This window comes from Bradyrhizobium sp. cf659 (assembly GCF_900113725.1).
Lineage (GTDB): Bacteria > Pseudomonadota > Alphaproteobacteria > Rhizobiales > Xanthobacteraceae > Bradyrhizobium.
In genome coordinates this window covers 342,044-397,021 of record NZ_FOQJ01000003.1, presented here as the reverse complement: position 1 = coordinate 397,021, position 54,978 = coordinate 342,044, and the positions used below count along the sequence as shown (strand labels likewise).

Annotated in this window: 58 protein-coding genes (2 of these 58 only partly in view); 24 read left to right on the top strand and 34 right to left on the bottom strand. The window is 65.8% G+C overall.

Annotated elements, in window-relative coordinates; all coding sequences use genetic code 11:
• Positions 1–147, bottom strand: partial view of a ferric reductase-like transmembrane domain-containing protein gene (locus tag BM118_RS15985; protein WP_092186503.1) — the 5' end (the start) only. Its footprint begins 492 nt before the window's first position; only the first 147 of its 639 coding nucleotides appear in the window; the start codon lies at positions 145–147; the stop codon falls past the left edge of the window.
• Positions 148–158: 11 nt separating this feature from the next.
• On the bottom strand, positions 159–662 hold the full coding sequence (locus tag BM118_RS15980; RefSeq protein ID WP_092187024.1) for a peptidase associated/transthyretin-like domain-containing protein: 504 nt from the start codon (positions 660–662) through the stop codon (positions 159–161).
• Positions 663–954: 292 nt separating this feature from the next.
• Between BM118_RS15980 and BM118_RS15975 the strand changes: the two genes are divergently transcribed.
• A complete protein-coding gene (locus BM118_RS15975) occupies positions 955–1,962 on the top strand; it encodes an LLM class flavin-dependent oxidoreductase (protein WP_092187023.1) in 1,008 nt (335 codons plus the stop codon).
• Positions 1,963–2,104: 142 nt separating this feature from the next.
• Positions 2,105–2,833, top strand: coding sequence for a helix-turn-helix transcriptional regulator (locus BM118_RS15970; RefSeq protein ID WP_092186502.1), 729 nt, complete (start codon positions 2,105–2,107; stop codon positions 2,831–2,833).
• Positions 2,834–2,864: 31 nt separating this feature from the next.
• Here BM118_RS15970 and BM118_RS15965 read toward each other — a convergent pair whose 3' ends face one another.
• The 6 genes from BM118_RS15965 to BM118_RS15940 are packed head-to-tail and all read right to left on the bottom strand — an operon-like array spanning position 2,865 to position 7,468.
• Entirely contained in the window at positions 2,865–3,740 is an 876-nt protein-coding gene (locus BM118_RS15965) for an amidohydrolase family protein (RefSeq protein ID WP_092186501.1), read from the bottom strand.
• Between the two features lie 12 nt (positions 3,741–3,752).
• Positions 3,753–4,136, bottom strand: coding sequence for a RidA family protein (locus BM118_RS15960; RefSeq protein WP_092186500.1), 384 nt, complete (start codon positions 4,134–4,136; stop codon positions 3,753–3,755).
• Between the two features lie 25 nt (positions 4,137–4,161).
• On the bottom strand, positions 4,162–4,965 hold the full coding sequence (gene hpaH, locus BM118_RS15955) for a 2-oxo-hept-4-ene-1,7-dioate hydratase (RefSeq protein ID WP_092186499.1): 804 nt from the start codon (positions 4,963–4,965) through the stop codon (positions 4,162–4,164).
• A gap of 2 nt (positions 4,966–4,967) precedes the next feature.
• On the bottom strand, positions 4,968–5,828 hold the full coding sequence (locus BM118_RS15950; RefSeq protein ID WP_092186498.1) for a fumarylacetoacetate hydrolase family protein: 861 nt from the start codon (positions 5,826–5,828) through the stop codon (positions 4,968–4,970).
• A 53-nt stretch (positions 5,829–5,881) separates the two neighbouring features.
• Entirely contained in the window at positions 5,882–6,499 is a 618-nt protein-coding gene (locus BM118_RS15945; protein WP_092186497.1) for a flavin reductase family protein, read from the bottom strand.
• Positions 6,500–6,502: 3 nt separating this feature from the next.
• Complete coding sequence (locus tag BM118_RS15940; RefSeq protein WP_092186496.1) at positions 6,503–7,468, bottom strand: Bug family tripartite tricarboxylate transporter substrate binding protein; 966 nt, start codon at positions 7,466–7,468, stop codon at positions 6,503–6,505.
• Between the two features lie 130 nt (positions 7,469–7,598).
• On the opposite strand from BM118_RS15940, the gene BM118_RS15935 reads away from it, so the two are divergent.
• From BM118_RS15935 to BM118_RS15925, 3 genes are all read left to right on the top strand, one after another.
• A complete protein-coding gene (locus BM118_RS15935) occupies positions 7,599–8,399 on the top strand; it encodes an IclR family transcriptional regulator (RefSeq protein WP_177234355.1) in 801 nt (266 codons plus the stop codon).
• 239 nt (positions 8,400–8,638) lie between these two features.
• Positions 8,639–9,934, top strand: coding sequence for an O-acetylhomoserine aminocarboxypropyltransferase (locus BM118_RS15930; protein WP_092186494.1), 1,296 nt, complete (start codon positions 8,639–8,641; stop codon positions 9,932–9,934).
• Between the two features lie 3 nt (positions 9,935–9,937).
• Positions 9,938–10,720 (top strand): alpha/beta fold hydrolase, encoded by a 783-nt coding sequence (locus tag BM118_RS15925; RefSeq protein ID WP_092186493.1) that lies wholly within the window; start codon positions 9,938–9,940, stop codon positions 10,718–10,720.
• 477 nt (positions 10,721–11,197) lie between these two features.
• Here the strand turns inward: BM118_RS15925 and BM118_RS15920 are convergent, their stop codons facing one another.
• Positions 11,198–12,151, bottom strand: a complete 954-nt coding sequence (locus BM118_RS15920) for an aliphatic sulfonate ABC transporter substrate-binding protein (RefSeq protein ID WP_092186492.1) — start codon at positions 12,149–12,151, stop codon at positions 11,198–11,200.
• A gap of 21 nt (positions 12,152–12,172) precedes the next feature.
• Complete coding sequence (locus BM118_RS15915) at positions 12,173–12,418, bottom strand: hypothetical protein (protein ID WP_092186491.1); 246 nt, start codon at positions 12,416–12,418, stop codon at positions 12,173–12,175.
• 391 nt (positions 12,419–12,809) lie between these two features.
• Here BM118_RS15915 and BM118_RS15905 point away from each other — a divergent pair, with 391 nt between their 5' ends.
• Complete coding sequence (locus BM118_RS15905) at positions 12,810–13,541, top strand: SDR family NAD(P)-dependent oxidoreductase (RefSeq protein ID WP_092186490.1); 732 nt, start codon at positions 12,810–12,812, stop codon at positions 13,539–13,541.
• A 380-nt stretch (positions 13,542–13,921) separates the two neighbouring features.
• Here BM118_RS15905 and BM118_RS15895 read toward each other — a convergent pair whose 3' ends face one another.
• Genes BM118_RS15895 through phnG form a run of 9 tightly spaced genes read right to left on the bottom strand, consistent with a single transcriptional unit; the run spans position 13,922 to position 20,897 of the window.
• Positions 13,922–14,533, bottom strand: a complete 612-nt coding sequence (locus tag BM118_RS15895) for a pyridoxamine 5'-phosphate oxidase family protein (RefSeq protein WP_092186489.1) — start codon at positions 14,531–14,533, stop codon at positions 13,922–13,924.
• A 26-nt stretch (positions 14,534–14,559) separates the two neighbouring features.
• Positions 14,560–15,156, bottom strand: a complete 597-nt coding sequence (gene phnN, locus BM118_RS15890) for a phosphonate metabolism protein/1,5-bisphosphokinase (PRPP-forming) PhnN (protein WP_092186488.1) — start codon at positions 15,154–15,156, stop codon at positions 14,560–14,562.
• A complete protein-coding gene (locus tag BM118_RS15885) occupies positions 15,153–16,310 on the bottom strand; it encodes an alpha-D-ribose 1-methylphosphonate 5-triphosphate diphosphatase (protein ID WP_092186487.1) in 1,158 nt (385 codons plus the stop codon). The genes phnN and BM118_RS15885 overlap by 4 nt, the downstream gene beginning before the upstream one ends.
• Before the next feature lie 11 nt (positions 16,311–16,321).
• Positions 16,322–17,020, bottom strand: a complete 699-nt coding sequence (phnL, locus tag BM118_RS15880; protein ID WP_177234354.1) for a phosphonate C-P lyase system protein PhnL — start codon at positions 17,018–17,020, stop codon at positions 16,322–16,324.
• 8 nt (positions 17,021–17,028) lie between these two features.
• Positions 17,029–17,826, bottom strand: a complete 798-nt coding sequence (gene phnK / locus BM118_RS15875; protein WP_092186485.1) for a phosphonate C-P lyase system protein PhnK — start codon at positions 17,824–17,826, stop codon at positions 17,029–17,031.
• Complete coding sequence (locus tag BM118_RS15870) at positions 17,819–18,715, bottom strand: alpha-D-ribose 1-methylphosphonate 5-phosphate C-P-lyase PhnJ (RefSeq protein ID WP_092186484.1); 897 nt, start codon at positions 18,713–18,715, stop codon at positions 17,819–17,821. The genes phnK and BM118_RS15870 overlap by 8 nt, the downstream gene beginning before the upstream one ends.
• Complete coding sequence (locus BM118_RS15865) at positions 18,712–19,815, bottom strand: carbon-phosphorus lyase complex subunit (RefSeq protein ID WP_092186483.1); 1,104 nt, start codon at positions 19,813–19,815, stop codon at positions 18,712–18,714. Before BM118_RS15865 ends, BM118_RS15870 begins: the two co-directional genes overlap by 4 nt.
• 4 nt (positions 19,816–19,819) lie before the next feature.
• Positions 19,820–20,428, bottom strand: coding sequence for a phosphonate C-P lyase system protein PhnH (gene phnH / locus BM118_RS15860; protein WP_177234353.1), 609 nt, complete (start codon positions 20,426–20,428; stop codon positions 19,820–19,822).
• A gap of 4 nt (positions 20,429–20,432) precedes the next feature.
• Positions 20,433–20,897 (bottom strand): phosphonate C-P lyase system protein PhnG, encoded by a 465-nt coding sequence (gene phnG / locus BM118_RS15855; protein WP_177234352.1) that lies wholly within the window; start codon positions 20,895–20,897, stop codon positions 20,433–20,435.
• Positions 20,898–21,016: 119 nt separating this feature from the next.
• Between phnG and phnF the strand changes: the two genes are divergently transcribed.
• A complete protein-coding gene (gene phnF / locus BM118_RS15850) occupies positions 21,017–21,748 on the top strand; it encodes a phosphonate metabolism transcriptional regulator PhnF (RefSeq protein WP_092186480.1) in 732 nt (243 codons plus the stop codon).
• A gap of 53 nt (positions 21,749–21,801) precedes the next feature.
• On the opposite strand, the gene BM118_RS15845 is transcribed toward phnF, so the two are convergent.
• Both BM118_RS15845 and mddA read right to left on the bottom strand, forming a co-directional pair.
• The gene (locus BM118_RS15845; RefSeq protein WP_092186479.1) at positions 21,802–22,224 is read right to left on the bottom strand and encodes a GFA family protein; all 423 of its coding nucleotides are present in this window, start codon (positions 22,222–22,224) and stop codon (positions 21,802–21,804) included.
• Between the two features lie 225 nt (positions 22,225–22,449).
• The gene (mddA, locus tag BM118_RS15840) at positions 22,450–23,238 is read right to left on the bottom strand and encodes a methanethiol S-methyltransferase (RefSeq protein WP_092186478.1); all 789 of its coding nucleotides are present in this window, start codon (positions 23,236–23,238) and stop codon (positions 22,450–22,452) included.
• A 134-nt stretch (positions 23,239–23,372) separates the two neighbouring features.
• On the opposite strand from mddA, the gene BM118_RS15835 reads away from it, so the two are divergent.
• Complete coding sequence (locus tag BM118_RS15835; protein ID WP_092186477.1) at positions 23,373–24,923, top strand: winged helix-turn-helix domain-containing tetratricopeptide repeat protein; 1,551 nt, start codon at positions 23,373–23,375, stop codon at positions 24,921–24,923.
• Positions 24,924–24,942: 19 nt separating this feature from the next.
• Here the strand turns inward: BM118_RS15835 and irr are convergent, their stop codons facing one another.
• The gene (gene irr / locus BM118_RS15830) at positions 24,943–25,425 is read right to left on the bottom strand and encodes a Fur family transcriptional regulator Irr (RefSeq protein WP_092186476.1); all 483 of its coding nucleotides are present in this window, start codon (positions 25,423–25,425) and stop codon (positions 24,943–24,945) included.
• Between the two features lie 182 nt (positions 25,426–25,607).
• On the opposite strand from irr, the gene BM118_RS15825 reads away from it, so the two are divergent.
• Positions 25,608–25,919, top strand: a complete 312-nt coding sequence (locus BM118_RS15825; protein WP_025575224.1) for a hypothetical protein — start codon at positions 25,608–25,610, stop codon at positions 25,917–25,919.
• A gap of 3 nt (positions 25,920–25,922) precedes the next feature.
• Here the strand turns inward: BM118_RS15825 and BM118_RS15820 are convergent, their stop codons facing one another.
• The 3 genes from BM118_RS15820 to BM118_RS15810 all read right to left on the bottom strand — a co-directional run bounded on the left by BM118_RS15820 (position 25,923) and on the right by BM118_RS15810 (position 28,080).
• The gene (locus BM118_RS15820) at positions 25,923–26,492 is read right to left on the bottom strand and encodes a DUF2147 domain-containing protein (RefSeq protein ID WP_092186475.1); all 570 of its coding nucleotides are present in this window, start codon (positions 26,490–26,492) and stop codon (positions 25,923–25,925) included.
• A gap of 32 nt (positions 26,493–26,524) precedes the next feature.
• A complete protein-coding gene (locus tag BM118_RS15815; RefSeq protein ID WP_092186474.1) occupies positions 26,525–27,187 on the bottom strand; it encodes a DUF3313 domain-containing protein in 663 nt (220 codons plus the stop codon).
• A 254-nt stretch (positions 27,188–27,441) separates the two neighbouring features.
• The gene (locus tag BM118_RS15810; RefSeq protein WP_092186473.1) at positions 27,442–28,080 is read right to left on the bottom strand and encodes a TetR/AcrR family transcriptional regulator; all 639 of its coding nucleotides are present in this window, start codon (positions 28,078–28,080) and stop codon (positions 27,442–27,444) included.
• Between the two features lie 215 nt (positions 28,081–28,295).
• On the opposite strand from BM118_RS15810, the gene BM118_RS15805 reads away from it, so the two are divergent.
• The 4 genes from BM118_RS15805 (at position 28,296) to BM118_RS15790 (ending at position 33,519) form a co-directional block, all read left to right on the top strand.
• Positions 28,296–29,846 carry an ABC transporter substrate-binding protein gene (locus BM118_RS15805; protein WP_092186472.1) on the top strand — a complete coding sequence of 517 codons (1,551 nt, stop codon included), beginning with the start codon at positions 28,296–28,298 and terminating at the stop codon, positions 29,844–29,846.
• Positions 29,847–30,077: 231 nt separating this feature from the next.
• On the top strand, positions 30,078–31,049 hold the full coding sequence (locus BM118_RS15800; RefSeq protein ID WP_092186471.1) for an ABC transporter permease: 972 nt from the start codon (positions 30,078–30,080) through the stop codon (positions 31,047–31,049).
• Positions 31,046–31,885, top strand: coding sequence for an ABC transporter permease (locus BM118_RS15795; RefSeq protein WP_025575214.1), 840 nt, complete (start codon positions 31,046–31,048; stop codon positions 31,883–31,885). The genes BM118_RS15800 and BM118_RS15795 overlap by 4 nt, the downstream gene beginning before the upstream one ends.
• Before the next feature lie 2 nt (positions 31,886–31,887).
• Positions 31,888–33,519: an ABC transporter ATP-binding protein gene (locus BM118_RS15790; RefSeq protein WP_177234439.1), complete on the top strand. Its 1,632-nt coding sequence runs from the start codon at positions 31,888–31,890 to the stop codon at positions 33,517–33,519.
• Here BM118_RS15790 and BM118_RS15785 read toward each other — a convergent pair.
• Genes BM118_RS15785 through BM118_RS15775 form a run of 3 tightly spaced genes read right to left on the bottom strand, consistent with a single transcriptional unit; the run spans position 33,512 to position 35,223 of the window.
• On the bottom strand, positions 33,512–34,291 hold the full coding sequence (locus tag BM118_RS15785; protein ID WP_092186469.1) for a sulfite exporter TauE/SafE family protein: 780 nt from the start codon (positions 34,289–34,291) through the stop codon (positions 33,512–33,514). The two genes, BM118_RS15790 and BM118_RS15785, sit on opposite strands and share 8 nt — an antisense overlap.
• Positions 34,292–34,317: 26 nt before the next feature.
• Entirely contained in the window at positions 34,318–34,869 is a 552-nt protein-coding gene (locus BM118_RS15780) for a rhodanese family protein (RefSeq protein WP_092186468.1), read from the bottom strand.
• A gap of 24 nt (positions 34,870–34,893) precedes the next feature.
• A complete protein-coding gene (locus BM118_RS15775; RefSeq protein ID WP_092186467.1) occupies positions 34,894–35,223 on the bottom strand; it encodes an ArsR/SmtB family transcription factor in 330 nt (109 codons plus the stop codon).
• Positions 35,224–35,315: 92 nt separating this feature from the next.
• Between BM118_RS15775 and BM118_RS15770 the strand changes: the two genes are divergently transcribed.
• The 4 genes from BM118_RS15770 (at position 35,316) to BM118_RS15755 (ending at position 37,951) form a co-directional block, all read left to right on the top strand.
• Positions 35,316–36,203: an MBL fold metallo-hydrolase gene (locus BM118_RS15770; RefSeq protein ID WP_092186466.1), complete on the top strand. Its 888-nt coding sequence runs from the start codon at positions 35,316–35,318 to the stop codon at positions 36,201–36,203.
• 241 nt (positions 36,204–36,444) lie between these two features.
• Positions 36,445–36,633: a hypothetical protein gene (locus tag BM118_RS42315; RefSeq protein ID WP_092187022.1), complete on the top strand. Its 189-nt coding sequence runs from the start codon at positions 36,445–36,447 to the stop codon at positions 36,631–36,633.
• Positions 36,630–36,839, top strand: coding sequence for a hypothetical protein (locus tag BM118_RS15760; protein ID WP_092186465.1), 210 nt, complete (start codon positions 36,630–36,632; stop codon positions 36,837–36,839). The genes BM118_RS42315 and BM118_RS15760 overlap by 4 nt, the downstream gene beginning before the upstream one ends.
• Before the next feature lie 176 nt (positions 36,840–37,015).
• Positions 37,016–37,951 carry an AEC family transporter gene (locus tag BM118_RS15755; protein ID WP_092186464.1) on the top strand — a complete coding sequence of 312 codons (936 nt, stop codon included), beginning with the start codon at positions 37,016–37,018 and terminating at the stop codon, positions 37,949–37,951.
• A gap of 19 nt (positions 37,952–37,970) precedes the next feature.
• On the opposite strand, the gene BM118_RS15750 is transcribed toward BM118_RS15755, so the two are convergent.
• Entirely contained in the window at positions 37,971–38,255 is a 285-nt protein-coding gene (locus BM118_RS15750; RefSeq protein WP_092186463.1) for a hypothetical protein, read from the bottom strand.
• A gap of 190 nt (positions 38,256–38,445) precedes the next feature.
• Here BM118_RS15750 and BM118_RS15745 point away from each other — a divergent pair, with 190 nt between their 5' ends.
• The 4 genes from BM118_RS15745 to BM118_RS15730 all read left to right on the top strand — a co-directional run bounded on the left by BM118_RS15745 (position 38,446) and on the right by BM118_RS15730 (position 43,326).
• On the top strand, positions 38,446–38,766 hold the full coding sequence (locus BM118_RS15745) for a hypothetical protein (protein ID WP_025575206.1): 321 nt from the start codon (positions 38,446–38,448) through the stop codon (positions 38,764–38,766).
• Between the two features lie 223 nt (positions 38,767–38,989).
• Positions 38,990–39,715 (top strand): outer membrane protein, encoded by a 726-nt coding sequence (locus BM118_RS15740; RefSeq protein WP_092186462.1) that lies wholly within the window; start codon positions 38,990–38,992, stop codon positions 39,713–39,715.
• Between the two features lie 164 nt (positions 39,716–39,879).
• Positions 39,880–42,045, top strand: coding sequence for a methyl-accepting chemotaxis protein (locus tag BM118_RS15735; RefSeq protein ID WP_092186461.1), 2,166 nt, complete (start codon positions 39,880–39,882; stop codon positions 42,043–42,045).
• A 219-nt stretch (positions 42,046–42,264) separates the two neighbouring features.
• The gene (locus BM118_RS15730) at positions 42,265–43,326 is read left to right on the top strand and encodes an MBL fold metallo-hydrolase (protein ID WP_092186460.1); all 1,062 of its coding nucleotides are present in this window, start codon (positions 42,265–42,267) and stop codon (positions 43,324–43,326) included.
• Positions 43,327–43,494: 168 nt separating this feature from the next.
• On the opposite strand, the gene aroQ is transcribed toward BM118_RS15730, so the two are convergent.
• Positions 43,495–43,926: a type II 3-dehydroquinate dehydratase gene (aroQ, locus tag BM118_RS15725; RefSeq protein ID WP_025575201.1), complete on the bottom strand. Its 432-nt coding sequence runs from the start codon at positions 43,924–43,926 to the stop codon at positions 43,495–43,497.
• Between the two features lie 273 nt (positions 43,927–44,199).
• On the opposite strand from aroQ, the gene hemA reads away from it, so the two are divergent.
• Positions 44,200–45,429, top strand: a complete 1,230-nt coding sequence (hemA, locus tag BM118_RS15720; RefSeq protein ID WP_092187021.1) for a 5-aminolevulinate synthase — start codon at positions 44,200–44,202, stop codon at positions 45,427–45,429.
• 286 nt (positions 45,430–45,715) lie between these two features.
• Positions 45,716–49,225 carry a PAS domain-containing hybrid sensor histidine kinase/response regulator gene (locus BM118_RS15715; RefSeq protein ID WP_092186459.1) on the top strand — a complete coding sequence of 1,170 codons (3,510 nt, stop codon included), beginning with the start codon at positions 45,716–45,718 and terminating at the stop codon, positions 49,223–49,225.
• Positions 49,226–49,265: 40 nt separating this feature from the next.
• Here the strand turns inward: BM118_RS15715 and BM118_RS15710 are convergent, their stop codons facing one another.
• From BM118_RS15710 to BM118_RS15700, 3 genes are all read right to left on the bottom strand, one after another.
• A complete protein-coding gene (locus BM118_RS15710; RefSeq protein WP_092186458.1) occupies positions 49,266–49,820 on the bottom strand; it encodes a cytochrome P460 family protein in 555 nt (184 codons plus the stop codon).
• Positions 49,821–49,892: 72 nt separating this feature from the next.
• Positions 49,893–50,921: an alpha/beta fold hydrolase gene (locus BM118_RS15705; protein WP_092186457.1), complete on the bottom strand. Its 1,029-nt coding sequence runs from the start codon at positions 50,919–50,921 to the stop codon at positions 49,893–49,895.
• 35 nt (positions 50,922–50,956) lie between these two features.
• A complete protein-coding gene (locus BM118_RS15700; RefSeq protein ID WP_092187020.1) occupies positions 50,957–51,376 on the bottom strand; it encodes an organic hydroperoxide resistance protein in 420 nt (139 codons plus the stop codon).
• 198 nt (positions 51,377–51,574) lie between these two features.
• Between BM118_RS15700 and BM118_RS15695 the strand changes: the two genes are divergently transcribed.
• The gene (locus BM118_RS15695; protein ID WP_092186456.1) at positions 51,575–54,415 is read left to right on the top strand and encodes an ATP-binding protein; all 2,841 of its coding nucleotides are present in this window, start codon (positions 51,575–51,577) and stop codon (positions 54,413–54,415) included.
• A 6-nt stretch (positions 54,416–54,421) separates the two neighbouring features.
• On the opposite strand, the gene BM118_RS15690 is transcribed toward BM118_RS15695, so the two are convergent.
• Positions 54,422–54,978, bottom strand: partial view of a response regulator gene (locus BM118_RS15690; RefSeq protein ID WP_092186455.1) — the 3' portion only. 115 nt of this gene lie beyond the right edge of the window; the window shows 557 of its 672 coding nt (coding positions 116–672); its start codon lies beyond the right edge, outside the window; its stop codon occupies positions 54,422–54,424.

The following is a 54,978-nucleotide window of genomic DNA, read 5'->3' as shown; positions in this document are numbered from 1 at the left end:
GATGATCCCTGCAAACCCGGCGAGGATGTAGACCGGACCGCGCCATGCGAGCTGCTCGCTTCCCGCAGCTTTGGCGATCGGCACGCCGATGGCCAAAGCAAGGGCGACCCAGATCAGGGTCGCCCGGGCCGATCTCCACCCCTTCATTCGCAACGCGGTCAGGCCGGCTGAAGGACGAAATGCGCTTCCAGGCTGGTTTCCTTTGCGCTCCGCATCACCGGCCGCAGAAAGACGGTTTTGAACTCGCCGCTGTCATAGGCGAGGTGACCATGCGGCTGGCCAAAGATGGGAATGATCTGCGGCATCTCGAGCCGGAACTTGCCGTCCTTGTCGGTGAGCGTGGCGCCATGGCTCTGCGGCTCGTGCTCCTGCCCTTCGACCGTGTGCGCCCAGATCTGGATGCGCTGCCCGGCGAGTGGAGCCCCGTCGCCGGCGCGGCGGACGGTGCCGCTCATCCAGAAGCCGCCCTTGCCGATCCGGTCCACGATCGCCGCGCCCTTGCGGTAGTTGTTTGCCCCGCCCGACATCGACTCGGTCGGGGCGAGGCCGTCCGCGCGGGCCGGCAACAGGAGGCCGGGAAGCCCGCTTGCCAAAACCCCGGTTGCCAGGACGGAGCCGCCAGCAGCGAGGAGGTTGCGGCGGTTGAGTACGACCATGGTCATGTCCATTCCTCCTGGCAACGGCGCAGTGGCCCGCCGAGGGTACAACAACAGGCGCCAGACGCCCAGTTGCGACGACATGTGCAATAGGTCGCAATAACAGTGTTGTGAACGGAGGTGCAGGCCACAGCGTCCAAAGCACCAGCCATGCGCTCCACACCGCAGTTTTGCGCCAGCTCGGCAATTTTGAATGCCGTCGTTGCTCAAACGCTTGAACGGCGGCGTCTTTCCGACACTACATGTGATCCTGCAAACGCGCAGGGTCGCGCAGATCTCCCACTTCCGGAATCCTCACATGATCCCCTTCTCCGTGCTCGACCTCGCGCCCATCCGCCAAGGTGGCGATGCGGCGCAGGCGTTCCGCAATTCGCTCGATCTCGCCCAACACGCCGAGGCCTGGGGCTACAAGCGGTTCTGGCTGGCCGAGCATCACAACATGACGGGCATCGCGAGTGCCGCAACGTCGGTGGTGATCGGGCACGTGGCGGGCGGCACGAAAACCATTCGCGTCGGCTCTGGCGGCGTCATGCTGCCGAACCATTCGCCGCTGGTCATCGCCGAGCAGTTCGGCACGCTGGAGTCGCTCTATCCGGGGCGGATCGATCTCGGGCTCGGGCGGGCGCCGGGCACCGACCAGTTCACCGCACGGGCGCTGCGGCGCGACCTCGCCACCACGTCCGAGAATTTTCCGCATGACGTGCTGGAGCTGCAGGCGCTGCTCGGCGACGTCAAGCCGAACCAGACGATCCGCGCCGTGCCCGGGATGGGGACGAATGTGCCGCTGTGGATCCTGGGATCGAGCACCTTTGGCGCGCAGCTGGCGGCCATGCTCGGCCTGCCCTTCGCCTTCGCCTCGCATTTCGCACCGCAGATGATGATGCCGGCGCTGCGCGAGTATCGCGCGCGCTTCGAGCCGTCGGCGCAGCTCGACAAGCCCTATGCGATGGTCGGCGTCAACGTGTTCGCCGCCGACAGCAACGCGGAGGCGCAGCGCATGTTCTCATCGCTCCAGCAGCAGTTCATCAACCTTCGCCGCGGCACGCCCGGCCCGCTGCCGCCGCCGGTCGACGACATGGACACGCTGTGGTCGCCGGCGGAGAAGGCCGGCGTGGCGCAGGCGCTGTCTTGCTCCGCGGTCGGCTCGCCCGCTGTGGTCGAACAGAAGCTGACGGCGCTGATCGCCGAGACCGGCGCGGACGAGCTGATGACCACGGGCCAGATCTACGACCACGCCGCGCGGCTGCGCTCGTTCGAGATTGCGGCTGAGGTGCGTGACAGGCTGGCGGCGCAGCCGGCCCGGTGATCACACCGGGCCGGACGCCGGCGATGCTGTCCCGCGCGTGGCAAATTTCGCGCAGATTGCAGCGACGGCATTGACGTCCTATACTCGGTGCCTGGAGGGGTAGCGTAGCGCCGATCCCTCAAAGCCTGATCGTAGGCCGCCGATGGACGTGGACCGCAGTCGAGCATTCGACTTCGTCGAGACGGTGCGGCAGCTTCCGGACGTCGCGAGCATCCTCGATGCGATGAGCCGCACGCTCAGCCAGCACGGCTTCGACTATTTCTGCAGTTCCTATGTCACCCCGCTGTCGACCGAAACGCCGCGCGCGGCCGTTCTCGCCGAACGGTTGCCGGCCGGCTTTCTCGATATGTATTCCGAGGCGCAGTATGTGTGGCACGATCCCGCGCTGCGTTATTGCAGGACAACACTTCAGCCGTTCCGCTGGTTCAGGGAAGCGCCGTACGATCCGGAACGGGAGCCGCGCGCCGTCGAGCTCGTGCGACGCGCCCGCGACTTCGGTATGGTGGATGGCGTGGTGATCCCGGTCATCTCACCAGCGGGCCGCACCGGCCAGGTGTGGTTCGGCGGCGCCGAGATCGATCTGCCGGAGCGCGATCTCCCCGCGCTCCACCTCATGGCGCTTTACGCCTTCGACCGGGTGCTGAAGCTGCGCGGCCTGCCCGAGACTCCGCAGCTCGCACTGTCCTCGCGCGAGCGCGAGGTGCTGACGCTCGCGGCCGTCGGGCGATCCAGCGAGGAAATCGCCGACGCCCTGGCCATCACGGGACGCACCGTGAAGGCGCACATCAAGAGCTGCTGCAAGAAGCTCGGCGCAGCCACCCGCACGCAGGCCGTGATGATCGCCATGCGCGACCGGATCATCTCGCCCTGAGCGTGAAAGGCCCGATCGCGACCGGAGTCGATCAATCGGCAAAGCCGAACAGCTTTGCCGGATTGTGCACCAGAATCTTCTCCAGCGTCGCCTGATCGGGCGCGTAGCGGTACATCAGCTCGAGCAAATCCGCGTCGTTGGGAGGCTGCTTGACGGAGACCGGATGCGGCCAGTCGCTGGCCCAGACGCAGCGGTCGACGGCTGCCTCGATATAGGCGCGCGCGATCGGGATCACGTCGTCGTAGGGCGGGCCGGCCTTCGAGGTCTTCTCGCCGAGCGACAGCATGACCCAGAAATTGCCCCTGGCGAGCAGCTCCAGCATCTTGCGCAGGTTGGGATCGTTCCTGCCGGCTTGCGGATCGGGGCGCGCCATGTGGTCGATCAGCACGGGCACGTCGAGATTCTCGTACTTGGCGACGCTGGAGACGATGCCGTCCTTCTCGGGCTGGATCTTGACGTACCAGCCGAGCTCGCGAATGCGGGCGATGGCGCGGGCGAAATCGGCATCCGACAGCACCGCGCCGAGCTCCTGGCGGAAGCTGAAGCGCGCGCCGCGCACGCCGGCGTCGTGGAGTTTGGAGAGATAGCCGTCGCTCGCCTCCGCGAACACCAGCGCGTTGGCGCAGCCGCGATAGTTCGGGCCCATCGCGGCGAGGCCGTCGAGCACGACGGAATGGTCGGCGCCATAGGTCGTGGTCTGCACGATGATGCCGCGCTCGATGCCGAGCGTCTTGTGCATGCGCAGCGCCGCTTCCCAGGTCGCGGTCGGCATCCGGTAGGCCGCACCGGGGCGCTCCGGATATTTGTCGACGGGCCCGAGCACGTGGAACTGGCTGTCGATGGTCTTCGGCGGCGGCGCCTTGACCGGGCGGCGCGGGTTCGGGTCGAACGGCAGATAGGTCGGCATGCGCAAACTCCCTCAGTCGATCACGGCGGTGAAGTCGCACTGCACCAGCGCGCCGCCGTCCATGTTGTCCATCGGCAGCGCGTGACGCGCCGGGCGCGAATGCTCGTCGGGAAACATTTTCAGCCACTCGACATTCACAGGCCCGCGCTGCGAGCGGTCCTTCAGCCATACCGTCATCTTGATGATGTCGTCGGTGGTGCCGCCGGCCGCCTCCACCGTCGCCTTCATGTGCGCGAACATGTTGGCGCATTGCGCGTCGAGACTCTCGGGCATGGCGCCGGCCGCATCGCGACCGAGGATGACGCCCGACATCACGAGATTGCCGATGCGGCAGGCGTTCGGAATCGGATTGGCGTGCTTGAAGCCGCCGATATGGATGCTCTTGCGCCGTGTCATGGTGCGCTCCCTCTTCTGTGTTGGTTCAGACGAACTGGCACGACACCGAGCCGAACGCGCCATAGTCGGCGTGGAAGGTGTCGCCGCGGCGGATGTCCACGGGACGCGTGAACGATCCCGCCAGCACCACCTCGCCGGCCTTAAGATATTCGTCATGCGGCGCGAGGCGATTGGCGAGCCAGGCGATGCCATTGGCGGGATGGTTGAGCACGCCGGCGGCAAGCCCGGTCTCCTCGACCTCGCCGTTGCGGAACAGAAGCGCGCCGATCCAGCGCAGATCCGCATCCAAGGGGCGAAACGGCCGGCCGCCGAGCACCAGCGCGGCGTTGGCGGCATTGTCGGAGATCGTGTCCATCACTTTTCGCGTTTTGCCGGTCTCGGGATCGACGCGATGCATCCGCGTCTCCAGGATCTCCAGCGCCGGCGTCACGTAGTCGGTGGCGTTGAGCACGTCGAAGATGGTGCAGTCGGGCCCGCGCAGCGGCGCCTTCAGCACGAAGGCGAGCTCGACCTCGATTCTTGGCGCGTGAAAGCGATCGAACGGGATCGGGGTGGCGTCGGCATAGAACATGTCGGCGAACAGCACGCCGTAGTCGGGCTCGGAGATGCCGACCGCGTTCTGCATCGCCTTCGAGGTCAGGCCGATCTTGTGGCCCTTGATGACGCGGCCGCGGCCGAGCTGGAGCTTGGTCCAGGCGCGCTGGACGGCGTAGGCATCCTCGATGGTGAAGCCGGGATACTCTTTCGAGAACATCGGGATCAGCGTCTTGGTGCGCTCGGCCTCATCCAGGCGCGCAGCAAGGCGTTCGATCGTGGCGGCATCCAGCATGATTATCGCTCCTCGGCCACGGTGTTGCGCAGCACGCCGATGCGGCTCGACTCGACCTCGACGACGTCGCCGACTTTCAGCCAGCGCGGCGGATCGAAGCGCGCGCCCGCCCCGGTCGGCGTGCCCGTCACGATCATGTCGCCGGGCTTCAGCGTGGCGAAGGTCGAGAGATAGGAGATCAGGAAATCGAACGGGAACATCAGCCGCTCGGTGGTGTCCTGCTGCCGCACCTCGCCGTTGACGCGCGTGATGATGTCATGAGGCCCGCGCGGGTCGAGCTCGTCCGCGGTGACGATCCACGGACCGATGCTGCCGGAGCGGTCGAAATTCTTTCCCTGCGTGACGTTGAACTTGCCGTGGCGCAGCCAGTCGCGGATCGTGCCCTCGTTGCACAGCGTCATGCCGAAGATGTGTTCGAAGGCCCTTTCGCGCGGAATATGACGGCCGCCCTGGCCGATCACGATGACCAGCTCGCCCTCGTAGTCGAGCTGATCCGAGACTTTGGGCTTCTCCAGCGGCTGGCCGGAGCCTGTCATCGAGGACATGCTGCGCACGAACAGGCTCGGATATTTGGGCAGGTCCGAATTGTCTTTGTACTCGGCGTTGCGCTCGGCGTAGTTGACGCCGATGCACCAGAGCTTCTCCGGCGCCAGCACCGGCGGCAGCAGGACGAGATCATCGAGCGCGTAATCCGGCTTCTGATCGGCAATCGCCTCCTGAGCGTCCGCCAGCGCATTGGCCGCGATCAGCGCCTTCACGTCGGAGAAGTCGCGGCCGATCCGCCGGGTCAGATCGACCACGCCGCCCGCGACAGCCGCGCCATAGCGGGGCTCGCCGTCCAAGAGATAGCTCAGGAGTCGCATTGTCGTTTTCTCCGATGGTCTTTGGGCACAAAACCCGGCGCGATGGGCCGCGCTCAGTCTTTCGATTTGGGAGTCTGGAAGACCGCGTTCAGCGTCACGATCTCGCCGAGGCGGGCGTAGCGGGGACCACCGATGCGGGCGATCGGGTCGAGCGCCCTGGTCTCGACCTTGCCATTTTCCACGAGGCCGTCGCGAATGTGGAACATCACGACCTCGCCGACGATGAGCCGGCTGCGGGCCTCGCCGAATTCGAGGCACTGCCGGAACACGCATTCCATCGCGACCGGCGCGGCAGCGAGCCGCGGCACCTTGATGCGCTCGCTGGCGAGCGTTTCGAGCCCGAGCTTTTCGACCTCGCTGACTTCAGGCGGATGCTCGATCGAGCTGTCGTGCACCGCTGACATCAGCGGGGTATCTGCGATGTGGATCACATATTCCTCGGTATCGAGGATGTTGTGCGCGGTGTCCTTGTAATCCGCGCCCTTGCGGCCGACGCTGATCGCGAGCATCGGCGGCTTCTGCGAGACGAAGGTGAAGGCGCTGAAGGGCGCGAGGTTGAGCACGCCGGAGCGCGACAGGCTCGTCACCCAGGCGATCGGGCGCGGCACCACGATGCCGGTCATCAGCCGGTAGATGCGCTCCGCGCCGAGCTCGGTGGGGTCGATCCGCATCGCTCAGTCCGCCTTGATGTTGGCCTTGCGCACGACCGGAATCCACTTGGCGTCCTCGCGCTCGAGATAAGCCCTGAACTCCTCCGGCGTCATCGGGGTCGATTCTCCGCCAAGTTTCTCGAACTTGTCGATCACGCCGGGGTCTTTCAGGATCGCAATCAGCGTCTCGTGCAGCTTGTCGACGACAGGCGCGGGCGTGCCCGCGGGCGCGAACAGGCCGGTGAAGGTCTGGCCGTCGAAATCCTTGTAGCCGAGCTCGGCAAAGGTCGGGACGTCAGGCAGCGACTTCAGGCGGTGCGGGCTGGTGACCGCGAGCGCGCGGAACAGGCCGGCCTTGATGTGCTGGAGGCTGACCGTGAGCTGGTCGAACGCGAACTGCACCTGCCCGCCGAGCAGGTCGTTGATGGCCGGCGCGTTGCCGCGGTAGTGCGCGGTGACCCATTGCAGCTCGAGGCTGGATTGCATCAGCTCGCTGAGCAGATGGTTGGTGGTGCCGGGGCCGGGCGAAGCCATGGTCAGCTTGCCGGGCTCGCGCTTGGCGAGGTCGATGAATTCCTTGAAATTGTTGGCCTGGACGGAGGGATGCACCTCGAGCACCAGCGGCGTCATCGAGATGGTCGAGATCGGCAGAAAGTCCTTCTTCCAGTTATAGGCGTCGCGCTTGTTGATCTCGGTCGCGAACAGCACCGGGCCGTTGGCGCCGACGAACAGCGTGTAGCCGTCGGGCGCCGATTTCGCGAAAGCCTCGCCCGCGATCATGCCGCCGGCGCCGGCCTTGTTTTCGATGATGAAGGGCTGGCCGAGCTTTTCCTGGAGCTTGTCGGCGATGATGCGCGCGGCGCTGTCGACATTGCCGCCGGCCGGATAGGGCACGATCAGCTTGACGCTGCGCGCCGGCCATTGCTGGGCCGCTGCGGGCCCGGCCAGCATTGCGGCTGCGGCAGCTATGGCAATCCAGATTAATCTCATGTTAACCTCCCGGCGGCGCTTCCAATTTCACGTCGAATGCCCTGACGTCTCGAAAGGCATCTCGATCGGAGCGCAATCTCCAGATGCGCGCTTTACCTGTCGAGTGAATTGTGGCGTTCTTGTCCATATTATGGACAAGCGACCTTCCGCGAAAGCCGTCCGCGGCGTGACAGAACCGCGACAGGGTGCGCAGGCGATCCGGCGCGCGCTCGCGGTACTGCGCATTCTTGCCGCGGGCCGCGAGGACGGTGTGCCGCTGGCCGAGGTCGTGCGGGCGACCGGCCTCACCCGTCCGACCGTGCACCGCATCGTCCACGTGCTGATCGAGGAAGGCATCGTCGAGCGGCACAATCGAACCGGCCGCTACGCGATCGGCAACCAGGTGCCGGAACTGGCGCTGGCGCGGGCGCGGCCGTCGCGGCTGCTGGTCGCGGCAAATCCGTCGCTGCGGCGCGCCTCTGCCGAGATCGGCGACACGCTGTTCCTGACGGCGCGGACCGGCAACGACACGCTGTGCGTCGATCGCAGGATCGGCGTCTATCCGATCCAGGTGCTGTCGATCGAGGTCGGCGCGCGCCGGCCGCTCGGCGTCTCTAGCGCCGGCGTCGCCATCCTCGCCGCGATGCCGGCGCAGGACGCGCGAAAAATCGTCGCAGCCAACGAGAAGCGGTTCGAGGCCTACCAGACCGACGTCGCAACCGTGATCGGCGAGGCCACCGCAGCACGAAAGCGCGGTTACTATTTGAGGGAGGTCGGCCTCGTGCAGGGTACGAAATCGATCTCGACCTGGATCAAGACCCCGGACGGACAGCCCGCCGCGGCGATGACGGTCTCCGCCGTTCGGACGAGGCTCGGCCCCCGCCGCGAGCAGGAGGTCGCAGAGATCCTGCTGCGGGAGGCGCAGACGATCGAGCGGGCGATCCGGGGTTAGCTTCGCCTCTCCCCGCGTGCGGGGAGAGGCCGGAATTTGCGGAGCAAATTTCCGGGTGAGGGGGAGTCTCCGCGAATCCAACTGCCACCGTCCCCGGGGAGAGTCCCCCTCACCCCAACCCTCTCCCCGCAAGCGGGGCGAGGGAGCGCACCGTCATCGCGGCGCTGTCAATGGGCTGACGTGGCGCTCCGTTTTGTGGCACAAGAGCCGCCATCGCCGACCGAGCAACGAGGCCACGCATGCCCGCGCCAAAACCGCCTGCCTTCGAGACCCTGAGCCTGCATGCGGGCCAGCATCCGGATCCCGCGACCGGCGCCCGCGCGGTGCCGATCTACCAGACCACGTCCTACGTGTTTCAGGATTCCGATCACGCCGCCGCGCTGTTCAACCTGGAGCGCGCCGGCCACATCTATACGCGCATCTCCAATCCCACCACCGGCGTGCTGGAGGAGCGGCTCGCGGCGCTCGAGGGCGGCGTCGGTGCGATCTGCACCGCGAGCGGCATGGCCGCGCTGCATCTCGCCATCGCGACGCTGCTCAACGCCGGCGACCACATCGTGGCGTCGAGCTCGCTCTATGGCGGCACCATCAATTTGCTGGCGCACACGCTGCCGCGCTTCGGCATCACCACGACCTTCGTGAAGCCGCGCGACCTCGCTGCATTCCGCGCGGCGATCAAGCCGAACACCAAGCTCGTGATCGGCGAGACCATCGGCAATCCCGGGCTCGAGGTGCTCGATATCCCGAAGGTCGCGGCGATCGCGCATGAGGCAAAGATTCCGCTGCTGATCGACAACACCTTCGCCACGCCCTATCTCAGCCGGCCGATCGAGCTGGGGGCCGACATCGTGATGCATTCGGCGACCAAGTGGATTGGCGGCCACGGCATCGCGATCGGCGGCGCCATCGTCGACGGCGGCCGCTTCGACTGGCGCGGCTCCGGCAAGTTCGGCGTGCTGACCGAGCCCTATGGCGGCTATCACGGCATCGTCTTCGACGAGCAGTTCGGCACCGCGGCCTTCATCATGCGCGCGCGCACCGAAGGCCTGCGCGATTTCGGCGCCTGCCTGTCGCCGACCAACGCGTTCCAGCTCTTGCAGGGCGTGGAGACGCTGGGCGTGCGCATGGACCGTCACATGCAGAACACGCACTCCGTGCTGGAGGCGCTGAAGGCCAACAAGGCCGTCGACTGGGTGCTGCATCCCTCGCTCGAGGACCACACGGATTACCAGCTCGCCAAGCAGCTCTTGCCGCGCGGCGCCGGCTCGATCGTCTCCTTCGGCATCAAGGGCGGACGGCCCGCCGGCCGCAAGTTCATCGAATCGCTGCGCATGATCAGCCATCTCGCCAATGTCGGCGACGCCAAGACGCTGGTGATCCACCCGGCCTCGACGACGCACCAGCAGATGGACGCCGAGCAGCTCAAGGCCGCCGGCATCGGCGAGGAGCTGGTGCGGCTCTCGGTCGGCATCGAGACGGCGTCGGACATCATCGACGACCTCAATCAAGCGCTGCGCATCTCGCAAAAGGTTTAGGCCATGAAGCTTTCCGTCAACGGCACCGAGGTGTTTGTCGCGACCGGCGGCCGCGAATTCGACAAGTCCCTGCCCACGGTGGTCTTCATCCACGGCGCCGGCTTCGACCATTCGACCTGGGCACTGCACACGCGCTGGTTCGCCCATCACGGCTACTCCGTGCTGGCGCCTGATATGCCCGGTCACGGCCGCTCGGCCGGTCCCTCGCTATCGAGCATCGCCGAGATGGCCGACTGGACGGCGTCGCTGCTCGATGCCGCAGGAGTTGCGAAGGCGCATCTGATCGGCCACTCCATGGGATCGCTGATCTCGCTGGAGACCGCCGCGCGGCACCCCGACAGGGTCTCCGCGCTGAGCCTGATCGGCACCGCCGCGACCATGACGGTCGGCCCGGATCTGCTGAAGGCGGCCGAGGCCAACTCGCAGGATGCCAACGACATGGTGTCGATCTGGGGCCTCGGCTTCAACGCCGAGCTCGGCGGCAGCCTCGCGCCAGGCCTGTGGATGCATGGCGGCGCGCAGGCGGTGCTGAAGTCTTGCGAGCCGGGCGTGCTGTTCAGGGATCTGTCGGCCTGCAACGCTTACGCCAATGCGCTTCAAGCTGCCGCGAGCGTCAAAGTGCCTGCGACGCTGATCCTCGGCGAGCGCGACATGATGACACCGGCGAAGGCCGGCAAGGCGCTCGCGGCCGCGATCCCGCATGCGAAGACCGTCGTGGTGCCGGGCGCGGGCCACATGATCATGGCCGAGCGCCCGGATGAGTTGCTGGCGGCGCTGAAAGGCTGAGCCCAGAGCTATCGCATTCGCGCTGAAAGTTTAGGCGCAAACGCCTCCAGAGCGTCATGGCCGGGCATAGCCGTCCAAAGGACGGCGTCGCTTCCGCTCGCCTAGGTCCCGGCCATCCACGACTAAAGCGGGATGAATTTTGGTTGAATCGATGTGGCTCAGGGCTCGATTCACCTCTCCCGTAGGGAGAGGTCGGAGCGCATCGAAGATGCGATCCGGGTGAGAGGATCTGGTCTCGCTGAGTGCCGCAGCCCCTCACCCGGATTGCTGCGCAATCCGACCTCTCCCCGTCGGGGAGAGGTGAATCACCGACGCCGCCGAACCTAATTTCATCGTGCTTTAGCTGCACGGAACGAAGAACGTGGATGCCCGGGACCCGGCTCCGCGAACACTTCGCCGGGCTTACAGATGTTGGGCCGGCGAAGCCTAGGCGAAGACGGCAAGCCCGGGCATGACGACATTCTCGTTGATGCTACCTCAGGAGCCGGGCGTCCATTTCCAGACGATGTCGGAGACGTTGACCGGCTTTGGGATCAGGCCGAGTTTGGCGAAGCGATCAGCGACCGCCTGCTGGCTCTTGACCACCTCGGCATCGAGCGGCACCACGCGATAATTGGAGCGGGCGACGAAGCGCTTGACAGCTTCGATGTCGACGCCGGTCGCCTCCGCTTGCGCCTTCGCCACGTCCTCATGGTGCGAATCCGCCCATACGCCCTCGGACGCGAAGGCCGTGTTGAGCTTCGCAACGAGCGAGGGATATTTCTCCACGAAATCGGTGCCGGCGATGTAGAAGGCGTTCGGCTTGTGGACATCCTTGTCGAAGGCGATGACGCGCGCATTCTCCTTCAGTTCGGCGAGCGCAAGATAGGGATCCCAGATCGACCAAGCGTCGACCGAGCCCTTCACGAAGGCCGCCGTCGCATCGGCCGGCGCGAGCGGCGCAGGCGTGATGTCGGACCAGGACAGGCCGGCCTTCTCGAGCGCCGCGACCAGGAGATTGTGCGCGCTCGATCCCTTGCCGAAGGCGACGCGCTTGCCCTTGAGATCGGCCAGCGAGTGAACCGGTGAATCCTTCGGCACGACGATCGCCTGGGTGTTGCCGTCCGATTTCACCGCGGCGACGTAGCGGATCTTTGCGCCGCCGGCCTGCGCGAAGATCGGCGGGGAGTCGCCGACATAGCCGAAATCGACGCTGCCGACATTGATCGCTTCCAGCAGCGGCGGACCGAACTGGAAGTCGATCCACTTGATCTCGATGCCGAGCGGCTTGAAGGCGCTTTCGAGCGTCTGGCGCTGGCGCACCGCCGGGAAGAAGCCGCCTTTCTGGGTGCCGATGCGGATTTCGGCGGGCTTGTCCTCGGCGCGTGCGGGGGCAGCCAGAGCTGTCGCGAGCAGGAGTGTCGTTGCGAGAATGTGTCGTCGGGTAATCATATCGCGGTCCTTTCAGTGGGATCAGTTGGCGAAGAGTTGCGAATGTGCGCGCCGGCTCCGCTCGGCGAACACCGCGCGCGCCGCCCGCTCGGCCTCGCGCGCCGAGCGGAACTGGCGGCCTTCGAGGCTGTCGAACAGGCGCTCGGAGGAAAAGAAGCGGAAGCCGCGCGCGTCTCTTGTGATGATGCCGGCGGCGCGGTCGTGGATTTCGATGATGTAGGCGTTGGATTGGGTTTCGAATTGGGCTTCGAACTGGGCTTGGGACATGACTGCTCATTCGCCGGGATTGCGGCGTTCCTGTCTTGGGATTTGCGATGTGACGTGCTGAGAAGGAGGCGGTCAGCAACAACAACAGGCGCCGGTGGCCGCCGAACAACAGCGCCGCGTCATGCATTCGTGCATGTCGCCTGGATTACGCTGGTGATCGGTTCTCATGTTGCGGCTTCGGCTCGAGGAGCAGTTTCGATGCTTCGAATATCGAGTGATTGGCGCGATCGGTCAATGAAATGGCTATCCATAATTACGAGCGGCGCGCTGGGCCGCTTCTCCCGCCGCAAGCGCTGACAGGCAGATTCATCTCGCGATGAGTTCAACACCGGCGAGTGGCCAGCATGATAGGCTCCGTCGGGCGCAAAACAGAAGATTGGGAGATCCCGGCATGGCAAATGATCTGAAGGGACGCACAGCGCTCGTCACCGGCGGCTCACGCGGGATCGGCGCCGCGGTCTGCCGCCGGCTGGCCGAGGCCGGCGCGGCGGTGGCGATCAACTGCCGCGAGCGGATCGGGCAGGCCGAGCAACTGGCGGGCGAGATCAACAAGCGCAGCGGCCGCGCCATCGCCGTTGCCGCCGACGTGTCGCAGCGCGAGGCCGTCGCTGCGATGGTCGCACGCGTCACGGCCGAGCTTGGCCCCATCGACATTCTCGTCAACAATGCCGGCATCGCCATCACGCGCGGCGTCGACGACCTCACCGAGGACGATTTCGACCGCACCATCCTGGTCAATCTGAAATCCGCCTTCCTGTGCACGCAGGCGGTGCTGCCGGCGATGCGCGCGAAGACATGGGGGCGCATCGTCAACATCTCCTCCGGCGCGGCCCGCGGCGCCGGCTCGATCGGCCCGCACTACAATGCGTCCAAGGCCGGCATGGAGGGGCTGACGCGCGGCTATGCTGCGCGGCTGGTGAAAGACGGCATCACCGTCAACGCAGTGGCGCCGTCGCTGATCGAGACCGACATGATGAGCGGCCAGCCCCAACTCGTCAGTCGCATCCCGCTCGGCCGCTTCGGCACCGCGGATGAGGTGGCGAAGGCGGTGATGCTGCTGGTCGACAATGCCTACATGACCGGCCAGACCATCGCGCTGAGCGGCGGGATGGCGTTTAATTGAAACGAGGTGATCAAGGCTGTTCCCTTCTCCCCTTGTGGGAGAAGGTGGCGCGTAGCGCCGGATGAGGGGTATCCATCGGCGTATTCGAATGAGATTTGGACTCGCTGATAGAGACCCCTCACCCGTCTCGCCGCTTCGCGGCGAGCCACCCTCTCCCACAGGGGGAGAGGGTAAGTGCACTACCACATCGTCGCAGCCGTAGGGTGGGCAAAGCGGAGCGTGCCCACCATTTCTATCGCGGTGTTGGACATGCGGTGGGCACGGCGCAAGTGCGCCTTTGCCCACCCTACGATTCTGGACTCGCGGAGAGAGACCCCTCACCCGTCTCGCCGCTATCGCGGCGAGCCACCCTCTCCCACAAGGGGAGAGGGTAAGAGCAGCTACCACATCGTCGCCGCGGCACGCGCCGCCCAGCTGCGATCGTACTCCTCGCCGCCGACCTTGTTCTGGCTCATCTCGGCGAGGATCTGGCCGGGCGTCGGCAAGGTCTTCGGATCAATCCGCTTGTCCGGGTTCCAGAGATCGGAGCGGACGATGGCGCGGGCGCACTGGAAGTAGATCTCGTCCACATTCATCACCATCACGCTGCGCGGCGCCTTGCCTTCGACCTTGAAGGACGCCAGCAGCTCCGGATCAATCGACAGATGCGCGCGGCCGTTGGCGCGGACCGCATTGCCGGAGCCGGGGACCAGGAACATCAGGGACACGCGCGGGTCGCGCACGATGTTGCGCAGGGAATCGACCCGGTTGTTGCCGCGGCGATCCGGCAGCATCAGCGTCTTGGGGTCGTGAATGCGGACGAAGCCGGGCAGATCGCCGCGCGGCGAGCAGTCGATGCCCTCGGGCCCGATGGTGGCGAGCGCCGCGAACGGCGCCTTCTCGATGAAGATGCGATAGAGCGGCGTGACGTGGTCGGCGACTTTCACGGTCGAGGCGTCGTTGGTGGCGCCGTAGATGGCCTCTAGCTGCTCGACCGTTTCGATCACCGACATTCTTCCACTCTCCTTTGCGCCGGCGGTTACTCGCGCCAGCCTTCGTTCCTGATCACGCGCACGAGCTGGCGGCTGTGATAATCCGCGTTGCCGGCGTTGAGGATGGTGACATCGGCCTGCGATGCTGCGTCGTCGACGCTGCGGGACAGCCGGTCCGCGATATTGCCGTCGCTGTGCCGGGCGCGAGCGGCAAGCCGCTGCGCCAGCACATCCGGCGGCGCCGTGATGGCGACCACGACGACATTGGCATAGGCCTGGCGCAGCGCGGCGATCACGGTACGCGAGACGTTGACGACGACGGCGCGGCCGGCGCGGATGTCGTCGTTGATTTCGAGCGGCAGCGCGTAGGAATGCCCATGCGCGTCCCAATGCACGGCGAAATCGCCGTGATCGATCCCGCGTCGGAATTCGTCCGGGCTCATGGCAATGTTGTCTTCAGCCGCGGAGGACTCCCGCGTCACGACGCGACGCGGAAAGACGACGTTCTGATCGTCGGTGCAGGCCGCCTGCGCCAGCCGCAGCAAGGTGTCCTTGCCGGCGCCGCTGGGACCGACCACGAGCACGAGCCGGCCAGGGCCGATCGCACCCGCCTCGCCCTGCGCCATGGTCGCGGTCTCGCTCATGCGACCCGGCCTCCTTCGCGCCAGACGCTGCGGACAACGGGCACGCTGCCCGCGATGTGCACGCGGATGAGGTCGGCGCGCCTGCCGACCGCGATCTCACCGCGGTCGGAGAGACCGACCGCCTCGGCCGGCGCTTTCGTCACGGTGCGAACAGCCGCCGGAAGGCTGATCGCGGGCACATGTTCCGGCAATTGCAGCGCAGCCATCAGAAGGCTCGATGGAATGTAGTCCGACGAGAGAATGTCGAGCAGGCCCTCGCGGGCGAGATCGACCGCAGCGATATTGCCGGAATGCGAGCCGCCGCGCACGACGTTGGGCGCGCCCATCAGGATGTCGATGCCGGCCTGATGCAGGCCGCGCGCGGCCTCCAGCGTCGTCGGGAATTCCGCCACCGAAATGCGATCGCGCACGGCGTCCGCGACATTCTCCTCGGTGGTGTCGTCGTGGCTGGCGAGCGGGATCTTGTACCGATGCGCCAGCGCCACGATCTCGCGCATGTTGGTCGCGGCATAAGCCTTCTGATACTCGAAGCGTTTTGCGAACAGCTCGTCGAGCTCGGCGTCGGTCTTGCCGCCGCCCTTGCCGCGATAATAGTCGCGCAGCTTGCCCTCGTCGCGGAACTGGCGCTGGCCGGGGGTGTGATCCATCAGCGACATCAAGCGGACGTCGGGGCGGTCGATCAGCTCCTTGGCCTCCTCGACCACGCTCGGCATCGGGATTTCGCAGCGCAGATGCAGGAAGTGGTCGGCGCGCAGCAGGTCGGCGTCGCGCGCGGTGGTGATCGCGGCGGCAAGCGTGCCGGCACGGCCGTCGACTTCCTCGGCGCCGTCCTCGCGCCAGACCCGGAGCGAGTCGAACACGGTGGTGATGCCTGACGTGGCGAGCTGGCCGTCATAGGAGACGACGGCGGCGACCGGATTCCAGAACACCTTCGGCCGCGGCACGTAATGCGCTTCGAGATGATCGGTGTGCAGCTCGATCAGGCCGGGCATGATCAGATCGCCGCCGGCATCCTCGGCGCCCGCGGGCGCCCTGCCCTCGCCGATCTCGGCGATGCGTCCATCCGCAAGAGCAAGCCAGCCCTGCTCGATCACCCGGTCGGCCAGCACGATCCTGGCGTTGGCGATCACGGTGTCCTTCGGCTTGGCGTTCATTTCCATTTCCTTCAGGCCGCGGCGGCAAAGCTGGTGACATCGACGATGCGGTCGGCAATCAGATGCCGGATTTCGTCGTCATGGACAATGGCAACCATGGCGACACCCCGGTGCTTCTTCTCGGCGATCAGCTCGACCACGACGGCGCGGTTGGCGGCATCGAGCGAAGCGGTCGGCTCGTCCAGCAGCAGGATCGGCAGATCCGAGATGAAACCGCGCGCGATGTTGACGCGCTGCTGCTCGCCACCGGAAAAGGTCGCGGGCGGAAGCTGCCAGAGCCGCTCGGGAATGTTGAGACGGTGCAGCAGGTTGGCGGCACGCTGCTGCGCCTCGGCTCGGGCCATGCCGTTCACGATCAGCGGCTCGGCGACGACGTCGATCGTGGCAACCCGCGGCACCGCGCGCAGGAACTGGCTGACATAGCCGATGGTCGCGCGGCGCACGTTGAGGACCTGCCGCGGCTCGGCGGCAGCCAGATCGATCAGCGCGCCGCGATGGCGAATGCCGATGCGGCCGGAATCGCAGCGGTAATTGCCGAAGATCATTTTCAGGATCGACGACTTGCCTGCGCCGGACGGGCCCGACAGCACGACGCATTCGCCGGGGTTCACCTGGAAGGTCACGCCGCTGACAACAGGCAGCTCGATGCCGCCCTGCAGGTGCATCGTAAAGGTCTTCTTGGCATCGGTGACGTCGATCATGGCGGTCATCAGGGGGCTCATGGCGGCAGGATCGAGGAGACGAGGAGTTGGGTATAAGGCTCGCGGGGATCGTCGAGCACCTGGTCGGTGAGACCGGTCTCGATGACGCGGCCGCCCTTCATCACCATCACGCGATGCGACAACAGCCGCGCGACCGCAAGATCGTGGGTGACGATGATGACGGCGAGATGCAGCTCGGCGACGAGGCTGCGCAACAGGTCGAGCAGGCGCGCCTGCACGGACACGTCGAGACCGCCGGTGGGCTCGTCCATGAACACCAGCCGCGGCTCGGTGACGAGGTTGCGGGCGATCTGGAGACGCTGGCGCATGCCGCCGGAATAGGTGCGCGGCGCATCGTCGATGCGCGCGACGTCGATTTCGACGCGCGTGAGCCAGTCGGACGCGGTGTCACGGATGCGGCCGTAGTGATTCCATCCCACCGCCATCAGCCGCTCGCCGACATTGGCGCCTGCCGAGACCGCCATGCGCAGCCCCTGCGCGGGATCCTGGTGCACGAAGCCCCAGTCGGTGCGGAACAGGAAGCGCCGTTCGGCCTCGCCGAGCGTGGCGAGATCGCGGCTGACGCCATCGCGCATCCGGTAGGAGACGCGCCCGCCGCTGGCTGCGAGCTGGCCGGACAGCAGCTGGAGCAACGTCGACTTGCCCGAACCGGATTCGCCGACGATCGCCAGCACCTCGCCGGAATAGAGCGAGAACGACACGTCGCGGCACGCGGCGATGCGGCCGTAGGACTTGCTGAGCGACTCCGCGACCAGCAGCGGCTCGTCGTTTTCCATCACGTCGTGATCAGCCATTTGATGTCTCCTGCGCCTTCTCCTTGTACGGCGCAGCGCTCAGGCTGCCGTGATGGCCGGCGGCCTGACGGCCCTCGCAATAATCGGTGTCGGAGCAGACGAACATGCGTCCGCCCTTGTCGTCGGTGACGATCTCGTCGAGATAGGAGTTTTCGGCCGCGCACAGCGCGCAAGGCGCATTGAAGCGGTAGGGCTCGAAGGGGTGATCCTCGAAATCGAGCGACACCACTTTCGTATAGGGCGGGATCGCATAGATGCGCTTCTCGCGGCCGGCGCCGAACAATTGCAGCGCCGGGCAATTGTCCATCTTGGGATTGTCGAATTTCGGCGTCGGCGACGGGTCCATCACGTAGCGCGCGTTCACCTTCACCGGATAGGCGTAGGCGGTCGCGATGTGGCCGAAGCGCGCGATGTCCTCATAGAGCTTCACATGCATCAGGCCGTATTCGGCGAGCGCATGCATGCGCCGCGTCTCGGTCTCGCGCGGCTCGAGGAAACGCAGCGGCTCCGGGATCGGCACCTGATAGACCAGCACCTGGTTCTCGTGCAGCGCCGCCTCGGGGATGCGGTGACGGGTCTGGATCACGGTCGCATCGTCCGTCGCCGTCGTGGTGGCGACGCCGGCGGTCTTGGCGAAGAATTTACGGATCGAGATCGCGTTGGTGGTGTCGTCGGAGCCCTGGTCGATGACCTTCAGCACGTCCTCAGGACCGAGGATCGCCGCCGTCACCTGCACGCCACCGGTGCCCCAGCCATAGGGCATCGGCATTTCGCGGCTGGCGAACGGCACCTGATAGCCGGGGATCGCGATCGCCTTCAGGATGGCGCGACGGATCATCCGCTTGGTCTGTTCGTCGAGATAGGCGAAATTGTAGGCGGGCGCGTTCATTCCGCGGCCTCTTTCATGACATCAGGCGCATTGGCCTCGGCGAACTCCTGACGCAGCTTGCGCAGCAGGCCGAGCTCGGACTGGAAGTCGACATAGTGCGGCAGCTTCAGATGCTCGACGAAGCCGGTCGCCTGGACGTTGTCCGAATGCGACATCACGAATTCTTCATCTTGCGCCGGTGCGAGGGCCTCCTCACCCAGCTCGCGGGCACGCAGCGCGCGGTCGACCAGCGCCATCGACATGGTCTTGCGCTCGCTCTGGCCGAAGGCGAGGCCATAGCCGCGGGTGAAGCACGGCGCTTCCGTCGCAGACCCCTTGAACTGGTTGACCATCTGGCACTCGGTGAGCTCGATCGAGCCGAGCGGCACGGCGAAGCCGACGTCCTCGGCGGAGAATCCGACCTCGACCTCGCCGAAGCGGATCTCGCCGGCGAAGGGATGGTTGCGACCATAGCCGCGCTGGGTGGAATAGCCCATCGCCAGCAGGAAGCCTTCGTCGCCGCGCGCGAGATTTTGCAGGCGCAGGTCGCGGTCCGCCGGGAAGTTGAGCGGCTCGCGGGTGAGATCGCCGACGCTGGCGCCGTCCTCAGCCTGCGGCGAGGATTCGATCAGCCCGTCGCGGCCCAGGATATCGGTCACGCGCGGCGTCGGGGCGGTCGAGGCTTCGGCCGTCGCCGGCGCCTCCGGCGCAAAGCCATCGGCGAGCGAGGGATCGAGCAGGCGATGCGTATAGTCGAAGGTCGGCCCGAGGATCTGACCGCCGGGAATGTCCTTGAAGGTCGAGGACACCCGCCGCTGCACCCGCATGGCGCCGGTGTCGACCGGCTCGCTGGCGCCGAAGCGCGGCAGCGTGGCGCGGAAGGCGCGGACCAGGAAGATCGCCTCGATCAGATCACCGCGCGCCTGCTTGATCGCGAGCGCCGCCAACTCGCGGTCATAAAGCGAGCCCTCGCTCATGACGCGGTCCACGGCCAGACCAAGCTGCTCCGAGATCTGGTCGAGCGTGACTTCCGGAATGCTTTGATCGCCGCGCCGCGCATTGGCGAGCAGGCGATGAGCGTTCTCGATGGCGCGCTCGCCACCTTTGACTGCGACATACATATGCCTAGCTTCCTTTGCTCACGACACGCGTTGTGCGCGGGATCGCAACCACGGCGTCATCGGCGACCAGCACCACGTCGATGCCGCGCGGAAACAGCGTCTCGTTGACACGCAGCCGCTCGAACAGGTCGGCGGGCCTGATCGACGCCCGGAGCGTCGCGACGCCATCGATGCCGGGGCCGCGCAGCTCGAAGCCCTGCCCTGCGTCAAGGCGATCGACCTGGAGGATCAATGTGGTCGACCGATCCGGGTATTCGCTGGTGCCGAGCGCGAAGCGCTCGAGCGCCGGAAGCAGGGCGCCGTCGCTGATCAGGGCAAAGCTTGCGATCGAGGAATCCTGGATGACCGGCGCGCCGGTATGGAACTTGAGCCATTTCACGACGTCGGAACTCTCCGCCATCCGCGCATCGAGCCAGAGCGGCGTATCGTGATCGAACAGCGTCAGCGCGATCGCGGCGGCGCCGCGCATCATCGGCCCGGGGGTTCCCGCCATCGGTACGATGCGCTGGACCGAGCCCGGCCGCGCCATCGCGTCCATCACCGAACGAAAGGTCGATTGCGCCGACAGCACCTTGTCGGCGAACCCCGGCGGCAGTTCCGCAATCGTGGTCATGATCTCACCCCTCACCGCGCACCATGGTGTAGAAATCAACCTTCGTCGCGGCGGTCTCGGCCGCCGCCTGCTTGCGCCGGATCGTAAGCTGCTCACGCAACGGCGCGATAACGTCCCGCTCGACCGATGCGGAAAAATCCCGCGACTGCACCAGCGCATCGCACAGCGCGATCAGGCGCGCCTTCTCACCGTTGCGTCCGAGCGTGTAGCCGAAGCCGACCTCGCCGCTCGCAAGCCGGACCGCAGCGCGCGACACCGTGGCCTCGCCGAGGTTGAATGGGGCGCCGTCGCCGCCGACCCGGCCGCGCAGCATGACGAGGCCGTTTTCCGGCGCGCGCAGGTCCTGATGGGCCGGGAGGGCGAAAGCGCGGAGGCGAGCGGCGATCTCGCCCGCCTCCGCGTGCGCCAGCACGGCCATCGCGGCCTTGCGCTGGGCTTGCTGATTGTTGTGCTGCGTCACCCGATCCACCGAACTTGCCACCGAACTTGCCGAATTCAAGTTGTCTATGATAGTAGACAACTTCATACGGAAGCGCCATGACTGTTTCGTGACAAGCGTGTGATTTTCGGGCTAGGCTGACCGGCGATATGAGCATGCAGGACACCGCCTCCACGGGCGTCGCGCTATGGCGCCTCGTTGCCGACGGCATCGAGCGCGGCATCGCCGACGGCCGCTTTGCCGCCGGCGACAAGCTGCCGGGCGAGATGGAGATCGCCGAGACCTATCGCGTCAACCGCCACACCGTGCGGCGGGCGCTGGCAGCCCTTGCCGAGCGCGGCCTGGTGCGCGCCGAACGCGGCAGCGGCACCTATGTCGAGGCGCAGCGCATCGCCTATCCGCTGCGCTCGCGCACGCGCTTCTCCGAGATCGTCGGCGCCGGCGGCCGTGAGCCGCGCGGGCAGCTGATCGAGGCGGCCGACGACGTCGCGACGCGGGAGCTGGCGCGCGAGCTGGGCTTGAAGGCCGGCGCGCCGCTGGTGCGGATCGAGGCGATACGCCTCGCCGACCGCACGCCGATCTGCGTCTCCACGACATGGCTGTCGGCGGAGTTGTTTCCGGGTGCGGGCAGCGTGTTTGCGGCAACGCGCTCGATGACGAAACTGCTCGAGCACTTCGGCGTCCGCGACTATCGCCGCGGCGCGACCCGGATCACCGCCGGCATCGTCGATGCGACCGACGCTGCGCGGCTCGATCTGCCGCTGGGACGGCCGATCCTCGTGGTCGATGCCACCGACCACGATCTCGATGGCAAGCCGCTGGTGACGAAGCATTCGCGCTTCGCCGCCGAGCGGGTGGAGTTTCTGGTCGAGAACGGCTGAGATGCAGCTCTCTTCCTCTTTCCCACAACAGGGGGAAAGAAGAGCCGAGCCTCCTACTCCTGCATCATCTCCCCGCTGCCGCCGAACTCGGCGGGGAAATCCTTCAGCTTGGGCAGGCCGTCGCGCATCGGCAGCACCGTCTCGGCGTAGTTGACGTGGACGCCGGGCGTGAATGCCAGGGTGGGGAGGGTGGCGGTGAAGACGTCGGTCAGGCCGAGCGGCGGGTGATTGGTCATGAGATGGCCGCCGCACTTCCTGCAATATTTGCGCTGGCTGAGCGGCGTCTTGGCGAAGGTCTCGACGTGCTGCGCGCCTTCGGTGATGCGCACGGCGTCGGGCTTCCACAGGCTGAAGGCGTTCACCGGTCCGCCGGACCAGGACCGGCAGGAGCCGCAATGGCAATAGCCCATCGCCTCCGGTGCACCCGTGACCTCGACCGTAACCGCGCCGCAGAAGCAGTGTCCGACATGTTTCATTTGGTCGTCTCCGTTGATGAAGGTTGGAAATCGTCTCCCCGCTCCGCTTCACCGAGATCTCGGCGAAGGCGGATGCGGGGCCGCGACGAGCTTCGCTCGCGCTGGTGGCATCGGAGTGAGGGGGAATCACCCCGAGGGTCGTTGAAGGCTGGTGTCCGGCGAGATACGCGTCTCAGTTCCGTCGCGCATCCTCCATTCGGCGGACGCGACGGAAAGAGGCGACCACTAAACTGACCGGCGCCAGGGAATAAGCATCGACACGCGTTGTTTGTACTGCCGGTATTCGTCGCCGAAGAGATCGACGAGGTCGCGCTCCTCCAGCGCGATGCCGACGAAGATGTAGAGCGTGGTCACGGCCGCGAACAGCAGATGGCCCGCGGTCATGACCGGTGCCGCCCAGAACGCGATGATGAAGCCGAGATAGATCGGATGACGGACGAACTTGTAGAGCAGCGGCGTCCTGAAACGCGGCGGCGTCGCTTCCTTGCCGACGAGATGGTTGGTCACCTGATGCAAGCCGAACAATTCGAAATGATTGATGATGAAGGTCGAGGTGAACACCAATATCCAACCCGCGAAGGACAGCGTGACCAACGTCACGGCAAGATCGGGATCCTCGACCTCCCATATGACCGCAGGCAGCGGACGCCACTGCCAGAACAGGAGGAGCAATGACAGGCTCGCGAACAGCACGTAAGTCGATCGCTCGACCGGCTTGGGGACGAACTGCGTCCACCACGCCTTGAATTGCTGGCGCGCCATCACGCTGTGTTGAACCGCGAACAGCGACATCAGCAGCAGATTGATGATGACCGCGCGAACGACGGGCGCTTCGGCTCCGGTGTCGATGGTCTTCGGCACTGCCAGCCCCATCACGAAGCCGATAGCGTAGAGAATGGTGACGAAAAACACGAGATACGCCGCAATTCCGTACAGAAAGGCGATGAACTTGAAAATGCGTGAGCCCGCAACCTCCGGGCCGATTGAATGAATCTGTTGATCAATTTGGGACATGGAAAGCTCCGTTGTGCCAAAACGCCGGCACTTCATTGGTGGCTGCACCATGCCGCATCGGTGCGTCCAAGACTTTCGCGGACGGTTGATTTTCGCCTGAGACGACTTTGATTTTTGCTTGAGACGACAGAAACGTGCGATTTTGCTTTGAAAACAACGTGCTCGACGGCGACCTGCGCGAACTGACCTGCGCCGGGGTGGCCGTGCCGTTGCAGCCCCAGGTGTTCGATCTGTTGCTTTACCTCGTCGCGCAACGGGCGCGAGTGGTCAGCAAGGATGACCTGATCAGCCAGATCTGGAGCGACCGCATCGTCTCGGATTCCGCCCTGAACAGCCGGATCAACGCCGCGCGCAAGGCGCTCGGCGACGACGGCGCGGCACAGCGGCTGATCAAGACGATCCCGCGCAAGGGCTTTCGTTTCATCGGCGACGTCCGGGAAGAAGCGGCAGCGGTGCCTGCGCCCGCCGAGCCCGTCCCTGCCCGGCCGCGCGCCGTGGCGGACCGCCCGGCGATCGCGGTGCTCGCCTTCGAGAACATGAGCGGCGATCCCGCACAGGACTATTTCGGCGACGGGATCAGCGAGGACATCCTCACCGCGCTGTCGAAGCAGCGCTGGTTCATGGTGATCGCCCGCAACTCGTCCTTCACCTACAAGGGACGCGCGGTCCACATCAGGCAGATCGCCGAGGAGCTCGGCGTCCGCTACATCGTCGAAGGCAGCGTGCGCAAGGCGAACAACCGGGTGCGCATCACCGCACAGCTCAACGACGCGACATCGGGCAGCCACCTCTGGGCGGAGCGCTATGACCGCGAGCTCGTCGACGTCTTCGCCGTGCAGGACGAGATCACCAATGCGATCGCCGCAGCGATCGAGCCGCAGATCCACGCGGCGGAGGATTTTCGTAGCCGTCGCAAGCCGCCCGCGAGCCTCGACGCCTGGGATCTGTTGATGCGCGCGCTGTCGCATTACTGGCGCGTGACGCGGCAGGATCACGAGGCCGCAAAGGCGCTGCTCGAGCGCGCGATCGGGATCGATCCGAATTACGGCCAGGCGCTGTCGTTGCTCGCGGCGAACCACATGTTCGGCGCGCATCTCGGCTGGACCGAGCTGGCCAGGGTGGCGCCGATAGCGGAAGCCGCCGCGCTGGCCGCGGTGCGCTGCGATCATGAGGATGCCTGGGCGCATGCCGGGCTCGGCAGCGTCTACTTCTCGACGCGCAGGCTTACGGACGCGCTGTCCGAGTTCGAGCAGGCGCTCGCGCTCAATCCGAACTTCTCGCTGGCGCAGGGCTATTACGCGCTGGCGCTGTCCTATGCCGGGCGGTCGAGGGAGTCGTTCGAGGCGGCGCAGAGGGCGATCCGGCTCTCACCGCGCGACCCGTCGCTGGCGATCTATCACGGCATCGCCGGCTATGCGCGCTTCACCGAGCGGCGCTATGACGAGGCCATCGCGCTCGCGCGCGAGGCGATCCGCCATCGCGGCGACCTCACCGGCGCCTATCGCGTGCTCGCCGTGTCCGCCGGCATGACCGGCGACGGGACGCTTGCGGAGATGGCGCTGGGCGAGCTCCGCCGCACCCAGCCGGGCATCTCGCTGCACTGGATCGCGACGCAACTGCCATGGGCCAGCGACGCCGATCGCGAGCACTATCTGGAAGGATTCCGGCGGGCGGGGTTGCGGTAGGAAATCGTCAGGCCCGGCTTTACGCCACGCGCTTGCGGCGCAGATGGACGATGACGTCGAGCCGCGCGATCTCGTGGCCGGGAAGCGCCTCGGGAATCCTGGTGAAGGCGAGGCCATCGGCGACGTCGACCAGCACATCCTCGCCTTCGAGGTAGAAGTGCGGATGCACGGATGTGTCGGTATCGAAGAACGACTTGATGCCGTCGGCGGCGATCCGGCGCAACAGGCCGGCTTCGGTGAACTGGTTCAGCGTATTGTAGACGGTCGCGAGCGACAGGTATGCATTTGCCGCCAGCGCCTCTTCATAGAGCCCCTCGGCGGTCACGTGGCGATGGCCGCGCAGGAACAGCAACTGGCCGAGCGCCAGGCGCTGGCGCGTCGGCCGGAGGCCCGCATCAACAAGCAATCGCAGACAGCGCTGCACGCCCTCATCCGGCTCCGGTCCGACGACGTCCGTTCCGGCGTCGTCGCCCGCGGGGATATTCGTGGCCTGCATGTCCATCGATCGTCTCACGGCTGAAAGGACCAAGGCACGCAACGCGGCGTCCGGCCAGTTGCCATTCGATCGCAGAAGCGGCGGCCTGGCTTTGATCCGGATCAAATCCGGAAGCGGTCGCCTCTGACCTATCGCAAGGCGGCCCGGTTTATTCCCGGTCAGAATGCGGGGGTATCGACGAGGTTCAGATGTCCAGGCCGGTTCCCGACAAGGCAGAGGTCGCGCTCGAATATCCCGACAAGTTCTATGTCGGCACCTTCGAGCATTCATCGCGGTTCGAGGCACGTCTCGACGGCAGCGGCGTCGCGCTGGTGCTGCAACATCCGGGGGCGGCCGACGAACGCAAATCGGTGCATCTGCACATCAATTTCGGCCTGCTCGCCGGCATCCTGCGTGAGCTCGCAAGCAGCGTCGCCGCTCTCCCCAAGGACGACATCGCGCATCGCGAGCAGCTCGCAGACGCGCTCGACGAATTGCGGCGGGCGCTGCGAACGCCCTGAAGGCTACTTCGCCTTCGCCTGTATCGGCTTCGGGGCCGGCACGGCCGCCCATTCCTTGTCGGCGCGCGGGCCGTTGAGATCGCCGGTCAGGCCGACGAGCTGGCCGGGCAGCACATCGAGGGTCTGCTGCCAGGTCTGGGTCTGGCACAGGAACCTGATCAGGCAGCCCTTGAGCTTGAGGCGGTCAGGAGATTCGCGCCACAGCGAGACCGAATAGGACTTGCCGTCCTCCGCATTGTAGATGTCGCCGGCAAACCGTCCCTCCGCCGTCGCCTGCAAGCCCATGATGAGCTGGTGGCCGAGCAGCGCGCGGGCGCGCTTGTCCGCATCAGGATTTTCCTTGTCGCGATAGGGCTGGCCGCGCTTGTCGGCCGGCTCCTTCATCCAGACGATGAAGCCGCAGATGCGCTCGCGCGACGGACCGCAGCGTTCGAGCCGGATGCGGGCGCGGCCGTCCTCGACCAGCCAGGTGCCGCTGGGATCGGTGGGCGCGGCAGCGCCGGCGCGGCCGCCGATGATCATCATCACGACGGTGATCGCGACGCGCAGCACGAAGCGGAGAAAAATGTTCATCTGCGATGCCTTTCGTTGCGCGGGTTGCCGCGTCAGTTCAGTTGCGCCATCAGCGCGTCGGCGCCCTTGTCGAGGCCGGCGGTGGCGGCTGCGAGCGCGCCGACGCTGGCCTTGATGTCGTAGGCGCCCGGATATTGCTTGGTGACGTAGGCAGAGAGCAGACGCGCGGTGGCGGCATCGAAGATCTCGACGCCATAGACGACCGAGCCGGTCATCGTCCCCTCGCCGTCGCGCGCGGCCTGCACGCCGTTGTAGACGGCACCGGCGAGGTCGAAGCGCGAGAGCGTGCCGAGCACCGGCGTGTTGGTGACGGCGCCGGTGAGCGTCAGCCTGATCCGCAGCGTGTTCGGTCCGCGCTCGCGCACCAGCGCGAAGCGGCCGCGCAGCCGCTCGGCAAAGGAATTCTGCATGTAGGCGGCGAGCGTCGCCTTGTCCCTGTCGGACATGTCGCCGAACTGATGATCCTTGCCGCGGTAAAGCACGACGGGATCGAGGATCACTTTATTATATGCGCGCCAGTCGACCGGCGTGGAGTAGCGGTAGGGCACGCGGCCGGAGGCGTCCGACCTGTCCGGGGCCATGTAGGCCGAGGACGCCATCTCCGAATAGGGCACGGGCGCGACCGAGGCGCAGCCGGCCGCGGCCGCGCAAAGCACCAGCGTTCCCAGACCGCGCAGGGCGATCGAGCGATCCATTCCAGACTCCTCTAGCGGCTTTCAGCAAAGGCGATGGGGACCGCAGCCGCGTTTTGGGACCAGACGCGGCTGCGGCGCTCACCATTGCCGGCCCAAGGCATCGTCCGGGGCCATTTCAGACGCCTTGGGCCGTCTCAGTGTTTCCATTTATAAAACCGACCAGTTGGTTTGTAAAGTACGGAAATGAGGACCTGGCACATTTGGCCGCAGGCGCGGTTTTGGGCAGCGTCCGGTTGGGGTTCGTTAACGATGAATCAGGCGCGCTTGCGCGCCGCGCCAGCCTTCGCCGCGGATGCCCCGCCGGCTTTTGCGGCGCGGGCCTTGGCCGGCTTTTCGAGCGGACGCCATTGATCGTCATCGAGCAGACGCGCGAACAGCCGCTGGTGCTCGTCCTTGCCAAGCGGCGACATGCCGAACAGCGAGCTCAACAATAGTCCCCGCGCCGCTGCCCAGCGCAACAGCGCGAGCTCGGGATCAGCGGCCTCCGCCTTGATGGCCTCCACCCTCTTCATCTCGCGGTCGCGCGGCAGCGACATCAGGCCGGGATTCTCGACCATGGCCGCGACCAGCGCCAGCGCGGCGGAATTCGGCGACGTGGCCGCTTCGCGCACGGTCGCAAGCTGCGTGGCCAGATTGGGATTCGCCGAGGTCTCACTCACCTTCGCCATATAACGGGTTGAGAATTCCTCGAAATGCTCCATCTGCCGCTCCAGCAGCGCCTTGAGCACGGCTTCCTTGGTGCGGAACTGATGCATCACGCCGCCCTTGCTGAGGCCGCTCTCGCGCGCGATGGCATCGAGTGTCAGCCGGCCGGGCCCGTCGCGCGCAATGATCCTGATCGCCGCCTCGAGCGCGGCGTTGCGGGATCGTTCGGAGCGTGTGGCATTGTCCATGGCCGACTTGTCTCCGTGACAGGACAATGAATCAAGTGAAAACAGGACGCGCTGTACATTTTTTGTGCGAACACTGTCGAGACTTTCATCTTGCGGCGCCGAATGAGACTATGTGAGCCTCGATACCGGATGGGGACTGGGATGGGCCGGCCGTAGCTTTGCGCGCCATGACGTGCGAAGCGTTTGCGGCTGGTCTCGCTTGAGAAAGATACGACATGCCAAAACGAGTGTTGCTTGGTGTCCTCCTGGCTTGCGGCCTCACGGCCTCGGCGCTGGCGCAAGAGCCGAAAACGGGGGGCGTGATCAATGCCGTGATCCAGCCCGAGCCGCCCGGCCTGATGCTTGCGATGGTCCAGAACGGCCCGGTCCAGATGGTGTCGGGCAACATCTTCGAGGGCCTGCTGCGCTACAGCCCCAAGCTCGAGCCGCAGCCGGAGCTCGCCGAGAGCTGGACCGTCAGCGAGGACGCCAAGACCTACACCTTCAAGCTCAAGAAGGGCGTGACCTGGCATGACGGCAAGCCCTTCACGTCAGCCGACGTCTTGTTCTCGATCGAGATGCTGAAGCAGACCCATGCGCGCGCCCGCGCCAACCTCGTGCAGGTCGACAAGGTCGAGGCGCCCGACGATTACACGGTGGTGTTCACGCTGAAGCAGCCGTTCGGACCGTTCCTCGGCATCTTCGAGGTCGGCTCGATGCCGATGGTGCCGAAGCATCTCTATGAAGGCACCGACTGGAAGACCAACCCCTACAACAATGCGCCTGTCGGCACCGGCCCCTTCATGTTCAAGGAATGGCAGAAGGGCTCGTTCATCCGCATGGTCAAGAACCCGAACTACCACGAGAAGGGCAAGCCCTATCTCGACGAGGTCTATTGGCAGATCATCCCCGACGCCGCCGCGCGCTCGGTGGCGTACGAGACCGGCAAGGTCGACGTGCTGCCCGGCGGCTCGGTCGAGAATTTCGACGTGCCGCGGCTGTCCAAGCTGAAGGATACCTGCGTCACCGGCGCCGGCTGGGAGTTCTTCTCGCCGCTGGCCTGGCTGTGGCTGAACAACCGCCAGGGACCGCTCGCGGACAAGCGGGTGCGGCAGGCGATCATGTATGCGATCGACCGCGATTTCGCTAAGGACGTGATCTGGAACGGGCTCGGCAAGGTCGCGACCGGCCCGTCCGCCTCGACCATCAAGTACTACACCGCCGACGTGCCGAAATATCCGTACGATCCGGCCAAGGCCAAGGCGCTGTTGAAGGAAGCCGGCTACAAGGGCGAGAAGATCCGCCTGTTGCCGCTCGCCTATGGCGAGACCTGGCAGCGCTGGGGTGAAGCCGTGAAGCAGAACCTCCAGGACGTCGGCATGAACATCGAGACGATCGCCACCGACGTTGCCGGCGGCAACCAGAAGATCGGCGACTGGGACTACGACATCGCCTTCACCTATCTCTACCAGTACGGCGATCCGGCCCTCGGCGTCGGGCGCAACTACGTCTCCAGCGCCATCGCCAAGGGCCAGGTGTTCAACAATGTCGAGGGCTACTCCAACCCGGAGATCGACAAGCTGTTCGCCGACGGCGCCGTCGCGACCCCGGATTCCAAGCGCAAGGAGATCTACGAGAAGGCGCAGAAGATCCTGGTCGAGGACGTGCCGGTGGCCTGGATGCTCGAGCTGCAATTCCCGACCATCATGCGCTGCAAGGTCAAGAACCTGATCACGACCGGCATCGGCGTCAATGACGGCTTCAAGGACGCATGGCTCGACAAGTGATGGTGCTTCCGACTTCACCTCTCCCCGCTTGCGGGGAGAGGTCGACGCGCTCGCGGAGCGCGGCGGGTGAGGGGGTACAGGTCCGTCAGCATTCTCACGCGTGGAGAGAGGCCCCTCACCCCACCCCTCCCAGAGCGAGCGAAGCTCGTCTCGGCCCCGCAAGAGCGGGGCGAGGGAGCGCACTACCCCAGTGGCCAAAGGTCACGTCACCCAATATGAACCACCCATAATATGCTCTCCTTCGTCGCTCAGCGTGTCGTGAAGGGCGTGATCGTCCTGCTCGCGATCGTCGTCCTCAATTTCTTCCTGATCCGGCTTGCGCCCGGCGACCCCGCGGTCGTGATGGCGGGCGAGGCCGGCGCCAGCGACCAGATCTTCGTCAAGCAGCTCCGGGAAAAGTTCGGCCTCGACAAGCCGCTGCCGGAGCAGCTCTTCATCTACGTCAAGGGCGTCGTCACCCTCGACCTCGGCTTCTCCTTCCGCCAGCAGGCGCCGGTGTCGAAGCTGATCCTCGAACGGCTGCCGGCGACCCTGCTGCTGACGCTGACCGCCTTCGCGATCTCGCTGATGCTCGGCGTCCTGTTCGGCAGCTTCGCGGCACGCTTCGCCGGAACCTTTCTCGACACCGGCATCACCGTGTTCGCCCTGATCTTCTACGCCATGCCGATCTTCTGGGTGGCGCTGATGGGCATCCTCCTGTTCTCGGTCACCTTCGATTGGCTGCCGAGCTTCGGCTACGAGACGGTCGGCGCCAATCTCACCGGCCTTGCCCACGCGGTCGACGTCGCAAGACACCTGATCATGCCGGCGATGACGCTCGGCCTGTTCTTCATGGCGACCTATACCCGGATGACGCGCGCCTCGATGCTGGAGGTGAAGCGCCTCGACTTCGTCAAGACCGCGCGCGCCAAGGGCCTCTCCGACGCCGTGATCCAGCGCCGCCACGTGCTGCGCAACGCGCTGCTGCCCGTCGTGACGCTCGCCGGCGTGCATTCCGGCACGCTGATCGGCGGCGCCGTCATCACCGAGACCGTGTTCGCCTGGCCCGGCATCGGGCGCCTGATGTACGACGCGCTGCTGCAGCGGGACTACAACCTCCTGCTCGGCGTGTTCGTGATCTGCTCCGCCATGGTCCTGATCTTCAACCTCATCACCGACCTCGTCTATCGACTGGTCGATCCGCGCATCGAATTCGCCTCATGAAACAGTTCTGGAAATCGATGTTGCGCAGCCCGAGCGGCGTCATCGGGCTCATCATCCTGTTGCTTGCGATCGGCATCGCGGTGTTCGGACCGATGCTGTTCCCGAACTCGCCCTGGCGCATGGTGCAGCGGCCGTTCCTGCCGCCGTTCACGCTCTCGACCGTGCCGCTCGGCACCGACGCGCTCGGCCGCGACGTGTTCGCCGGCATGATCTTTGGCGCACGCGTCTCGCTGCTCGTTGGCCTCGTCTCGACGCTGGTGGCGCTGGTCGTCGGCGTGCCGATCGGCGCCATGGCCGGCTATTTCGGCGGCAAGGTCGACGACGCCCTGATGCGCTTCACCGAATTCTTCCAGACCATTCCGAGCTTCGCGCTGGCGATCGTGCTGGTCGCGATCCTGCAGCCCTCGATCTATTCGATCGTGGCCTCGATCGCGGTGGTGAGCTGGCCGCCGGTCGCCCGCCTCGTGCGCGGCGAGGTGCTGTCGCTGCGCACGCGCGAATACGTCCAGGCCGCCGTGGTCACCGGCCAGAGCAACACCTGGATCATCCTGCGCGAGATCCTGCCCAATGCGCTGTCGCCGGTGATCGTGCTGGCCTCGCTGATGGTGGCGACCGCGATCCTGCTGGAATCCTCGCTGGCCTTCCTCGGCCTCGGCGATCCCAATCTGATCTCCTGGGGCTATATGGTCGGCGCCGGCCGAACCGTGATCCGGCAGGCCTGGTGGATCACGGTGTTTCCCGGCGTCGCCATCCTGATCTCGGTGCTCGGCTTGAACCTGATCGGCGAAGGCCTCAACGACGCGCTCAATCCGCGGCTGTCGCGGGAGGGGCGCTGATGATGACCGCCCCTCCCGCCGTCTCCATCAAGAACCTGCAGATCGCATTGCCCAAGGGCGCCGAGCGTGCCTTCGCCGTCGATGGCGTTTCGCTGGACCTTCGGCCCGGCAAGATCGTCTGCGTCGTCGGCGAATCCGGCTCCGGCAAGTCGATGTGCGCGCATGCGCTGATGGGCCTGTTGCCGGATACGGTCAACGTCACCTCCGGCGAGATCCTGTTCGAGGGCCGCGACCTGCTCAAGCTGGATGACGACGGCTGGCGCGATCTGCGCGGCCGCCGGCTGGCAATGATCTTCCAGGAGCCGATGACCGCGCTCAATCCCTTGATGCGGATCGGCGACCAGATGGCGGAGATGTTCGAGGCCCACGGCCTGCTCACGCCCAGGGAGCGGCGCGCAAGAGCGCTGGCGCTGGCACGCGAGGTCGGCCTGCCCGACCCCGAGCGCATCGTCCGCGCCTATCCGCACCAGCTCTCCGGCGGCCAGCGCCAGCGCGCCATGATCGCGATGGCGCTCGCGCTCGAGCCCGCGGTGCTGGTGGCGGACGAGCCGACCACCGCGCTCGACGTCACCACGCAGGCGCAGATCCTGAAACTGATCCGCAACCTCCAGCGCAACCGCAACATGGCGGTGATGTTCATCACCCATGATTTCGGCGTGGTCGCCGATATCGCCGACCAGGTCGTGGTGCTCCGGCACGGCAAGGTGGTCGAGGAAGGCCCCGCCGCCAACGTCTTCGACGAGCCCCAGCACGACTACACCAAGGCGCTGCTCGCGGCCGTGCCGTCGATGGATCCGCCGGCGCGCGAGCCGCTCGACGACCAAGCCAGGGCCGTCGAGGTGATCGGGCTGGACAAGACCTACGTCACCTCGGGCGGCTGGTTTCGCGAGGACCGCCGCGTCGATGCCGCGCGCGAGGTCAACTTCAACATCCTCAAGGGCGAGACGCTCGGCCTCGTCGGCGAATCCGGTTCCGGCAAGTCGTCGGTGGCGCGCCTCGTGATGCGGCTGATCGAAGCCGACCGCGGCACGGTGCGGATCGGCGAGACCGATCTCACGCAGCTTTCGGGCAAGGCGCTGCGCACCGAGCGCCATCGCATCCAGATGATTTTCCAGGATCCGTTCGCCTCGCTCAATCCGCGCCGCAAGATCGGCCACATCATCGCCGACGGCCCGATCGCAGCCGGTGTCGATCCGAAAGTGGCCTTCGACCGCGCCCGCGATCTCCTGAAGATGGTGGGCCTGGACGCCGGGTCGCTCGAACGCTATCCGCATGAATTCTCCGGCGGCCAGCGCCAGCGCATCGGCATCGCTCGCGCGCTCGCGCTCGAGCCCGAGATCATCGTTGCCGACGAGGCCGTCTCCGCGCTCGACGTCTCGGTGCAGGCGCAAGTCTTGCGGCTGCTCGAAGACCTCAAGGCGCGCCTCGGCCTCTCGATGCTGTTCATCACCCACGATCTGCGCGTCGCCGCCCAGATCTGCGACCGCATCGCGGTGATGCAGCGCGGCGCCATCGTCGAGCTGAAGCCGACAGCGCAGCTGTTCGCCGCGCCCGAGCACGCCTATACGCGCGAGCTACTCGCGGCGGTGCCGGGGCGGAAGGAGCGCGCGGCTTCGGAGATCTCGATCACGTGAAACCGAGATTGCGGACCAGCATGTAGATCGCCACCGCGAATATGAGCGCCGCGAATACGGTGTTCAGTGCTCCTTTACGCTCGGCGAGCGAGCTGGCCGAGCGGGCGCCGAAGAGCCCGCCGAGAACTCCGCCGGAGACAAACAACGCGGCAAGATACCAATCCACGAGGCCCGACAGGGCGTAGTTGGCCGCCGTCGTCAGCCCAAAGACGGTCACCGCCACAAGAGAGGAGCCGACCGCATAGAGGATCGGCATGCCGGTGGCAGCGATGAGCGCCGGCACGATCAGGAAGCCGCCGCCGATCCCGAAGAAGCCGGACAAAGCTCCCGTGACAAGCCCAAGGGCGAGGAGCTTCGGCAGGTTCTCCCGGTTGAGCCGGACCGATGGCTCGCCCGCGCCGGAGCGCCCTTTCAGCATCAGCGCTCCCACGACCATCATGACAATGGCGAACAACGCCAGCAGCTTCTGGCCCTCGACGATCTTGCCGAGGGTGGAGCCGAGGAAGGCGCCGGCCACGCCTGCGAGTGCGAATACGGAGGCGCAGCGCCACTTCACGTTGCCAGCACGGGCGTGGTTGACGAGGTTAGCGGCAGCGTTCGCCGCGACGGCGATCGCGCTGCTACCTATCGCCACGTGCGGATCTGACACGCCGACCAGATAGACGAGGAGCGGCACGGCCAAAATCGAGCCGCCACCTCCGACCAGCCCTAGCGAAAAGCCGACCAGCGAGCCGGAGGCGAGGCCGAGTGCGCCTTGAGTCAACGACAGCATAGCGGACAGCTCCTCATTTCAAACCGCTATCGCCCGGCTCGTGCGGGCGAGCCGTAGACGCCGCGGTTCCAGGGCGCGCGCATGAGAATGCGGGCCATGCCGCAAAAGCCGGTGAGGCCGGCCGTGATCAGCCCGGCGCCGACGAAGGCCGGCACGGCGAAGAACCATGGCGACACGAAGAGGCCAAGCAGCGTGCCCACGACAGCAAGACTGCCGGCGCCGATCTGCACCTGGCGCTGAAGCTCCAGCGGTTGACGCCCGTCAGTCACGACCGGCATGCCGGCCTTGCGCCACGCATCGAGCCCGCCGTCGATGACAAAGGCTTCGCCGGTTTCGCCGAGCTTCGCCGCGAGCCGCGATGCGTTGGCCTGAGTGCGGGCGCCGCTTTTGCAGTGAAAGATGACCGGCTTGCCCTGATGTACGGCAAGGTCGACCTCGTCGAGCTTCGACAGGGGCAGGTGCCGTGCGCCGGGGATTTTCTCGCGGACGTGCTCATCGACTTCGCGGATGTCGATCAGGAGAGCGCCGCGCTCGATAAGCCGGCGCGCCTCGGCTGGCTTGATTGTGGGCAATGACATGATTGGTTCCTCTACGGTCTTGAACTAGTTCTTCGTCTTGACGGGTTTGCAAAAGAGCCTGTGCAGCGTGGCAAAGAGCTGCTCGATGCGCGGATCGGCGATGCGGTACCAGAGCGTCTGGCTTTCGCGCCGAAAGGTGACGAGGCCCTCCTCACGCATCCTGGCGAGGTGCTGCGAGAGCGCCGATTGCGACAGACCCACGGCTTCCGCGAGGGCATTCACGTTGCTCTCGCCGCATTCGACGAGGTTGCACAGGATCATCAACCGACGCTCGTTGGCGAGCGCGCGCAGAATGCCGGCAACCTCAACCGCCTGCTTTTCGAAGGTCTCTAGATCGAAGGCTTGGAAGGCCATTGGCCGCTCCTTATTTTAGCTATTGCTAATTTAGCTATACCTAATATATATGTCAAGACCAACCGAGCCGGGAGCATCAGGAGAAACAAGCCATGTCGGGACAACCCATCATCCGAGCGTTCTTTGACGAGCCCACCAACACCGTCAGCTATCTGGTTGCCGATCCGGCGACGACGAGGGCCGCTATCATCGATCCGGTGCTTGACTATGATCACAGCTCGGGTGAGGTGGACACGCGTTCGGTCGAGGCGATGTTGAAGGCCGCGGAAGATGCGGGCTACATGATCGAATGGGTGCTCGAGACGCATGCCCACGCCGACCACCTCTCTGGCGCCCCTTTCATCAAGGCGAAGACCGGCGCAAAAATCGGCATCGGCGAGCACATCAAGGATGTACAGCGCATCTTCCGGCCAATATTCAACGCCACCGACTTGAAGACCGACGGCAGCGACTTCGACCGACTCTTCCGGGACGGCGAGCGGTTCAAGATCGGCGAACTCGACGTAGATGTGATCTACACGCCGGGGCACACGCCCGCCGACGTCTCTTACAAGATCGACGAAGCCGTGTTCGTCGGCGACACCCTGTTCATGCCGGACTACGGCACGGCTCGCGCCGACTTCCCCGGCGGCGACGCGCACAAGCTCTACCGGTCGATACAGCGGCTCCTGGCGCTGCCGCCCGAGACGCGACTGTTCCTGTGTCACGACTATAGGGCTCCCGGCCGCGACACCTACGCCTGGGAAACGACCGTGCACGAGGAGCGCGAGAAGAACGTCCATGTCAAGGAAGGCGTCACGGAGGATGAGTTTGTGGCCACGCGCCAGGCGCGCGACGCCAAGCTCTCGGCGCCGCGGTTGCTGCTACCCTCCATCCAGGTCAACATCCGCGCCGGCAAATTCCCCCCGGCCGAAGCCAACGGAGTACGCTATCTCACTATTCCCGTGACGCTGAAGGGAGGAGCGGGAACCTGCGTTTAAGCGCAGGCCAGCCGGTATCGTCCGCGACTCTCATTTGTTGGAGGCGCAGGCCTTGCAACGAGCGCTTTTGACCGTGAGCCGATATGGGACCGAATCGGACTGAGCGCACCGACGCGGTCACGCGCTTTTTATTCTTCGTGACCGCCTGCACAGCTTCAAAGCTGCGGGCGGTCTCCTACATCGGGAAGGGATGATTTCCATCATCTCATGGCGGACTTGCCAAGTAATATATGGAGCGGACATGGGTGAAGTTATTCAGTTCGTCTCGCGATCCGAGCGCGAGCGAGCGCGCCTCATTCGAGAGGCACGCGCGATATATGACAGCATCTTCCCGCCGGCTGATCCCGTCAGCGGCCAGCAAGACGCAACGATCGGTCGCGCGGCCAGCGGCGCCGCTTCACATCGCAGCGACGCGGGCCATCTGTCGTGATCAAGATCATCGCCGTGCTCTGCAGTCTCTCCTCTCCGACAAATTGCCACGAGCAGACTGTCACCAGCTCGGACTTCGCCAATGTCTCGGTGCAGTCCTGTCTGATGGGCGCGCCACAGCTCGCCGAATGGATGAACCAGCATCCGGCCGAGCGCCTGGCGGGATGGCGCTGCGTGATTGGCAAACACGACGGCAGGGGAATTTAGCAAGAAAGATCACTTTCCCCTGGTAATCCCTTCGATGTGAATGCCCATTCGGGACGGCTGCGGTGACTGACGAGCACCAGCCGAGCCTGGGATGGCTCGAGCAAATCGCACGGTGACGACCGTCCATCGCCGGAGTAGCCTACCACCTCGCTGTTTGGCAGTGAGGGGGAAGCCGGATGGAAGTCGCGAGCCTCGTTCTTCCCGTGTTCGCGATCATCGTCACCGGCTGGCTGGCCGGCGCGCTCGGCTATCTCTCGCGCACGCTCGCCGATGCGCTGGTGCATTTCGCCTACAACGTGGCGATGCCGGCGCTGCTGGTCGTCACGATCGCGCGGGAGCCGGCGCGCAATCTGCTGGAATGGCGCTTCCTGCTCGCGTTTGGCGGCGGCTCGCTGCTCTGCTTCGCGCTCGTCTTCGTGGCGGTCCGCGCCGGCGGGAAGCATGATCTCGCCAGCAGCACCATCCATGGCATGGCCGCGGCCATGACCAACACCGGCTTCGTGGCGCTTCCGATCCTGCACGCGATCTACGGCCAGCCCGCCGTCCTGCCCGCCGCGGTGGCGACCGTGTTCGTCGCCGCTGTGATGTTTCCGATCACGGTCATCCTGCTGGAAAGGGACGCGCGCGGGCCTGCGCACTCCGCTGGCCTCGCGAAACAGATTCTGCTCAATCCGATGGTGCTGTCGACGCTCGTTGGGCTCGCATGGGCGATCACGGGTCTGCCGATTCCGCCGCCCGTTGCCGCCTACCTCAACATGATCGCGGCCGCGCTCACGCCCTGCGCGCTGTTTGCCATCGGGCTCGGCCTGTCGGCCGAAGGCTTGCGATCGAATCTGAAGGCATCGTTCGCGCTCTCGGCCGTGAAGCTGGTGGTGATGCCGCTGATCGTCTACGGACTTTGCGTGATCACCGGCCTCGATCCGCTTTACACCGCCGCCGCCGTCGTGTGCGCAGCCGTGCCGACCGCGAAAACCGTGTACGTTCTCGCCCACGAGCACAAGGTCGAGGAGAAACTGGTTGCGGCCACCGTCTCGGTCACGACGATGCTGTCGGTCGCGACCTTGCTGGTCGCGCTCACCCTGCTCTCGGGCCTTGCGGCCGGCACGCGCTGACCGGCATCGGCGCGCGCCGCTATCGCGTGGTGTTGCTCCAGGTCGGGACCGAGTTGGTCACGCCGACCGACGGCCAGTTGTACGTTCCAATCGACGGCGCCGTGACCGTTCCGACCGTCTGTCCGGACGACCCGTAAGCGGGCCTGCCCTGCGCCGCCGGCAATCCGGCGCCGCCATAGGCCGGGGCCACCACACCGGTGCTGTAATGTCTGCTCGACCGGTGCTTCTTCGCCTCAGCCGCGAAGGGCGCGGCAAGCAGTCCGGTCGTGATGAGCGCGGCAATGGCGAGTTTGACGGTTGTCATGGCTGATCCCTTCGATAGCGGGCCCGTTGTGCCATCTGTTCATTCGTCGGAAGATTTCCATAGCACTCCGTTCATAACTCCGTGCGCACCCGAAGGTGCCGGAGCGCCGGGGCGTGCCCTCGCTGCCTTCGGATGGACCCGAATCAGCGGTAGTGCATTGCCCTCAGCAGCTCCCCCGAACGCGATTGACATGACTGGCCCCGAACTGAAGCAACTCCGCGCCGACCTCTCCGATGCCCTCGAGCGCAAGCTCACCGCGGCCGACATGGCCAGGCTGTGCGGATTGCCGGAGAAGGGCGGCGCCGACACCATCCGGCGCTGGGAGGTCAGCGGCCCGACGCCGTCGGCGACGAAGGTGCTGCGCGTGCTCGCGATGGCGAGCGAGCGCTATCCGATCCTGGAGAAGTTCGACATCTTCGATCGTCACGACGTGCGCGAGGAAGACCGGCCGGCAAAGCGAGCGGCGTTCCGCGAGCAGATGCGCGATGAGGCGCGGCGGCGTCTTGGTTAACAAGAGCCGCACGCAAGTTACCGGGAAGACGCGACGTTAAGCCTTCCTTCAGCATTTCTTAAGTCGCCATTAAGCACGAAAATCATTTACAGCCCAATAAGTTAGGTTGGCTGTCGTTGTGCCACGGATGTGACAGCATTTTCGTCAAAAGCGAGCTATCTGCAAAACCAACGACGGCGCGGAAAGCGCGCCTGCCGGGGACCTAAGTGTTGGAGTTTGGACTATGAAGAAGATTCTGTTTGCGACCGTCGCGCTGCTCGTGGTGGGCGCCGCTGCGCCGGCCGTCGGCGCCGATCTCGGCAACCGCAACTACTACAAGGCGCCCGCGCCGGCCTATGCCGCGCCGATCTACAACTGGACGGGATTCTATCTCGGCGCCCATGTCGGCGGCGCGTTCTCCAGCGACAACAATTTCAGCGGCCTCTCCACCGGCAACAACGGCAACGGCCGTTTCCTCGGCGGCGTGCAGGTCGGTGCGGACTGGCAGTTCAACCCGAACTTCGTGGTCGGCGTCGAGGGCCAGTATTCCTGGCTCTCCGGCAGCGTCGGTGCGGTGTTCCCGGGCGGCGTCGCCTACACCAACGACCAGCGCGGCCTCGGCTCGATCACCGGCCGCGTCGGCTACACCTGGGGTCCGGGCCTCCTCTACGTGAAGGGCGGCTACGCCTATTCGGACAACAACGAGAAGGTCACGGTCGGCGGCGTTCCGACCGGCTTCATCATCGATGGCGATCATCGCAACGGCTACACCGTCGGCGCCGGCCTCGAATACATGTTCGCGCCGAACTGGTCGGCCAAGGCCGAGTACCAGTACTACAATTTCGGCGACGCGCACTTCACCGCGGGCCCGCTCGCGGGCACCGGCAACTTCACCACCGACGACCACACTATCAAGGCTGGCGTCAATTATCGCTTCAACTGGGCCAACTCGACGGTCGCGCGCTACTGAGCGGTTAGCAAAACCTTATCCTGACGAAGGGCCGGCATCTTGCCGGCCCTTCTTTTTTCGCTCTGCGGAACCAGCACAAGCAATTGCACCAATTGCGATTTTTTTAACCGGCCCGACCGATACTGCCCGCCACAAAACAGAAGCAAGAGCGTGGGGGAAGTTCGATGGCGATCCGTCTGGGGCTGGGCCGTTTTCCTGGCAGTTTCCTTGGCCGATTGAGGCCTCGTTTCAAGATGCCGACATGGGGCGTGCGCGGCAGCTTGTTCGCGGCCTTCGCGGTGATCGCGGGCATGGGCCTCGTGATCTCGGCCGGCGCCGGCCTGGTGCTGCAGAATCTCGGCGGACGCATGACTGAACTGAGCGGGCGGGACATTCCGCGCCTCGCCGCCAGCCTGCAATTGTCGGCACTGAGCGCGAGCCTTGCGGCACAGGGACCTGCCCTGCTTGCGGCTCAAAGCGAGGACGCCCTGAACGAGCGCACCAAGAAGCTCAGGGAATTTCAGGAGCAGACGCAGCAGAAGCTCAACGAGATCATCGAGCTCGGCGGCGACAAGGCCGTCGTCTCCGGACTCAGCGAGACGATGAAGAGCATCAACGAGGCGGCCCAAAGCCTGGCCAAGGCCGCCCGCGAACGGCTGGACATCGCGGCCCTCCATGACAAGCAGTATGACGCGCTGCGCAACGCGCAGGGCGCGTTCGTCGGCGCGGCCAGTCCGGCGATGCTGGACGCGCAGACCCGGGTCAACGCCATTCTCGGCTCGGCCAATATGTCCGCCGAAGATGCCAACGAAGCTGCGCAGACCGTCGGCCAGCTCGGCAACGTCGTCGCCAGCGGCAATCTCGCAGCCGCCGACATGAGCGCGGCGCTGTCGGCGAACACGAGCGACAAGCTCGACGACATCCAGAAGGAATTCAAGACGGCGCAAGGACGCCTGCGGTCCAACCTCGACCTGTTGCCGGACAATCAGGGCAACAAGATGCTGCGCGAGACCGCGGAAAAGCTGCTGGCGCTCGGCACCGGCAAGACCGGCGTGTTCAATCTGCGCGAGAAGGAGCTCGACTCCGTCGACTACGGTCAGACCATCCTGGACGAGACGCGCAAGCTCAATGTCGGCCTCGGCATCAGCGTGCAGCAGCTCGTCGACGGCGTGCAGAAGGAGACTAACGCATCGACCTTCCAGGCGCGGCAGGAGATCTCGCTGGCGACGACCGCAATGCTGGCGCTGGGCGCGCTGACGCTGGTCGGCTCGGCCCTGTTCGTCTGGCTCTATGTCGGCCGCAACATCCTGCGCCGGATCACCGGCCTCCAGCGCGCCATGCAGTCACTCTCCGCCGGCGATCTCGACACCGAGATCGCGCGCTCGAAGCATAGTGACGAGATCGGCGCGATGACCGACACGCTGACCGTGTTCCGCGATAGCATGGTCGAGGCCCGTGCGCTCGCCGGCGAGCAGGACAAGGATCGCCTCGCCAAGGCCGAGCGTGCCGCACGCATCGAGGCGAGGATCGCCGAATTCGAAAGCACGGTGCGCACCGCGCTGGACAATCTGGCGCAATCGGCCAATTCGATGCAATCGACCGCGCAGAGCATGTCGAACACCGCTGACCAGTCCAACGCATTGGTCAACGCAGTCGCCTCCGCCGCGGAGGAGACCTCGGTCAACGTGCAGACCGTGTCGGCCGGCACCGAGCAGCTGTCCTCCTCGATCGCCGAAATCAGCCGTCAGGTGGTCACCTCGGCCGGGATCGCCAAGAAGGCGGTGGACGAAGCCGGCGCGACCGACGCCACGGTGCAGAGCCTCGCCGACAGCGCGAGCCGCATCAGCGTCGTGGTCGATTTGATCCAGACCATCGCCTCGCAGACCAATCTGCTCGCGCTCAACGCCACCATCGAGGCGGCTCGCGCGGGCGAGGCCGGCCGTGGCTTCGCGGTGGTCGCCTCCGAGGTGAAGAGCCTCGCGAGCCAGACCGCGAAGGCGACCGAGGAGATCCGCACCCAGATCGCCAGCATGCAGGACGTGACGACCTCGGCGGTCGGCGCCATCCAGGGCATCGGCCGGATCATCGGCGAGATCAACGACGTCACCACGACGATCGCGGCTGCCGTCGAGGAACAGGGCGCGGCCACCCGCGAGATCGCGCGCAACATTCAGCATGCCGCCGGCGGCACCAGCGAGGTCTCCAGCAACATCGTCGGCGTCTCCACCGCCTCTGCCGAAGCCGGCGCTGCGGCGAGCGAAGTGCTGGGCGCCTCGGACTCGCTGCGCCGCGAGGCCGACCTGCTGCGCGGAGAGATCGACGCGTTCCTCAACAACATGCGGGCGGCCTGATTGTCATTCCGGGGCGGCGCTTAGCGCCGAACCCGGAATCTCGCGCGACGACCTCCAGATTCCGGGTTCGCGCTCACGCGCGCCCCGGAATGACCGGCATTTTTGGGCTGCGCTCCATCCGGGTCACGGAAAAATCCGGCCCGGAATGACCGCTATGCGAGCCGAACTCGCGTCCTTTTTCGGCTGGCGCGGCGCGCCCGCCGGGTTTAAGTCGGTAGCATGAACGCAAAGACCGACACCGTGCAGTCCTCCGGCGAGGCCCTGCGCTACCCCTGGGACCAGCATCCCGGCCCCGACGAGGTCGTGGAGGTGAAGCCCGGCGTGTTGTGGGCGCGGCTGAAGCTGCCGTTCCGCCTCAACCATGTGAACATCTATCTGCTCGCCGACGGCGACGGCTATGCCATGGTGGATGCCGGCTTCGGCAACGAGGAGACGATCGAGGCCTGGACGAAACTGTTCGACGGGCCGCTGAAGGGCGTCAACATCACCCGCCTGATCGTCACTCATTCGCACCCCGATCATGTTGGCCTCGCCGGGTGGATCATCGAGCGGTTCAACTGCCCGCTGGTGATGTCGCAGGTCGAATATCTGCAATCGGTCTATCACCAGAACCGCGGCACCGAGGAGCGGCAGGAGGCGCAGCGGCTGTTCTTCCGCCGCCACGGCATGGACGAGTCACTCACCGAAAAGCTGCTCGGGCGCGGCCAGGACTATCTCAAGCGCGTTTCGGTGCTGCCGCCGTCCTACCGCCGCATCTCGCATGGCGACGACGTCGTGATCGGCACGCGCCGCTTCAAGGTGATCACCGGCGGCGGCCACGCGCTCGACCAGGTGATGCTGTATTGCGCCGACGACAAGCTGTTCCTTTCCGCCGACCAGGTGCTGAGCAAGATCTCGCCCAATGTCAGCGTGTGGGCGGTCGAGCCCGACCAGAACTCGCTCGGCGAATATCTCGCCTCGCTCGCCAGCCTCACCACGACGCTACCCTATGACGTGCTGGTGCTGCCCGGCCACGGCGTGCCGTTCTACGGGCTCAAGACCCGCATCAAGCAGCTCGCCGACCACCACGAGGAGCGCTGTCGCCTGATCGCGGAAGCCTGCCGCGAGGTGCCGCAGACCTCGCGCGCCTTGGTGCCCGTGGTGTTCAACAAGCACGTGCTGGACGAACACCAGATGGGCTTCGCCGCCGGCGAGCTGGTCGCCCACGTCAACTACATGATCGTCGAGGGCCGGCTGACGGCGGAGACCAAGAACGGTGTGCTGCAGTTTCGGACGACGTGAGTCTTTCGCCTCTCCCCGCCTGCGAGGAGAGGCCGACACGCGAAGCGTGGCGGGTGAGGGGGAGTCTCCGCGAATCCCACTATCACCGTGATTGCCGAAACAGCCCCTCACCCCAACCCTCTCCCCGTAAGGACGGGGCGAGGGAGCGGACCTCCGCCGCGGCTGGCATCACTTCATATTCGCGATCGCGTGCAGGGCCGCGATGTAGCCGAACGGGCCCAGCCCGCAGATCACGCCTGAGGCCACGAACGAGATCTTGGAGTGCCGGTGATATTCGTCGCGGGCGTGGATGTTGGAGATGTGGACTTCCAGCACCGGGCCTTCGAACGTCTTGATCGCGTCCATGATCGAGACCGAGGTGAAGGAGAGGCCGGCCGGGTTGATGACGATGGCATCGGCGTCCTGCCGCGCCGACTGGATCAGATCGACCAGCACGCCCTCATGGTTGGACTGGTGGAAAGCGAGCTTGAGCCCGAGCTTCGCGGCGGCTTCCTCGCAGCTCGCGTTGACCTCTGCGAGAGTCGTGGTGCCATAGATGTGCGGCTCGCGGATGCCGAGCATGTTGAGGTTGGGACCGTTGAGGATCATCACGCGCTTCATGGGAAAGTCCTTTCGAATGAAGATCTGCTGAATTGCGTTGCCGGGCCCAAGGCAGGCCGAGGCTGCCGTATCGGCCCCTCGCGACGCCTACCGCAAAGCAGCATTACACGAGCCCGTGAGTTCTTTGATCGGGATCAAGTCGTTCCTTGGCCGATAGGGCATTTTGCCCAAATGCCCTCCAGGGCCAAATGTGGGATAGCGCATAGACATTGGAGCTGGAAAAGCTCTAAGAAGATGCGCCCCCTTGGTCAGGTTCCGTTGCAGGTTTTGCCGATGGATTACAGCCAGTTCTTCAATTCTGCCCTCGACCGTCTCCACACTGAACGGCGCTACCGCGTGTTCGCCGATCTGGAACGGATGGCGGGCCGGTTCCCGCACGCGATCTGGCACTCGCCCAAGGGCAAGCGCGACGTCGTGATCTGGTGCTCCAACGACTATCTCGGCATGGGCCAGCACCCGAAGGTGGTCGGCGCCATGGTCGAGACCGCGACGCGCGTCGGCACCGGCGCAGGCGGCACCCGCAACATCGCCGGCACGCATCATCCGCTGGTGCAGCTCGAGGCCGAGCTTGCCGACCTCCACGGCAAGGAAGCCGCGCTGCTGTTCACCTCTGGCTACGTCTCGAACCAGACCGGCATCGCGACCATCGCAAAGCTCATTCCGAACTGCCTGATCCTGTCGGACGAGCTCAACCACAATTCGATGATCGAGGGCATCCGCCAGTCCGGCTGCGAGCGCGTCGTGTTCCGCCACAACGACCTCGCCGATCTCGAAGCGCTGTTGAAGGCCGCGGGTCCGAACCGGCCGAAACTGATCGCCTGCGAGAGCCTCTATTCCATGGACGGCGACGTCGCCCCGCTCGCCAAGATCTGCGATCTCGCCGAGAAATATAATGCGATGACCTATGTCGACGAGGTCCACGCGGTCGGCATGTACGGCCCGCGCGGCGGCGGCATCGCCGAGCGTGACGGCGTCATGCACCGCATCGACATTCTGGAAGGCACGCTCGCGAAAGCGTTCGGCTGCCTCGGCGGCTACATCGCCGCCAACGGCCAGATCATCGACGCCGTGCGCTCCTATGCGCCGGGCTTCATCTTCACCACCGCGCTGCCGCCGGCGATCTGCTCCGCCGCGACCGCCGCGATCAAGCATCTGAAGACCTCGAGCTGGGAGCGCGAGCGCCACCAGGACCGCGCCGCCCGCGTCAAGGCGATCCTCAATGCTGCCGGCCTCCCGGTGATGTCGAGCGACACCCACATCGTGCCGTTGTTCATCGGCAATGCCGAGAAGTGCAAGCAGGCCTCCGACCTCCTGCTGGAAGAGCACGGCATCTACATCCAGCCGATCAACTATCCGACCGTCGCCAAGGGCAGCGAGCGCCTGCGCATCACGCCCTCGCCCTATCACGACGACGGCCTGATCGATCAGCTCGCCGAAGCGCTGCTGCAAGTATGGGACCGCCTCGGCCTGCCGCTGCGCGAAAAGTCGCTGGCGGCGGAGTAGGCTCCGGTCGTCCTGGCGAAAGCCAGGACCCGTTCCCCCGACTCCGAATTGTTGCAGCTCGCTGGAGCAACCTGCGCGCCTATAACCACGTCCTGTGGTTATGGGTCCTGGCTCCCGTGCGCAATTGCGCACTAGGCCAGGACGACGTCGGGGTTGGCACCTTAACGACAACCCCAGTTCCCGTCCCGGCACGGCATTTCGCTGTCGCTTGCGTCCATCCAACGCGCTAGATTTGCAGGGAAAATGAGATCGGGCGCCGTCGCGCCCAGGGAGAAGCACGCTCGCCATGCTGCACGACTGGGGCGTGATTGCCGCCGCCTTTGGCTATATCGGCTTCCTGTTCCTGGTGGCGAGCCATGGCGACCGCCGCTCGCCGGCCGGGCGCGGACGTGCCTCCGGGCTGATCTATCCGCTGTCGCTGGCGATCTACTGCACCTCCTGGACCTTCTTCGGCTCGGTCGGTTTTGCCACCCGCACATCCACCGACTTCCTCGCCATCTATGTCGGCCCGATCCTGATGATCGGGCTCGGCGCCGGCGTACTGCGCCGCGTGATCCAGCTCGCCAAGGCCCACAACATCACCTCGATCGCCGACTTCATCGGCGCCCGCTACGGCAAGAGCCAGGCGGTGGCGGCGACCGTGGCGCTGATCGCGATCATCGGCTCGGTGCCCTACATCGCGCTCCAGCTCAAGGCGGTCGCCTCCTCGCTGGGGACGATCCTGAGCGAGGATCAGGCTTTCTCCCACATCCCGATCCTCGGCGACATGGCGCTGATGGTGACGCTGGCGATGGCGGCCTTCGCCGTGCTGTTCGGCACGCGACAAACCGACGCCACCGAGCATCAGCACGGCCTGATGCTGGCGGTCGCGACCGAATCCATCGTCAAGCTGGTCGCCTTCCTCGCCGCCGGCATCTTCGTCACCTTCTGGATGTTCTCGCCGCATGAATTGATCGAGCGCGCGATGAAGACGCCGGAGGCGGTGCGCGCCATCAATTATTCGCCGTCGATCGGCAACTTCCTGACCATGACGCTGCTGTCGCTGTGCGCGATCATGCTGCTGCCGCGCCAGTTCCATGTCAGCGTGGTGGAGAATTCCTCCGATGCCGAGGTCGGCCGCGCGCGCTGGCTGTTTCCGCTCTATCTCGTCGCCATCAACCTGTTCGTGATCCCGATCGCGATCGCCGGCCTCGTCAGCTTTCCCTTCGGCACGGCCGACCCCGACATGTACGTGCTGGCGCTGCCGATAGAGGGCGGCGCGGATCTGCTCAGCGTCGCCATCTTCGTCGGCGGCCTGTCGGCGGCAACCGCGATGGTTATCGTCGAATGCGTCGCGCTCTCCATCATGGTCTCGAACGACCTCGTGGTGCCCCTGGTGCTGCAACGGCGGCCGGAGGGACGCACCGGCGGCGCCGATTTCAGCGACTTCCTGCTGCGCTCGCGCCGGCTCGCGATCTTCGCCATCATGGTGATGGCCTATTTCTACTACCGCGCGCTCGGCAACACCCAACTCGTCGCGATCGGCCTCTTGTCCTTTGCCGCCATCGCCCAGCTCGCGCCGAGCTTCTTCGGCGGGCTGTTGTGGCGGCGGGCGACCGCGCGCGGCGCGATCGGCGGCATGCTGGTCGGCTTCGTAGTGTGGCTCTACACGCTGTTCATTCCGAGCTTCATGGATTCCTCGACCGCAGGCATCCTGCTGCTCCTGCACGGCCCGTTCGGGATCGAGGCGCTGCGGCCGCAGGCGCTGTTCGGCGCCGACCTGCCGCCGCTGATGCACGGCGTCATCTGGTCGCTGTCGCTCAACATCCTCACCTATGTGCTGCTGTCGCTGGCACGGCGGCCCTCGTCCATCGAGCTGGTGCAGGCCGATCTGTTCGTGCCCGACACGCTCGCGCCGATCTCCCCGAATTTCCGCCGCTGGCGCACCACCGTCACCGTGCAGGACATCCAGACCACGGTGGCGCAATATCTCGGGCCCGACCGCGCCCGGCATTCGTTCGAGGCCTTCTCGGCACGGCGCAATGTGCGGCTCGAGCCGGCAGCGCCCGCCGATTTCGAGCTGCTGCAGCACGCCGAGCACCTGATCGCCTCCTCGATTGGAGCTGCGTCCTCGCGCCTCGTGATGTCGCTGCTACTGCGCAAGCGGACGGTCTCCGCCAAAGCCGCGCTGAAACTGCTCGACGATTCCCATGCGGCGCTGCATTTCAACCGCGAGATCCTCCAGACCGCGCTCAACCATGTGCGCCAGGGCATCGCGGTGTTCGACGCCGACCTGCAACTGATCTGCTCCAACCGGCAATTCGGCGATCTCCTCAACGTGCCACCGCATTTCATCCAGTTCGGCACGCCGCTTCGCGAAATCCTGGAATTCATGGACGTGAGCAATCCGGCCGATCCGATCGAGCGCGAGGCCATGCTGGAGCGGCGGCTTGCCGCCTATACCACCGACAGCGAGCCCTATCTCGAGCGCCTGCCGGACCGCCACATGGTGATCGAGGTGCTCACCAACCGCATGCCCGGCAGCGGCTTCGTCATCACCTTCACCGACGTCACGCCCACCTTCGAGGCCGCGGAAGCGCTGGAGCGCGCCAATGCGACGCTGGAAAAACGGGTGCGCGACCGCACCGAGGAGCTGACGCGGCTGAACTCCGAGCTGGCGCTGGCCAAGAGCACGGCGGAAGACGCCAGCATCTCCAAGACGCGGTTCCTCGCCGCCGCCAGTCACGACATCCTCCAGCCGCTGAACGCGGCGCGGCTCTATGTCACCAGCCTGGTCGAACGCCAGCACAGCGGCGAGGAGACGCGGCTGGTCGAGAACATCGACGAATCGCTCCAGGCCATCGAGGAAATCCTCGGCGCGCTGCTCGACATCTCCCGGCTGGACGCCGGCGCGATGGCGACCTCGATCTCGAGCTTCAAGATGGCCGATCTGATGCGCTCGCTGGAGATCGAGTTCGCTCCGATCGCGCGCGCCAAGGGCCTCGATCTCACCTTCGTGGCCTGCTCGCTGCCGGTGGAGTCGGACCGCCTCCTGCTGCGGCGCCTGCTCCAGAACCTGATCTCCAACGCGATCAAATACACCCCGCGCGGCCGCGTGCTGGTCGGCTGCCGCCGCCGCGGCGCCTCGCTCAAGATCTGCGTCTACGACACCGGCGTCGGCATCCCCACGGTCAAGCGCGGCGAGATCTTCAAGGAATTCCACCGCCTCGAGCAGGGTGCGCGGATCGCGCGCGGTCTCGGCCTCGGCCTGTCGATCGTCGAACGGCTGGCGCGCGTGCTCAACCACGGCATCGCCATCGACGCCAATGTGAGCGGCGGCTCGGTATTCTCGGTGACGGTGCCGACGGCGAAGGCGATCACCCTCACCGCCGCCGTGACCAGCGCGACGCCGCTGGCGCGCACGCCGATCGCGGGCGCGCTGATCGTCTGCATCGAGAACGATGCGGCGATCCTCGACGGCATGCGGACACTGTTGAAGGCCTGGAACGCCGAGGTGATCGCGGTCGCCGATCCCGAAGGCGCGATCGCCGCGATCGAAGCTGCGGGCAAGCGCGTCACCGGGCTGCTCGTCGACTATCACCTCGATCGCGGCAACGGCATCGCCGCGATCCGCGACATCCGCCGCCGCTTCGGCGACGCCATTCCTGCGATCCTGATCACCGCCGACCGCAGCCCCGCCGTGCAGTTGGCCGCGCGCGACGAGAAGATCGCCGTGCTGAACAAGCCGGTGAAGCCGGCCTCGCTGCGCGCCCTGCTCGGGCAGTGGCGCACGCAGCAGATGGTGGCGGCTGAGTGAGACAGACCTGCTGACGACCGCCCCGGTACGCCTTCGCAACTCAAGGCGCGAGCCGCGTGAAGACGTAGTCGTGCCCTTTGGCCCGAGCCTCGTGGCAGGCGAAGCAGGTGCGGTGCTGGGCTTCGTCGACCGGCTTGCCGTTGACGAAGCGGCCAAAACCCCAGCCGCCGGTGGCGGCATATTTCCTGGAATCCTTGACCATCACCTGGACCGTGGTGGCAGCGCCGGGAATCGTGGCGGACGCGAATTCCGGTGACGGCTTCCGCTTCCAGGCGCGCTTGACCAGAATGGTGCCGTCCGGGAACGGAAGCTTTCCGGCCTGATAGGCGTCGATTGCCACCTGGTTGCCGACGACCGCGCGAAGCTCGTCGAGCGGCGCGGCCTCTTCGGCCGGCGCGACCAGCTCCCACTGCTTGTAGCCCGCGGGAATCGTGACGCCGAAGATCGGCGAGGCATCGGCTGTCGCGGGACCCTCCGCCAGCGCGATCGAGACCAGGTACGGCACGCAGGTCAGGAGAACGACCAGAAGGAGCGCGGCAAGCACGATCACCGAGGTGAAGGAGAATCTTTTCTTTGCAGGTTCAGTTGGCGTCATGACGTTTCATCAAGCTGGGATCAACGGATGAACCTCGGTCCAGCCCGGCCGGACCGAGGTGCTGACGGATCCTCAGGCGCCGTCGGCGTCGACGACGGCCTTGGCAAAGGCCTGCGGTGCCTCCTGCGGCAGATTGTGGCCGATGCCGCCGGTGATCAGGCGATAGTCGTACCGGCCGGAGAATTTCTTGGCATAGACGCTGGGGTCGGGGTGCGGCGCACCGTTAGCGTCGCCTTCCATCGTGATCGTCGGCACGCTGATCAGCGGAGCCGCCGCGAGCTTCTTTTCGAGCTCCTCGTATTTCGCTTCGCCCTTGGCGAGCCCGAGCCGCCAGCGATAATTGTGGATCGTGATCGCGACATGATCCTTGTTGTCGAGCGCCGCTGCGCTGCGGTCGAAGGTGGCGTCGTCGAACTTCCACTGCGGCGAGGCGAGCTTCCAGATCAGTTTTGCGAAATCGTGCGTGTACTTCTCGTATCCGGCACGGCCGCGCTCGGTCGCGAAATAGAACTGGTACCACCATTGCAGCTCGGCCGACGGCGGCAGCGGCGCGTTGCCGGCGGCCTGGCTGGAGATGAGATAACCGCTGACGGAGACCAGCGCGCGGCAGCGATCCGGCCACAGCGCGGCGATGATGTCGGCGGTACGCGCGCCCCAGTCGAAGCCGGCGACGACCGCCTTCTTGATGTCGAGCTTGTCCATCAGCGCAATGATGTCGGCGGCCATTGCAGCAGGCTCGCCATTGCGCGGCGTCTCGCTGGAGAGAAAGTGCGTCGTGCCGTAGCCACGCAGATAGGGGATGATGACGCGATAGCCGGCCCTTGCCAGGATCGGCGCGACATCGACGAAGGCGTGAATGTCGTAGGGCCAGCCGTGCAGCAGGATCGCGACGGGACCGTTCGACGGGCCAGCCTCGGCATAGCCGACATTGAGGACGCCGGCATCGATCTGCTTGATCGTGCCGAAGGACGCATGCGTTGCGGAGGATCGCGGCGCTTCCGATTCGGCGCGGGCGAGGTCCACCACGCCAAGACCGACGGCGACGGTTCCGGCGGCGATGCCAAGAAACTTGCGGCGATGCTGGTCGATGAGCTGCTTCATGATGGTGCTACCTTGTTGATGGTCGGAGATGTTGGTCAGATCAGCGCGACCGCGACGTCGATGTTGCCGTGGACGGCCCTGGAATAGGGACAGGTCTGGTGCGCCTCATCGACGATGTCGCGCGCGACCTCGCGATCGAGGCCCGGCAGGCTGACGTTGAGGCGGGCCCGGAGAGAGTAAGCGCCCTCATCGAGAAGAAGGTCGATCTCCGCGTCGATCGCGCATTTCCTGGGAAGCGTGATCTTCCGCTTGCGCGCCGCGATCTCCATGGCCCCTTCGAAGCAGGCCGACCAGCCGGCCGCGAACAACTGTTCGGGATTGGTGCCGATGCCGGCGCCGCCCGGCGGAGAGAGCCGCACATCGAGACGGCCGTCCGAACTGCGGGACATGCCGTCCTGCCGCCCGCCGCCGGTGTGGATTCGGGCCGTGTAGAGCAGTTTTGCCGCTTGCGTCATGAAGGTCTCCTCGCCGTCGCGCAACTGACTAGCAGCGGCTGTCGCAGGACACCCGTTTGGACTTGTGAGAAGTTGTGAGATCCCCGCCTGCGCGCCTCATGAGGCCTGCATGCGCGGCCTGACGCCGATGCAGGAGCGGCCTTGCCGGATCGCGATCATCTGGCTATCCGGTCCGTTCACAAGGACCAAGATCTCGCCATGACCGAGCCGGCTGCACCTACGGCAGGACCCCTGTCGTTCGGGCCATTCACCGTGACGCCGCGCGAAAGGCTCGTGACGCGCGACGGCGTCGCGCTGCCGCTCGGCACGAAAGCCTTCGACACGCTGATCGCGCTGATGTCGCGGCCGAACGAGGTCGTCAGCAAGTGGGATCTGATGGCGCTGGTGTGGCCCGGCATGACCGTCGAAGAGGCCAATCTGCGCTTTCATGTCGCAGCGCTGCGTAAAGTCCTCGGCGACGGCAAGGACGGCGCCCGCTACATCACCACGCTCTCCGGCCGCGGCTATTGCTTCGTGGCGCCGATCTCGCAACCGGATATTCCGGCAGAGCGGCGCCCCGCACCGCGCATGGAACTGCCGCCCGTGAAGCTGCCGAACCGGCTGCAGCGGATGGTCGGACGCGACGAAGTGGTCGCGGCCATCTCGGACAGGCTCATCAGCTCGCGTTTCGTCACGATCGTCGGCCCGGGCGGCGTCGGCAAGACCGCCGTTGCGGTGGCGGTCGCTCACGATCTGCTCGCGACCTTCGCCGACGCCGCACACTTTGTTGACCTTGCCGCTCTGAGCGATCCCGATCTCATGATCACCTCGATCCTGCTGATGCTGGGTCTGCCAGCCCAGACTGACGACCCGATGCCCGCGCTGCTCACGCATCTCCGGGACAAGAGGATGCTGCTCATCCTCGACAATTGCGAGCACGTCATCGCCGCCGCAGCGCCGCTGGCGGCGGAGATCTTCCACGCCGCGCCGCATGTCCATATCCTGGCCACGAGCCGCGAAGCCCTGCGCGTCGAGGGCGAGCAGGTCTATCGACTGGCACCGCTTGCCGTTCCGCCTGACGGTGCCGGACTGACGGCGGCCGTCGCACAGACCTATCCCGCGCTTCAGCTGTTCCTCGAGCGAGCGGCCGCCGGCGGCGCGCAGATCGCGCTCGACGACGGCAATACTGCGATCGTCGCCGGCATCTGCCGCAGGCTCGACGGCATGGCCCTCGCGATCGAGCTCGCCGCCGGCCGGGTCGAAGCCTACGGCCTGGAGCAGACGGCGGCCCTGCTCGACGAACGCCTCAATCTGCTGTGGCAGGGGCAGCGCACCGCGCCGCCGCGGCAGAAGACATTGCAGGCGACGCTGGACTGGAGCTACGGGCTCCTGTCCGACATCGAGCGCCTCGTGCTGCGCAGGCTCGCGATCTTCGCCGGCCATTTCACCATCGACGCCGCGCTCGAGCTCGTGCCGGACGACCGTGTCGACCGCGCCCGCCTGTTCGACGCCATCGACAGCCTCGTCGCCAAGTCGATGGTCGCGCCGCGCCCGATCGGCGCGATGATGCGCTACCGGCTGCTCGACACGACGCGCGCCTATCTGCTCGAGATCGAGCCCGATGACGCGGCGCTCGCGGCCCGTCACGCGAGCTACTACCGGCGATGGCTGGAACAGGCCGGTACGACATGGGCGACGGTGCCGAGCGCCGACGAACGCGCGATCCACTTCTCCGCGCTTCACAACGTGCGCGCCGCGCTGGACTGGTGCTTTGGCGCGAACGGCGATGCAGGCATCGGCATTGCGCTCGCCGCTGCGGCCGCTCCCATCTTTCTCGCGATGTCACTGCTGATCGAATGCCGGCGCTGGTCGGAACGGGCGCTGCTTGCGATCGATCCTTCCACACACGGCGGCGCCGAGGAGATGCACATCCAGGCCGCCCTCGGACTGACCCTGATGTTCACGCGCGGCGGCAGCGAAGCGGCGCGCCGCGCCTTGAGCAGAAGCCTTGCGATCGCGGAGGCGCGCGGCGACGCGCCGAACCAGCTCCAGCTGCTCGGCCGCATGCATATCTTCCACGAGCGAATGGGACAGTTCGGTGCCGCGCTTGGCTACGCGCGGCAGAGCCTCACAGTCGCCGAAACGCTGGGCGATGCCGCGTCCATCGGACTCGCCCATTCGCTCCTGGGTGTCTCGCTGCATCTGGCCGGCGAGCATCGCGACGCGCTGAACATGCTGGAGGCTGCCTGGCAGGGTCCGGGTACGGAACGGATCAGCACGGTGCATGGTTTCGATCACCGCAACCGGGCCGGCATCTCGCTCGGGCGAGAGCTTTGGCTGCAGGGCCGGCCCGGGGATGCGCGGCAGCTGGCGCGACAGACGGTCGCCGAGGCCGCGCAGATGGATCATCCGATCACGCTCTGCATCGCGCTGATATGGCAGGTCTCGATCGACCTCTGGAGCGGGGAGCTCGACGATGCGGAAGAGAGCATCGACCGCTTCATCGCGCATGCCGGGTCGCGTTCGATGGGCCCATATCTCTCCGTCGGCCGAGGCGTCAAAGGCGAACTGGCCATCCGGCGCGGCGACGCCGCAGGCGGCGTCGAGACGATAAGGGCCTGCCTGCGCGAGCTCCATGATTCCGGCTATGAGCTTCTCACCACGACGTTCAACATTGCGCTGGTGCAAGGCTTGTTGGCACTGGGGCAGGTCGAGCAGAGCGCCCACCTGATCGACGAGGCGATCCGCCTCGTTGAGCGGAGCGGCGATCATCTCTACATGCCGGAACTGCTACGGATGAAGGCAAGGGTATTGCTGTCCTTGCCGCAGCCGAAGATCGGGGAAGCAGAGGCGTGTCTCAAGCAATCGCTGGAGCTGAGCCGTCGCAAGGGCGCGAAGGCCTGGGTGTTGCGAGCGGCGATCGATCTCGCGGAGCTTCTTGCCGACCAGCACCGCCGCAAGGAGGCAAAGCTGTTGCTGCAATCAGCGCTCGACGGCTTCGCCGAAGGCTCGGAAACGGCTGATATCAGGGCTGCCAGCGCGCGCCTGAAGACGTTGTAACGGCTCTCACCCCGTCGGCGTGCCCTGCCGCCACTGGCCACCGGCGATCTTCGCAGCGGCAATCACCGCCTGCGTTCGGCTCTCGACGCCGAGCTTTTGCAGGATCGCCGAGACATGCGCCTTGATGGTGGCCTCGGAGACGCCGAGTTCGTAGGCGATCTGCTTGTTGAGCAGCCCCTCCGACAGCATCATCAGGACCCGGACCTGCTGCGGCGTCAGCGTCACCAGGCGGTCGCGCAGGCGCGTCATGTCGGGGTCCGTGGCGGCCGACAGGTCGGTGTCGGCGGGAACCCAGACGTCGCCCTCCATCACCTTGAGGATGGCATCGCGCAGCGTCTCGACGCCGAAACGCTTCGGGATGAAACCGGAGGCGCCGAAATCGAGCGAGCGGCGGATCGTGGCGCTGTCGTCGGAGGCCGAGACGATCACCACCGGGATCGCCGGATATTGCGCGCGCAGATAGATCAGGCCGGAAAAGCCGGAGATCCCGGGCATCGAGAGGTCGAGCAGGATCAGGTCGACGTCGGAGGTCTGTTCCAGCAGCTTGGTCAGATCCTCGAACG

Coding starts and splice junctions, on each gene's coding strand:
- BM118_RS15980 (WP_092187024.1), bottom strand. CDS start 662: ATGACCATGGTCGTACTCAACCGCCGCAACCTCCTCGCTGCTGGCGGC.
- BM118_RS15975 (WP_092187023.1), top strand. CDS start 955: ATGATCCCCTTCTCCGTGCTCGACCTCGCGCCCATCCGCCAAGGTGGC.
- BM118_RS15970 (WP_092186502.1), top strand. CDS start 2,105: ATGGACGTGGACCGCAGTCGAGCATTCGACTTCGTCGAGACGGTGCGG.
- BM118_RS15965 (WP_092186501.1), bottom strand. CDS start 3,740: ATGCCGACCTATCTGCCGTTCGACCCGAACCCGCGCCGCCCGGTCAAG.
- BM118_RS15960 (WP_092186500.1), bottom strand. CDS start 4,136: ATGACACGGCGCAAGAGCATCCATATCGGCGGCTTCAAGCACGCCAAT.
- hpaH (WP_092186499.1), bottom strand. CDS start 4,965: ATGCTGGATGCCGCCACGATCGAACGCCTTGCTGCGCGCCTGGATGAG.
- BM118_RS15950 (WP_092186498.1), bottom strand. CDS start 5,828: ATGCGACTCCTGAGCTATCTCTTGGACGGCGAGCCCCGCTATGGCGCG.
- BM118_RS15945 (WP_092186497.1), bottom strand. CDS start 6,499: ATGCGGATCGACCCCACCGAGCTCGGCGCGGAGCGCATCTACCGGCTG.
- BM118_RS15940 (WP_092186496.1), bottom strand. CDS start 7,468: ATGAGATTAATCTGGATTGCCATAGCTGCCGCAGCCGCAATGCTGGCC.
- BM118_RS15935 (WP_177234355.1), top strand. CDS start 7,599: ATGGACAAGCGACCTTCCGCGAAAGCCGTCCGCGGCGTGACAGAACCG.
- BM118_RS15930 (WP_092186494.1), top strand. CDS start 8,639: ATGCCCGCGCCAAAACCGCCTGCCTTCGAGACCCTGAGCCTGCATGCG.
- BM118_RS15925 (WP_092186493.1), top strand. CDS start 9,938: ATGAAGCTTTCCGTCAACGGCACCGAGGTGTTTGTCGCGACCGGCGGC.
- BM118_RS15920 (WP_092186492.1), bottom strand. CDS start 12,151: ATGATTACCCGACGACACATTCTCGCAACGACACTCCTGCTCGCGACA.
- BM118_RS15915 (WP_092186491.1), bottom strand. CDS start 12,418: ATGTCCCAAGCCCAGTTCGAAGCCCAATTCGAAACCCAATCCAACGCC.
- BM118_RS15905 (WP_092186490.1), top strand. CDS start 12,810: ATGGCAAATGATCTGAAGGGACGCACAGCGCTCGTCACCGGCGGCTCA.
- BM118_RS15895 (WP_092186489.1), bottom strand. CDS start 14,533: ATGTCGGTGATCGAAACGGTCGAGCAGCTAGAGGCCATCTACGGCGCC.
- phnN (WP_092186488.1), bottom strand. CDS start 15,156: ATGAGCGAGACCGCGACCATGGCGCAGGGCGAGGCGGGTGCGATCGGC.
- BM118_RS15885 (WP_092186487.1), bottom strand. CDS start 16,310: ATGAACGCCAAGCCGAAGGACACCGTGATCGCCAACGCCAGGATCGTG.
- phnL (WP_177234354.1), bottom strand. CDS start 17,020: ATGACCGCCATGATCGACGTCACCGATGCCAAGAAGACCTTTACGATG.
- phnK (WP_092186485.1), bottom strand. CDS start 17,826: ATGGCTGATCACGACGTGATGGAAAACGACGAGCCGCTGCTGGTCGCG.
- BM118_RS15870 (WP_092186484.1), bottom strand. CDS start 18,715: ATGAACGCGCCCGCCTACAATTTCGCCTATCTCGACGAACAGACCAAG.
- BM118_RS15865 (WP_092186483.1), bottom strand. CDS start 19,815: ATGTATGTCGCAGTCAAAGGTGGCGAGCGCGCCATCGAGAACGCTCAT.
- phnH (WP_177234353.1), bottom strand. CDS start 20,428: ATGACCACGATTGCGGAACTGCCGCCGGGGTTCGCCGACAAGGTGCTG.
- phnF (WP_092186480.1), top strand. CDS start 21,017: ATGAGCATGCAGGACACCGCCTCCACGGGCGTCGCGCTATGGCGCCTC.
- BM118_RS15845 (WP_092186479.1), bottom strand. CDS start 22,224: ATGAAACATGTCGGACACTGCTTCTGCGGCGCGGTTACGGTCGAGGTC.
- mddA (WP_092186478.1), bottom strand. CDS start 23,238: ATGTCCCAAATTGATCAACAGATTCATTCAATCGGCCCGGAGGTTGCG.
- irr (WP_092186476.1), bottom strand. CDS start 25,425: ATGGACATGCAGGCCACGAATATCCCCGCGGGCGACGACGCCGGAACG.
- BM118_RS15825 (WP_025575224.1), top strand. CDS start 25,608: ATGTCCAGGCCGGTTCCCGACAAGGCAGAGGTCGCGCTCGAATATCCC.
- BM118_RS15820 (WP_092186475.1), bottom strand. CDS start 26,492: ATGAACATTTTTCTCCGCTTCGTGCTGCGCGTCGCGATCACCGTCGTG.
- BM118_RS15815 (WP_092186474.1), bottom strand. CDS start 27,187: ATGGATCGCTCGATCGCCCTGCGCGGTCTGGGAACGCTGGTGCTTTGC.
- BM118_RS15810 (WP_092186473.1), bottom strand. CDS start 28,080: ATGGACAATGCCACACGCTCCGAACGATCCCGCAACGCCGCGCTCGAG.
- BM118_RS15805 (WP_092186472.1), top strand. CDS start 28,296: ATGCCAAAACGAGTGTTGCTTGGTGTCCTCCTGGCTTGCGGCCTCACG.
- BM118_RS15800 (WP_092186471.1), top strand. CDS start 30,078: ATGCTCTCCTTCGTCGCTCAGCGTGTCGTGAAGGGCGTGATCGTCCTG.
- BM118_RS15795 (WP_025575214.1), top strand. CDS start 31,046: ATGAAACAGTTCTGGAAATCGATGTTGCGCAGCCCGAGCGGCGTCATC.
- BM118_RS15790 (WP_177234439.1), top strand. CDS start 31,888: ATGACCGCCCCTCCCGCCGTCTCCATCAAGAACCTGCAGATCGCATTG.
- BM118_RS15785 (WP_092186469.1), bottom strand. CDS start 34,291: ATGCTGTCGTTGACTCAAGGCGCACTCGGCCTCGCCTCCGGCTCGCTG.
- BM118_RS15780 (WP_092186468.1), bottom strand. CDS start 34,869: ATGTCATTGCCCACAATCAAGCCAGCCGAGGCGCGCCGGCTTATCGAG.
- BM118_RS15775 (WP_092186467.1), bottom strand. CDS start 35,223: ATGGCCTTCCAAGCCTTCGATCTAGAGACCTTCGAAAAGCAGGCGGTT.
- BM118_RS15770 (WP_092186466.1), top strand. CDS start 35,316: ATGTCGGGACAACCCATCATCCGAGCGTTCTTTGACGAGCCCACCAAC.
- BM118_RS42315 (WP_092187022.1), top strand. CDS start 36,445: ATGGGTGAAGTTATTCAGTTCGTCTCGCGATCCGAGCGCGAGCGAGCG.
- BM118_RS15755 (WP_092186464.1), top strand. CDS start 37,016: ATGGAAGTCGCGAGCCTCGTTCTTCCCGTGTTCGCGATCATCGTCACC.
- BM118_RS15750 (WP_092186463.1), bottom strand. CDS start 38,255: ATGACAACCGTCAAACTCGCCATTGCCGCGCTCATCACGACCGGACTG.
- BM118_RS15745 (WP_025575206.1), top strand. CDS start 38,446: ATGACTGGCCCCGAACTGAAGCAACTCCGCGCCGACCTCTCCGATGCC.
- BM118_RS15740 (WP_092186462.1), top strand. CDS start 38,990: ATGAAGAAGATTCTGTTTGCGACCGTCGCGCTGCTCGTGGTGGGCGCC.
- BM118_RS15735 (WP_092186461.1), top strand. CDS start 39,880: ATGGCGATCCGTCTGGGGCTGGGCCGTTTTCCTGGCAGTTTCCTTGGC.
- BM118_RS15730 (WP_092186460.1), top strand. CDS start 42,265: ATGAACGCAAAGACCGACACCGTGCAGTCCTCCGGCGAGGCCCTGCGC.
- aroQ (WP_025575201.1), bottom strand. CDS start 43,926: ATGAAGCGCGTGATGATCCTCAACGGTCCCAACCTCAACATGCTCGGC.
- hemA (WP_092187021.1), top strand. CDS start 44,200: ATGGATTACAGCCAGTTCTTCAATTCTGCCCTCGACCGTCTCCACACT.
- BM118_RS15715 (WP_092186459.1), top strand. CDS start 45,716: ATGCTGCACGACTGGGGCGTGATTGCCGCCGCCTTTGGCTATATCGGC.
- BM118_RS15710 (WP_092186458.1), bottom strand. CDS start 49,820: ATGACGCCAACTGAACCTGCAAAGAAAAGATTCTCCTTCACCTCGGTG.
- BM118_RS15705 (WP_092186457.1), bottom strand. CDS start 50,921: ATGAAGCAGCTCATCGACCAGCATCGCCGCAAGTTTCTTGGCATCGCC.
- BM118_RS15700 (WP_092187020.1), bottom strand. CDS start 51,376: ATGACGCAAGCGGCAAAACTGCTCTACACGGCCCGAATCCACACCGGC.
- BM118_RS15695 (WP_092186456.1), top strand. CDS start 51,575: ATGACCGAGCCGGCTGCACCTACGGCAGGACCCCTGTCGTTCGGGCCA.